General features: G+C 63.3%; 65 protein-coding genes and 2 pseudogenes (2 of these 67 only partly in view). 43 read left to right on the forward strand and 24 right to left on the reverse strand.

What is annotated here, in order from left to right; genetic code table 11:
• The 3 genes from FOY51_RS22650 to FOY51_RS22660 all read left to right on the forward strand — a co-directional run.
• On the forward strand, positions 1-161 hold the final stretch of the coding sequence (locus FOY51_RS22650; RefSeq protein ID WP_149432539.1) for a hypothetical protein. Its footprint begins 229 nt before the window's first position; only the last 161 of its 390 coding nucleotides appear in the window; its start codon lies beyond the left edge, outside the window; its stop codon occupies positions 159-161.
• A 63-nt stretch (positions 162-224) separates the two neighbouring features.
• Positions 225-431 carry an HNH endonuclease gene (locus FOY51_RS28145; protein WP_149432540.1) on the forward strand — a complete coding sequence of 69 codons (207 nt, stop codon included), beginning with the start codon at positions 225-227 and terminating at the stop codon, positions 429-431.
• Positions 401-1,012 (forward strand): DUF998 domain-containing protein, encoded by a 612-nt coding sequence (locus FOY51_RS22660; protein WP_187776433.1) that lies wholly within the window; start codon positions 401-403, stop codon positions 1,010-1,012. The genes FOY51_RS28145 and FOY51_RS22660 overlap by 31 nt, the downstream gene beginning before the upstream one ends.
• Before the next feature lie 114 nt (positions 1,013-1,126).
• On the opposite strand, the gene FOY51_RS22665 is transcribed toward FOY51_RS22660, so the two are convergent.
• From FOY51_RS22665 to FOY51_RS22680, 4 genes are all read right to left on the reverse strand, one after another.
• Entirely contained in the window at positions 1,127-1,648 is a 522-nt protein-coding gene (locus FOY51_RS22665) for a ribonuclease H family protein (RefSeq protein WP_149432542.1), read from the reverse strand.
• A gap of 10 nt (positions 1,649-1,658) precedes the next feature.
• The gene (locus tag FOY51_RS22670) at positions 1,659-2,129 is read right to left on the reverse strand and encodes an SRPBCC family protein (RefSeq protein ID WP_149432543.1); all 471 of its coding nucleotides are present in this window, start codon (positions 2,127-2,129) and stop codon (positions 1,659-1,661) included.
• 78 nt (positions 2,130-2,207) lie between these two features.
• A complete protein-coding gene (lhgD, locus tag FOY51_RS22675; protein WP_149432544.1) occupies positions 2,208-3,401 on the reverse strand; it encodes an L-2-hydroxyglutarate dehydrogenase in 1,194 nt (397 codons plus the stop codon).
• A 13-nt stretch (positions 3,402-3,414) separates the two neighbouring features.
• On the reverse strand, positions 3,415-4,059 hold the full coding sequence (locus tag FOY51_RS22680) for a TetR/AcrR family transcriptional regulator (RefSeq protein ID WP_149432545.1): 645 nt from the start codon (positions 4,057-4,059) through the stop codon (positions 3,415-3,417).
• 112 nt (positions 4,060-4,171) lie between these two features.
• Here FOY51_RS22680 and FOY51_RS22685 point away from each other — a divergent pair, with 112 nt between their 5' ends.
• On the forward strand, positions 4,172-5,020 hold the full coding sequence (locus FOY51_RS22685) for an SDR family oxidoreductase (protein ID WP_235916656.1): 849 nt from the start codon (positions 4,172-4,174) through the stop codon (positions 5,018-5,020).
• On the forward strand, positions 5,017-6,150 hold the full coding sequence (locus FOY51_RS22690) for an MBL fold metallo-hydrolase (RefSeq protein WP_149432547.1): 1,134 nt from the start codon (positions 5,017-5,019) through the stop codon (positions 6,148-6,150). Before FOY51_RS22685 ends, FOY51_RS22690 begins: the two co-directional genes overlap by 4 nt.
• A gap of 4 nt (positions 6,151-6,154) precedes the next feature.
• Here FOY51_RS22690 and FOY51_RS22695 read toward each other — a convergent pair whose 3' ends face one another.
• Together FOY51_RS22695 and FOY51_RS22700 are read right to left on the reverse strand one after the other, a co-directional pair.
• A complete protein-coding gene (locus FOY51_RS22695; protein WP_149432548.1) occupies positions 6,155-6,772 on the reverse strand; it encodes a response regulator in 618 nt (205 codons plus the stop codon).
• On the reverse strand, positions 6,769-7,962 hold the full coding sequence (locus FOY51_RS22700) for a sensor histidine kinase (protein WP_187776434.1): 1,194 nt from the start codon (positions 7,960-7,962) through the stop codon (positions 6,769-6,771). The genes FOY51_RS22695 and FOY51_RS22700 overlap by 4 nt, the downstream gene beginning before the upstream one ends.
• Positions 7,963-8,094: 132 nt before the next feature.
• Here FOY51_RS22700 and FOY51_RS22705 point away from each other — a divergent pair, with 132 nt between their 5' ends.
• Positions 8,095-9,177: an ABC transporter permease gene (locus FOY51_RS22705; RefSeq protein WP_149432550.1), complete on the forward strand. Its 1,083-nt coding sequence runs from the start codon at positions 8,095-8,097 to the stop codon at positions 9,175-9,177.
• A gap of 27 nt (positions 9,178-9,204) precedes the next feature.
• Positions 9,205-9,912, forward strand: a complete 708-nt coding sequence (locus FOY51_RS22710) for an ABC transporter ATP-binding protein (RefSeq protein ID WP_149432551.1) — start codon at positions 9,205-9,207, stop codon at positions 9,910-9,912.
• On the opposite strand, the gene FOY51_RS22715 is transcribed toward FOY51_RS22710, so the two are convergent.
• The gene (locus tag FOY51_RS22715; RefSeq protein WP_149432552.1) at positions 9,866-10,372 is read right to left on the reverse strand and encodes an SRPBCC family protein; all 507 of its coding nucleotides are present in this window, start codon (positions 10,370-10,372) and stop codon (positions 9,866-9,868) included. The two genes, FOY51_RS22710 and FOY51_RS22715, sit on opposite strands and share 47 nt — an antisense overlap.
• A gap of 54 nt (positions 10,373-10,426) precedes the next feature.
• Between FOY51_RS22715 and FOY51_RS22720 the strand changes: the two genes are divergently transcribed.
• Complete coding sequence (locus FOY51_RS22720; RefSeq protein WP_149432553.1) at positions 10,427-10,735, forward strand: DUF6412 domain-containing protein; 309 nt, start codon at positions 10,427-10,429, stop codon at positions 10,733-10,735.
• A 71-nt stretch (positions 10,736-10,806) separates the two neighbouring features.
• Positions 10,807-11,652: pseudogene (yidC, locus tag FOY51_RS22725) on the forward strand (membrane protein insertase YidC); the annotation flags it as partial.
• Here the strand turns inward: yidC and FOY51_RS22730 are convergent.
• The gene (locus FOY51_RS22730; protein WP_214633137.1) at positions 11,641-11,976 is read right to left on the reverse strand and encodes a DUF6292 family protein; all 336 of its coding nucleotides are present in this window, start codon (positions 11,974-11,976) and stop codon (positions 11,641-11,643) included. The pseudogene yidC and the gene FOY51_RS22730 overlap by 12 nt on opposite strands.
• Before the next feature lie 142 nt (positions 11,977-12,118).
• Between FOY51_RS22730 and mbp1 the strand changes: the two genes are divergently transcribed.
• From mbp1 to FOY51_RS22745, 3 genes are all read left to right on the forward strand, one after another.
• Positions 12,119-12,361 carry a microaggregate-binding protein 1 gene (gene mbp1, locus FOY51_RS22735; protein WP_149432556.1) on the forward strand — a complete coding sequence of 81 codons (243 nt, stop codon included), beginning with the start codon at positions 12,119-12,121 and terminating at the stop codon, positions 12,359-12,361.
• A gap of 123 nt (positions 12,362-12,484) precedes the next feature.
• Positions 12,485-12,916: an ATP-binding protein gene (locus FOY51_RS22740; protein ID WP_149432557.1), complete on the forward strand. Its 432-nt coding sequence runs from the start codon at positions 12,485-12,487 to the stop codon at positions 12,914-12,916.
• Positions 12,913-13,689, forward strand: coding sequence for a SigB/SigF/SigG family RNA polymerase sigma factor (locus FOY51_RS22745; RefSeq protein ID WP_149432558.1), 777 nt, complete (start codon positions 12,913-12,915; stop codon positions 13,687-13,689). Before FOY51_RS22740 ends, FOY51_RS22745 begins: the two co-directional genes overlap by 4 nt.
• 117 nt (positions 13,690-13,806) lie before the next feature.
• Here the strand turns inward: FOY51_RS22745 and FOY51_RS22750 are convergent, their stop codons facing one another.
• Positions 13,807-14,226, reverse strand: coding sequence for an STAS domain-containing protein (locus tag FOY51_RS22750; RefSeq protein WP_149432559.1), 420 nt, complete (start codon positions 14,224-14,226; stop codon positions 13,807-13,809).
• Between the two features lie 412 nt (positions 14,227-14,638).
• Here FOY51_RS22750 and FOY51_RS22755 point away from each other — a divergent pair, with 412 nt between their 5' ends.
• The gene (locus tag FOY51_RS22755) at positions 14,639-15,820 is read left to right on the forward strand and encodes a globin domain-containing protein (RefSeq protein ID WP_149432560.1); all 1,182 of its coding nucleotides are present in this window, start codon (positions 14,639-14,641) and stop codon (positions 15,818-15,820) included.
• Positions 15,811-16,593, forward strand: coding sequence for a DivIVA domain-containing protein (locus FOY51_RS22760; protein ID WP_187776435.1), 783 nt, complete (start codon positions 15,811-15,813; stop codon positions 16,591-16,593). The genes FOY51_RS22755 and FOY51_RS22760 overlap by 10 nt, the downstream gene beginning before the upstream one ends.
• An 8-nt stretch (positions 16,594-16,601) precedes the next feature.
• Here FOY51_RS22760 and FOY51_RS22765 read toward each other — a convergent pair whose 3' ends face one another.
• Positions 16,602-17,402 carry a putative protein N(5)-glutamine methyltransferase gene (locus FOY51_RS22765; RefSeq protein WP_149432562.1) on the reverse strand — a complete coding sequence of 267 codons (801 nt, stop codon included), beginning with the start codon at positions 17,400-17,402 and terminating at the stop codon, positions 16,602-16,604.
• Between the two features lie 83 nt (positions 17,403-17,485).
• On the opposite strand from FOY51_RS22765, the gene FOY51_RS22770 reads away from it, so the two are divergent.
• Both FOY51_RS22770 and FOY51_RS22775 read left to right on the forward strand, forming a co-directional pair.
• Positions 17,486-19,354: a Na+/H+ antiporter gene (locus tag FOY51_RS22770; protein ID WP_149432563.1), complete on the forward strand. Its 1,869-nt coding sequence runs from the start codon at positions 17,486-17,488 to the stop codon at positions 19,352-19,354.
• Between the two features lie 88 nt (positions 19,355-19,442).
• Positions 19,443-19,766, forward strand: coding sequence for a hypothetical protein (locus FOY51_RS22775; protein WP_149432564.1), 324 nt, complete (start codon positions 19,443-19,445; stop codon positions 19,764-19,766).
• Here the strand turns inward: FOY51_RS22775 and FOY51_RS22780 are convergent.
• Positions 19,741-20,469 (reverse strand): Clp protease N-terminal domain-containing protein, encoded by a 729-nt coding sequence (locus FOY51_RS22780; RefSeq protein ID WP_149432565.1) that lies wholly within the window; start codon positions 20,467-20,469, stop codon positions 19,741-19,743. The genes FOY51_RS22775 and FOY51_RS22780 overlap by 26 nt on opposite strands.
• A gap of 87 nt (positions 20,470-20,556) precedes the next feature.
• On the opposite strand from FOY51_RS22780, the gene FOY51_RS22785 reads away from it, so the two are divergent.
• On the forward strand, positions 20,557-21,309 hold the full coding sequence (locus FOY51_RS22785; protein ID WP_149432566.1) for an endonuclease/exonuclease/phosphatase family protein: 753 nt from the start codon (positions 20,557-20,559) through the stop codon (positions 21,307-21,309).
• Here FOY51_RS22785 and FOY51_RS22790 read toward each other — a convergent pair whose 3' ends face one another.
• Entirely contained in the window at positions 21,310-21,684 is a 375-nt protein-coding gene (locus FOY51_RS22790) for a hypothetical protein (RefSeq protein ID WP_149432567.1), read from the reverse strand. It lies immediately after the preceding gene.
• Positions 21,685-21,764: 80 nt separating this feature from the next.
• Here FOY51_RS22790 and FOY51_RS22795 point away from each other — a divergent pair, with 80 nt between their 5' ends.
• The gene (locus FOY51_RS22795) at positions 21,765-22,226 is read left to right on the forward strand and encodes an SRPBCC family protein (protein WP_149432568.1); all 462 of its coding nucleotides are present in this window, start codon (positions 21,765-21,767) and stop codon (positions 22,224-22,226) included.
• Here FOY51_RS22795 and FOY51_RS22800 read toward each other — a convergent pair whose 3' ends face one another.
• The 3 genes from FOY51_RS22800 to FOY51_RS22810 form a co-directional block, all read right to left on the reverse strand.
• Entirely contained in the window at positions 22,227-23,993 is a 1,767-nt protein-coding gene (locus FOY51_RS22800) for an AfsR/SARP family transcriptional regulator (protein ID WP_149432569.1), read from the reverse strand.
• A 48-nt stretch (positions 23,994-24,041) separates the two neighbouring features.
• Positions 24,042-24,278, reverse strand: a complete 237-nt coding sequence (locus FOY51_RS22805) for a tautomerase family protein (RefSeq protein ID WP_149432570.1) — start codon at positions 24,276-24,278, stop codon at positions 24,042-24,044.
• 79 nt (positions 24,279-24,357) lie between these two features.
• A complete protein-coding gene (locus tag FOY51_RS22810) occupies positions 24,358-25,539 on the reverse strand; it encodes an FAD-dependent monooxygenase (RefSeq protein ID WP_149432571.1) in 1,182 nt (393 codons plus the stop codon).
• A gap of 89 nt (positions 25,540-25,628) precedes the next feature.
• On the opposite strand from FOY51_RS22810, the gene FOY51_RS22815 reads away from it, so the two are divergent.
• The 5 genes and pseudogenes from FOY51_RS22815 to FOY51_RS27720 form a co-directional block, all read left to right on the forward strand.
• Positions 25,629-26,333 (forward strand): TetR/AcrR family transcriptional regulator, encoded by a 705-nt coding sequence (locus FOY51_RS22815; protein WP_149432572.1) that lies wholly within the window; start codon positions 25,629-25,631, stop codon positions 26,331-26,333.
• A 4-nt stretch (positions 26,334-26,337) separates the two neighbouring features.
• Positions 26,338-26,862 (forward strand): SRPBCC family protein, encoded by a 525-nt coding sequence (locus FOY51_RS22820; RefSeq protein WP_149432573.1) that lies wholly within the window; start codon positions 26,338-26,340, stop codon positions 26,860-26,862.
• Positions 26,863-27,076: 214 nt separating this feature from the next.
• Entirely contained in the window at positions 27,077-27,634 is a 558-nt protein-coding gene (locus FOY51_RS22825) for a pyruvoyl-dependent arginine decarboxylase (RefSeq protein ID WP_235916657.1), read from the forward strand.
• Entirely contained in the window at positions 27,634-28,218 is a 585-nt protein-coding gene (locus FOY51_RS22830; RefSeq protein WP_149432574.1) for a hypothetical protein, read from the forward strand. The genes FOY51_RS22825 and FOY51_RS22830 overlap by 1 nt, the downstream gene beginning before the upstream one ends.
• 230 nt (positions 28,219-28,448) lie before the next feature.
• Positions 28,449-28,871: pseudogene (locus tag FOY51_RS27720) on the forward strand (50S ribosomal protein L11 methyltransferase); the annotation flags it as partial.
• A gap of 228 nt (positions 28,872-29,099) precedes the next feature.
• Here the strand turns inward: FOY51_RS27720 and FOY51_RS27725 are convergent.
• Entirely contained in the window at positions 29,100-30,707 is a 1,608-nt protein-coding gene (locus FOY51_RS27725; protein ID WP_149432576.1) for a GGDEF domain-containing protein, read from the reverse strand.
• Between the two features lie 199 nt (positions 30,708-30,906).
• On the opposite strand from FOY51_RS27725, the gene FOY51_RS22845 reads away from it, so the two are divergent.
• The 11 genes from FOY51_RS22845 (at position 30,907) to FOY51_RS22890 (ending at position 39,994) form a co-directional block, all read left to right on the forward strand.
• Entirely contained in the window at positions 30,907-31,776 is an 870-nt protein-coding gene (locus tag FOY51_RS22845; RefSeq protein WP_149432577.1) for a MerR family transcriptional regulator, read from the forward strand.
• 61 nt (positions 31,777-31,837) lie between these two features.
• The gene (locus FOY51_RS22850) at positions 31,838-33,466 is read left to right on the forward strand and encodes an exopolysaccharide biosynthesis polyprenyl glycosylphosphotransferase (RefSeq protein WP_214633139.1); all 1,629 of its coding nucleotides are present in this window, start codon (positions 31,838-31,840) and stop codon (positions 33,464-33,466) included.
• A 156-nt stretch (positions 33,467-33,622) separates the two neighbouring features.
• The gene (locus tag FOY51_RS27420; RefSeq protein WP_214633140.1) at positions 33,623-33,850 is read left to right on the forward strand and encodes an urea transporter; all 228 of its coding nucleotides are present in this window, start codon (positions 33,623-33,625) and stop codon (positions 33,848-33,850) included.
• Positions 33,796-34,413, forward strand: a complete 618-nt coding sequence (locus FOY51_RS22855; protein WP_235916665.1) for an urea transporter — start codon at positions 33,796-33,798, stop codon at positions 34,411-34,413. The genes FOY51_RS27420 and FOY51_RS22855 overlap by 55 nt, the downstream gene beginning before the upstream one ends.
• A 51-nt stretch (positions 34,414-34,464) precedes the next feature.
• Positions 34,465-34,770, forward strand: a complete 306-nt coding sequence (locus FOY51_RS22860; protein WP_149432578.1) for an urease subunit gamma — start codon at positions 34,465-34,467, stop codon at positions 34,768-34,770.
• Between the two features lie 3 nt (positions 34,771-34,773).
• Positions 34,774-35,577, forward strand: coding sequence for a sirohydrochlorin chelatase (locus FOY51_RS22865; protein ID WP_149432579.1), 804 nt, complete (start codon positions 34,774-34,776; stop codon positions 35,575-35,577).
• 9 nt (positions 35,578-35,586) lie between these two features.
• Entirely contained in the window at positions 35,587-35,982 is a 396-nt protein-coding gene (locus FOY51_RS22870; protein WP_149432580.1) for an urease subunit beta, read from the forward strand.
• Positions 35,979-37,718 (forward strand): urease subunit alpha, encoded by a 1,740-nt coding sequence (gene ureC / locus FOY51_RS22875; protein ID WP_149432581.1) that lies wholly within the window; start codon positions 35,979-35,981, stop codon positions 37,716-37,718. The genes FOY51_RS22870 and ureC overlap by 4 nt, the downstream gene beginning before the upstream one ends.
• 7 nt (positions 37,719-37,725) lie before the next feature.
• The gene (locus tag FOY51_RS22880) at positions 37,726-38,415 is read left to right on the forward strand and encodes an urease accessory protein UreF (RefSeq protein ID WP_149432582.1); all 690 of its coding nucleotides are present in this window, start codon (positions 37,726-37,728) and stop codon (positions 38,413-38,415) included.
• A 17-nt stretch (positions 38,416-38,432) separates the two neighbouring features.
• The gene (gene ureG / locus FOY51_RS22885) at positions 38,433-39,053 is read left to right on the forward strand and encodes an urease accessory protein UreG (RefSeq protein WP_149432583.1); all 621 of its coding nucleotides are present in this window, start codon (positions 38,433-38,435) and stop codon (positions 39,051-39,053) included.
• The gene (locus FOY51_RS22890; RefSeq protein ID WP_235916658.1) at positions 39,050-39,994 is read left to right on the forward strand and encodes an urease accessory protein UreD; all 945 of its coding nucleotides are present in this window, start codon (positions 39,050-39,052) and stop codon (positions 39,992-39,994) included. The genes ureG and FOY51_RS22890 overlap by 4 nt, the downstream gene beginning before the upstream one ends.
• Here the strand turns inward: FOY51_RS22890 and FOY51_RS22895 are convergent.
• The gene (locus FOY51_RS22895; protein ID WP_149432584.1) at positions 39,991-40,791 is read right to left on the reverse strand and encodes a crotonase/enoyl-CoA hydratase family protein; all 801 of its coding nucleotides are present in this window, start codon (positions 40,789-40,791) and stop codon (positions 39,991-39,993) included. The genes FOY51_RS22890 and FOY51_RS22895 overlap by 4 nt on opposite strands.
• A gap of 119 nt (positions 40,792-40,910) precedes the next feature.
• Positions 40,911-43,001 (reverse strand): putative bifunctional diguanylate cyclase/phosphodiesterase, encoded by a 2,091-nt coding sequence (locus FOY51_RS22900; protein WP_149432585.1) that lies wholly within the window; start codon positions 42,999-43,001, stop codon positions 40,911-40,913.
• Between the two features lie 62 nt (positions 43,002-43,063).
• Here FOY51_RS22900 and FOY51_RS22905 point away from each other — a divergent pair, with 62 nt between their 5' ends.
• Positions 43,064-43,870: an SAM-dependent methyltransferase gene (locus FOY51_RS22905; RefSeq protein ID WP_149432586.1), complete on the forward strand. Its 807-nt coding sequence runs from the start codon at positions 43,064-43,066 to the stop codon at positions 43,868-43,870.
• Positions 43,871-43,925: 55 nt separating this feature from the next.
• Here FOY51_RS22905 and FOY51_RS22910 read toward each other — a convergent pair whose 3' ends face one another.
• Entirely contained in the window at positions 43,926-44,891 is a 966-nt protein-coding gene (locus tag FOY51_RS22910) for a prenyltransferase/squalene oxidase repeat-containing protein (RefSeq protein WP_149432587.1), read from the reverse strand.
• A gap of 24 nt (positions 44,892-44,915) precedes the next feature.
• Positions 44,916-45,383: a nitroreductase/quinone reductase family protein gene (locus FOY51_RS22915; protein WP_235916661.1), complete on the reverse strand. Its 468-nt coding sequence runs from the start codon at positions 45,381-45,383 to the stop codon at positions 44,916-44,918.
• Positions 45,384-45,454: 71 nt separating this feature from the next.
• Here FOY51_RS22915 and FOY51_RS22920 point away from each other — a divergent pair, with 71 nt between their 5' ends.
• Genes FOY51_RS22920 through FOY51_RS22935 form a run of 4 tightly spaced genes read left to right on the forward strand, consistent with a single transcriptional unit; the run spans position 45,455 to position 46,917 of the window.
• A complete protein-coding gene (locus tag FOY51_RS22920) occupies positions 45,455-45,772 on the forward strand; it encodes an ArsR/SmtB family transcription factor (protein ID WP_149432588.1) in 318 nt (105 codons plus the stop codon).
• Positions 45,765-46,208 (forward strand): SRPBCC family protein, encoded by a 444-nt coding sequence (locus FOY51_RS22925; RefSeq protein ID WP_149432589.1) that lies wholly within the window; start codon positions 45,765-45,767, stop codon positions 46,206-46,208. Before FOY51_RS22920 ends, FOY51_RS22925 begins: the two co-directional genes overlap by 8 nt.
• Positions 46,209-46,219: 11 nt before the next feature.
• The gene (locus tag FOY51_RS22930) at positions 46,220-46,579 is read left to right on the forward strand and encodes a nuclear transport factor 2 family protein (protein ID WP_149432590.1); all 360 of its coding nucleotides are present in this window, start codon (positions 46,220-46,222) and stop codon (positions 46,577-46,579) included.
• Between the two features lie 2 nt (positions 46,580-46,581).
• On the forward strand, positions 46,582-46,917 hold the full coding sequence (locus FOY51_RS22935) for a TfoX/Sxy family protein (protein WP_149432591.1): 336 nt from the start codon (positions 46,582-46,584) through the stop codon (positions 46,915-46,917).
• Here the strand turns inward: FOY51_RS22935 and FOY51_RS22940 are convergent.
• Positions 46,903-48,078: a fatty acid desaturase family protein gene (locus FOY51_RS22940; protein ID WP_149432592.1), complete on the reverse strand. Its 1,176-nt coding sequence runs from the start codon at positions 48,076-48,078 to the stop codon at positions 46,903-46,905. The two genes, FOY51_RS22935 and FOY51_RS22940, sit on opposite strands and share 15 nt — an antisense overlap.
• A 9-nt stretch (positions 48,079-48,087) precedes the next feature.
• On the reverse strand, positions 48,088-49,179 hold the full coding sequence (locus FOY51_RS22945; RefSeq protein ID WP_149432593.1) for a ferredoxin reductase: 1,092 nt from the start codon (positions 49,177-49,179) through the stop codon (positions 48,088-48,090).
• A gap of 87 nt (positions 49,180-49,266) precedes the next feature.
• Here FOY51_RS22945 and FOY51_RS22950 point away from each other — a divergent pair, with 87 nt between their 5' ends.
• Positions 49,267-50,499 (forward strand): PucR family transcriptional regulator, encoded by a 1,233-nt coding sequence (locus FOY51_RS22950; RefSeq protein WP_149432594.1) that lies wholly within the window; start codon positions 49,267-49,269, stop codon positions 50,497-50,499.
• Here FOY51_RS22950 and FOY51_RS22955 read toward each other — a convergent pair.
• Positions 50,477-52,129, reverse strand: coding sequence for an acetolactate synthase large subunit (locus tag FOY51_RS22955; RefSeq protein WP_149432595.1), 1,653 nt, complete (start codon positions 52,127-52,129; stop codon positions 50,477-50,479). The two genes, FOY51_RS22950 and FOY51_RS22955, sit on opposite strands and share 23 nt — an antisense overlap.
• An 87-nt stretch (positions 52,130-52,216) precedes the next feature.
• Between FOY51_RS22955 and FOY51_RS27310 the strand changes: the two genes are divergently transcribed.
• From FOY51_RS27310 to FOY51_RS22965, 3 genes are read left to right on the forward strand one after another with little or no spacing between them, the layout of a single operon-like run.
• Positions 52,217-52,381: a hypothetical protein gene (locus tag FOY51_RS27310; protein WP_187776436.1), complete on the forward strand. Its 165-nt coding sequence runs from the start codon at positions 52,217-52,219 to the stop codon at positions 52,379-52,381.
• Between the two features lie 21 nt (positions 52,382-52,402).
• Positions 52,403-52,873 carry a MarR family winged helix-turn-helix transcriptional regulator gene (locus tag FOY51_RS22960; protein WP_149432596.1) on the forward strand — a complete coding sequence of 157 codons (471 nt, stop codon included), beginning with the start codon at positions 52,403-52,405 and terminating at the stop codon, positions 52,871-52,873.
• Complete coding sequence (locus FOY51_RS22965) at positions 52,870-53,754, forward strand: hypothetical protein (RefSeq protein WP_149432597.1); 885 nt, start codon at positions 52,870-52,872, stop codon at positions 53,752-53,754. The genes FOY51_RS22960 and FOY51_RS22965 overlap by 4 nt, the downstream gene beginning before the upstream one ends.
• A 220-nt stretch (positions 53,755-53,974) precedes the next feature.
• On the opposite strand, the gene FOY51_RS22970 is transcribed toward FOY51_RS22965, so the two are convergent.
• Positions 53,975-54,112, reverse strand: the final stretch of a protein-coding gene (locus FOY51_RS22970; RefSeq protein WP_149432598.1) for a DIP1984 family protein. The gene runs 327 nt beyond the window's last position; the window shows 138 of its 465 coding nt (coding positions 328-465); the start codon falls outside the window, past its right edge — the gene reads right to left on this strand; it ends in the stop codon at positions 53,975-53,977.

The raw sequence follows: 54,112 nt of genomic DNA on the forward strand, positions 1-54,112 counted from the left end.
GAATCGTGCAGCAGACCTTCAATCTGGCAACCGGACCGGTCGCGGTCATCGTTCCCCTCACGGTAGGGCGCGGATCTCGCAGTCGCAGTCGGCAGGGACTTCAGCAGGTTCTCGACCGTATTGCAACGGAATTGAACTGCCGGACAGAGATATTGCCGTAGCTCGTCCGTCGATCACGGTGAACTTGGTGATTTCCGACGAATCGTTGTTCGCGGATCGGACTGATGCTGCGCACGTGGAGGGGTTATGGGCCGATTCGGCATCGTGATCACATCGTCGAACACCAGGCCGGTGGACCGACCACCGCTGACAACGGGGCCGGGTTGTGTGAGGCGTGTAATACCCAGGGTTATCCTTGCCTATGCGAACAAGTTCGCCTGCAGTACCGTTCTGGGCTCTCGTGTCAGCCGCCGGTGCGCCGACCTCCCTGATCGTCGGCGGCGCGCTCGCGCACCATCTACACAGCGGTCCTTACGATGCGGTATCGCAAACCCTCAGTGTGCTCGCAGCCGATAGCGGAAGTCGCTGGGCGATGACTGCGGGTTTCGTGATCACAGCCTGCTGCCACGTCGTCACCGCGATGGGCCTGCGAGTGCTGCCACCGACACCGCGCATTGCCCTGGCCTTGGCCGGCGTCTTCGGACTTGCCGTCGCCGTGTTCCGCCAGCCTGTCCACGGATCGTCAGCCATGCACGTGTGGTCGGTGGCGGCCGGCCTGCTGATCCTCGGCATCTGGCCGCTGCTCGCGATGTCTCGAGATCCATCTGCGCCCGCAGCCTGCCGCGTCCGCTACACAACTGTGGCGACGGGAGTACTGCTTGCCCTACTCGTTTGGCTGATCATCGAGACGCAAGGCGGATCGTTATTGGGGGTGGCAGAGCGTATTTGCGTTGTGGCACAGACACTCTGGCCGCTAGCCGTCACGGCCAGTGCCCGCCGACACGACTTGGCTCTAGGTGATAACGGTGCCGTCGCCAAGCGGCTTGCTGCTACCCGAACCCAACTGCGATAGCTGCGAGATGGTCATATTGATGAACTGTAGAAAATCTGACATGCCAACCAGCATTGCCGAGAGCACGCACGGATCACAGCCCCCAATTCTGCGGTAATTCCGAAATGCACGAAATCAGAAAAGCGTCATCGCTTCCGACGGCTCCTGCAGCTCGGCCACGGTCACCGTGTCCGGCACGGCGTTGTCAGACCCCGATTCGATTTCGACCGCTTGCACTGCCCGCGCCGCTTCCCCCGCCAGCACGTCTGCCATCTCGTTGAAGTGATTGCCGACGTGACCGCGAACCCAGCGGAACCGTACCGGGCCGTGCCGGTCGGCGATGGCGTCGTCGAGTCGCTTGATCAGTTCCAGGTTCTTCACCGGCGACCCGGAAGCCGTCTTCCAGCCCTTGCGCTTCCAGCCGGCCAGCCATTCCGATGCACAGCTGATGGCGTACTTCGAATCACTTTCGATCAGCAGCGGTTCCGGACCCGGATGCGCGAGAACGGCCTGGAGCACCGCCTTCAGCTCGGCAATTTGGTTGGTGCCCACCGGTTCTCCACCACTGGCGCTCGGCCCGACGTGGTTGACCCAAGCCCAACCGATCGCCCCACCGGGATTGCGTAGGCAGGAGCCGTCCGTGCTGACGATGATCATGGCGCAGACCCTAGTCCGACTTACCGACAGCGCCGCTTGCGCCGAATGCCTCGATCTCGCGGACCAAGTGATGTTCGGTGTAGCGCATGCCCGGACCGACCACCGCGTCAATGATCGTGCCCAGCGCCTTGCCCGCGAAACCGCTCGGCAACTTGTAGCCGATCTCCATCGTCAACTCTGCGGCGGCCGAGCCCTGCGGCATCAATGTCACCAGCACCGTGGATTCCAGACCCTTGATGGACGTCATCGCGATGCGCTCGTTCGGCACGTGCTCGGTGACTTCGGTGCGAATGTGCAGCGTCTTCGGGCCGAGCTTGATCGAAGCATCGAACACCGCTCCGAGACCCTGATCGCGATCGCCCACCGGATCGAACCTCGAGATACCGAACATCCACGACGGAACGTTTCGGTAGTTGTCGATGTATCCGAAGGCAACCTCGACCGGCACCGTTACCGTAGTCGAATGCTTGATGTTTCCCATAGCCGTGCGATACCTCTTCCTTGACGCTGCGAAACTACTACAGATCGGCGCGTCGGAGCGGGTGCCGCACCGCGACCGTCACGATCGAGTGGAAACTAACTTCTCGACGATCGTTTCCGCGATCGGTAGCGCCGATGTAGCCGCAGGCGACGGCGCGTTGAGGACGTGCACGGAACGCGGGGTTCGCTCGATCATGAAGTCGTGCACCAGAGTTCCATCGCGCAGGACCGCCTGCGCGCGGATTCCTGCTTCTTTCGGGAGCAGATCCGCCAATGTCAGTTCGGGACAATACTTTCGGCACTCGGCAAGGTAGCCGCGTTTGAAGAGCGAATTCCGCACCTCCTTCGCCCCGGTGCGCACGTTCGCCCTCGCCACCTTGTAGAAGCCGGGGTACGACGCGATGTCGCGCACGTCTTTGCCTCGAACGCTGAACTTGCGGTAGCCCTCCCGCGAAAGTCCCAGTACCGCATTGGGTCCCACAGTCAGATCGCCGTCGATGGTGGGACTCAGGTGGACGCCGAGGAACGGCAGCTCCGGATCAGGGATGGGGTAGATCAGCTGCGACACCAGGTTGCTGCGGTCGGCCGGAAGTTGGTAGTACTCGCCGCGGAACGGGACGATGCGAAAGTCGACGTCGATACCCGCGAGTCGAGCCATCCGATCCGCCTGCAGTCCTGCACACACGACGAGTTGTCGCGCAGACCATGAACCGGCAGGACCGCTCACCACGACCCGGTCCGCGGATTCCGAGATATCAGTGACTTCTACACCGAGCATTACGGTTCCACCGTTGCCGCGCACCAGATCTGCGAGCACGTCGGTGATGCGCCGGTAATCGACGATGCCGGTGCTCGGTACCACCAGTGCGCCAACGCCGGTGACGTGCGGTTCGCGACGCCGCAGCTCTGCACCGTCGATCACCTCGACATCGAGCTGGTTGACCTTCGATCGTTCGTAGAGCGCGTTCATCCGCGCCAGCTCGGCGGAATCCGTTGCGACCAAGAGCTTTCCGCAGACATCGACAGGTATGCCGTGTTCGGCCGCGAACTCCTTGGTCGACTGCGCACCGCGGCGGCACAGTTCGGCTTTGAGGCTCCCGGGTTGGTAATAGATCCCGGAATGAACGACGCCGCTGTTGTGTCCGGTCTGGTGCAGGGCGAGCTCGTCCGCCTTCTCCAGCAACAGCAGGCTCGACCCAGGCCGTTCCCGAAGGATTCGTTCGGCCGTGGCCACCCCGACGATCCCGCCGCCGATCACACAGAAGTCGTACACCGGAACCCTCCCTTCAGACGGCGTGATCGGTCAACTGCTGACGTGCCGCGTACGCAAGCGTCACACACACCGCCACCAGTTCGTCGGAGGTGTCGTCGTGGCCACCCAGCAACCAGTCGACGAGCAGATGAGCGACGGCCCCGACCAACGCGGTCGCAACCAGCTGACGCATCCGTTCCGTTCCACCGGTCGTGGCGTCGAGCCAGACGGCATTGATGACGTCGGCGAACTCGCGCATAACGTCGTGCCGTCGCGTTTCGAGCAGCGGCCCGACCCCCATCACTTCGATCAGAACGACGCGTGCACGTCTCGGGTCGGCGGTCAGGTATCCGACGAACGCTCCCAGCGCACGCACAGCGACGTCGTCACCTGTAGCAGCAGCGATGGCCTCGAAAGTGTCTGCACGCATGCCGTCGACGAGTTCCTCGTACACGCCGAGGAGGAGGCGCTGTCGATCCTTGAAAGACTCGTAGAAGTAGCGTTCGCTCAGGCCGGCCTCGGTGCACACCTGTTTCACCGAGGTCGACTGGTACCCGGCGGTGCCGAACAGCTGCAGACCCGCTTCCAGGAGCGCCTCACGACGAACGCTGGTGCGCTCGGACGCTTTCAAACCCGAGTAACGCCGTCCAGCCTTCGTCTCCGTTACTTCTTTCCGCATTGCCTCTTTCCGATCGATGCACGCTTGTGGCATAGTCGAGGATCTGACAATTCGTCATGTCAGATGGGATCTTCTCCCACCAGACACACTAGGTGTACACGGAAGGAGCGCCGTGACGTCGAAGCCACTGACCGGCCGCATCGTCGCCGTAACAGGCGGAGCGCAGGGCATAGGTAAAGAGATCGCGACTCACCTCGCAGCGACGGGGGCACGCGTCGCGATCGGCGACCGCGACAGAGACGGCGCTCGCACCACAGCGGCGGCCATCGGCGGCACCACCGTCGGCTTCGATCTCGATGTCTCCAGCCGCGAATCGTTCGCCGCGTTCCTGAATGCCGTCGAGCAGGAGTGGGGTCCGGTAGACGTCTTGGTCAACAACGCCGGTGTCATGTGGGTCGGCCCGTTCGACGAGGAGCCCGAGGCCGCGCAACGGCGACAGTTCGATGTCAATCTGCACGGTGTGATCAACGGCGTGAAACTTGCGGCACCGGCGATGCGTTCGCGCGGACATGGGCACATCGTGACGATCGCATCGGCGGCGTCGAAGTTGGCGCCTCCCGGCGAATCCACCTACGCAGCAACCAAACACGCGGTCTACGGCTATCTGACAGGCGTCCGAGCAGAACTTCGTGGCAGTGGTGTCGAACTGTCGGTGATCATGCCTGGCGTTGTCGACACCGAGTTGGCGAAGGGCACCGCGACCGGATCGGCGAAACTGTTGCAACCGCAGGATGTGGCGAAAGCCGTTGTCTCGGTGATTCAGAAGCCCAGGTTCGAGGTCACGCTGCCGTCCTACGTCGACCCGGCACTGCGACTGGTCAACGTGCTACCGCGCCTGGCCCGCGACTTCGTGATGCGTCAGATGATCCCCAACCAGATCGAAGCAACCGCAGGCAGCAGCGAGCGGGCCGACTACGAAAGCCGCGTCATCGCGTCCGACAAGCAAGGAAGAAACACATGACCACCGTCCAGCCCGCCAAGAAGAAGTCCACGACTACCGCGAAATCGCAGACCGTGCGCCCGATTCCGGAATTCGACGGCGTTCACTCCGTCTGGCCCCGAGGTGACCGCCTGCAGGCCGTTCGCGATGCCGCCGCGAAGTACCGGGAGCGCTTCGTATCCCAGGGCGAGGTGTCGGCGATCAAGACCTTCGACATCGTGGCAGCACCGTACCCGTCGCGTTTCGCGTTCCAGGGCTACAACGTGAGCATCAACCCATTCATCACGATCATCAACCGAATGTTCGTGATCCAGTTCGAGGGCTTCGACGGCAAGCCGAAGACGCTGGTCTGGGAGCCAACGGTGCCAGCGGGTTCGGCGGAGTCGCCGTTCTATCACAAGCTCGACGAGTTCTCGAAGAAGCTGAAGGCGGACAAGCTGTTCGTCAAGTACCTCAACGATCCCGACAAGGTGCTCCAGCAATTGGGGCTGACCAACGACGACGTCGACTACATCAGCTTCGATCACCTGCACGTGCAGGACGTTCGAATGATCGTCGGCAGCGACCGGGTCATCGAGGGCGAGACCGAGCCGCGAAAGCCGTTGTTCCCCAACGCCAAGCTGCTGGTGCACCGCAAGGAACTCGGCACCTTCGAGTCGATGCACCCGATGCAGTGGGCGTGGTACGTAGAGAACGGCATGGACGGCGTCCCCGCCGATCGGCTCGAGGTGTTCGACGGTGACGTGGAACTCGGCGTCGGCGTCAGCCTCCTGTGGACGCCCGGCCACACCGACGGCAACCACTCGCTCGTGGTGAATACCCCTGACGACGTGTGGGTTTCGTCCGAGAACGGGATGGCGCCGGACAGCTGGCAGCCCGAACTGTCGAAAATTCCCGGTGTGCGCGCGCAGGCCGAGTTCTACGGTCGCGAAGTGGTGCTGAACTCGAACACACTCGAGGATTCACTCGACCAGTACGACTCGATGGTCAAGGAGAAGACCCTTGCATCGCCGTCGCCACGAGATCCGAAGTGGCTGCAGATCATTCCGTCGTCTGAATGTGCGAGCCACAAGCGACAGTGGCCCGTCATTCCGACCTTCAGCCACGGCGGATTGGACTACGGCACCATCCGATCTCACAAGCCCAGCTGACGGTTCAGAGCAGGCCGCGACGCCGGGCCTCGACCACCACCTTGGTCCGGCTGTCGACGCCGAGTTTGGCGAAGATGTGCACCAGATGCGATTTGACCGTCGCCTCCGAAATACTCAGGGCACGAGCAACATCGCGGTTGGAATCGCCTTGGTCCAGCCTGCCGACGATTTCCAGTTCTCGTGCGGTCAGTGCCGTTTCCGGCGACTGCATACGCCCGAGTAGCCGCGACGCGACCGGCGGTGCCAGCACGGTCTCCCCTGCCGCTGCCGAGCGAATCGCACGGATCAGATCGTCGGGGTCGGCATCCTTGAGCAGGTAGCCGGTGGCACCGGCCTGTACGGCACGCAGGATGTCGGTGTCGGTTTCGTAGGTGGTGAGGATCAGCACGTGCGGCGGATTCGGCAGCTGCCGAATCATCGCCGTCGCGGCCACGCCGTCGGCGCCGTCGCCCAGTCGTAGATCCATCAGCACCACGTCGATGTCACCCTGCTCGGCGCGGGCGAGCGCTTGCTCCGCATCGGTCGCCTCGCCGCGCAGGTCCAGATCCTCGGCAGGCGCTAGTACAGCACGCAGTCCGGCCCGAACGACTGGATGGTCGTCCACCAGCAGCAGCCTGATCATGACTGCCTCGCCAACGGAACCGTCGCTCGCACAGCGGTTCCGCCACCCGGCTCGGACTCGATGGTGGTCTCGCCACCACGTTCCGCGATGCGGGTACGCATCGACGTCAGGCCATAGCCCGAGCCGTCTGCCCGCCCGCTCACCATTGTCGATGGATCGAATCCGACGCCGTCGTCGACCACGTCCACACTCACCTCGTCGGACTGAAACGTCAACGTGACCGTCGCATGGGTGGCACGAGAGTGCTTGCGCGCGTTCGACAACGCCTCTTGCGCGGCCTTGAGCAACGCAACCTCTACGGCGGTGTCGGCCTTGCGCGGAGTCCCGTGCGACTCGAATTGCGTGGGCAATCCCAGCTCGGTGGATTCGGCCGCCGCCGCGGCGAGCACATCCGCGAGCCCGCGGTTGTCGAATGCTTCCGGGTCGAGGCCACGGACAAAGCGTCGCGTCTCACCGAGCGCCGCCAAGGTGGTGTCCAGAGCAGTCGTCAATTGTGTTGCCCGTTCTGCTTGCGGGTCAGCTGATTTCGCAGGCCTCATCGCAGCGCGTAGCAACAGCGCAACGCTTGCCAAGCTCTGACCGACGGTGTCGTGGATTTCGCGCGCGAGCCGTTCGCGCTCGCCGAGGCGGCCCGCTTCTCGTTCGCGGTCCGCGAGGGCCTGCTGAGTGGCGATGAGTTCCTGCAGCAGACGTCGCCGTTCCTCCGACAGTGCACGCTGACGCCGATAGACCTCGGTGATCACGACAGCCGTCGCGATCCCGACGATCGGCCCGACAATCGCGCCGACGATCCACGTTCCCTGATGCAATCCGAAGGCGACGACGGTCGCCACTGCGACAAGCACTACGACCGGCAGCGCAACGCGCTGCGGCAGCAGGTGCCACACCAGCATCGCGAGAAGGAAGGCGATCCAGACGAATTCGCCCGAGATGACGATCAGCACTAGCCATGCGACGACGAGACCTGCCAACCACAGTCGGGTTTGCGCAGCGGTGCTGCGTGGCGCACGAGCGGCGCCGAGGCCGTACCAGGCGGCGGTCAGCGCGGCAGCGACGATCGGAACGACAGGTGGCGAGAACTCGACGGCGGCCCGCACAGTGCCGATGACCAGCAGCACAGCGAACAGGACGTGGCCGGCGAACAGGACGGATCGGTCCTGGTCGCCTGGACGGTCCTCGGTTGCGCTCATCTCACCAGTATGGACGGCGGTTCGAGCTCGCTCTGCCAAGTACAACTTTCGATTGACACCGGCATGGATCGGATGATGTTCGAAGACCCATCGCGTCGACGATGTGCATCTCACCTGCGGAAACGATGCTTGATGCATACCGAATCCACCAGGAAAGAGACGCACATGTTCATCGGAATCCGCGAAATCCTCTACGCCAAGGGACGCTTCGCCCTCATCTGCTCGGTGATCGGGTTGATGACGTTTATGGTGGTGATGCTCTCGGCATTGACCAACGGGCTGCAGGCGCAGTCGATTTCGGCGATCGAAAGATTGCCGGGATCCACGCTGGTGATGCAGGAAACTGCCGCGGGCCAGCAGCCGTCGTTGGCGCAGAGCACGCTCGACCAGGACGCGATCTCCACGGTGCACGCCGACGACCCGTCGGCGGCTGAGTTGGGAATTACCAACGCCCGGTTGTCCTTCGGTGAGCGAAGTTCGGTCGCCGCCCTGTTCGGCGCCGACGACCCACTGATGCCTCGGCCCGACTCGGGCCGACTTCCGTCGGGCGGTGGTGTGATGCTCGGTGCCGACCAGGCCAACGAGCTCGGAGCTCATGTCGGCGACATGGTCACCGTCGGCTCGCAGGCGTTGCGCGTCGAGAGCATCTCCGACACCGGCTACTACGCGCATTCGCCAGTGGTGTTCACAACCGTCGATACCTGGAGACAGATAGCTCACAGCACGGGCGTTACGGCCCTGGTCACCGACAAGGCTGTCACCGACAAGGCTGTCAGTGCTCCCGGAACGACGGCCCTTCCGATGTCCAAGTCCGTCGACGCGATCCCCGGTTACACGTCCGAACACGGTTCGCTGCTGGCCATGCAAGCGATGTTGTTGGCGATATCGGCCCTGGTCGTCGGCGCATTCTTCGCCGTGTGGACCATCCAACGACTGCCCGAACTGGCGGTCGTCAGGGCGATGGGAGCCGATCGCGGGTTCCTGCTCCGCGACGGTCTCGGTCAGGCGGTTCTGGTCCTGATCGTCGGCGAAAGCATCGGCGCGGCAGCCGGTCTCGCGTTGGCCTGGCTGGTCAGCGGTGTGGTGCCGGTCGCCGTCACCGTCGCTGGAATCGCACTTCCCATCGTCGCCATGACCGTACTCGGGACGGTCGGTGCCGTGCTGGCCGTTCGTCGCGTCACCGTCGTGGATCCGCTTGTCGCACTTGCCCGCTGATCAGTACCCATCACAAGGAGAATTCCCATGAGCCTCACCCTGACCGACGTAACCCTCACCTACCCCGACGGACGAGATCGCATCGTCGCACTGGAGTCCGTCGACCTCGACGTTCGTAACGGAGAATTCGTTGCTGTCACAGGGCCGTCCGGATCCGGCAAGTCGAGCCTGCTGGCTGTCGCAGGCACCTTGGCGACGCCCGATTCGGGATCGGTCACGATCGACGACATGCTGCTCGACGACCTGTCGTCGAGCGCGCGGGCACGAGTACGTCGCGACCACATCGGATTCGTATTTCAGCAGGACAACCTGCTGCCTGCGCTGACCGTCCTCGATCAACTGTTGCTCACCGCAGTCGTTCGCGGTCGCAAGCCCGCTCGTCAGCGGGCAGAGGCGATGGCCCTGCTCGACGAAGTCGGCCTTGCCGAGGTTTCGTCCCGACGCCCACACGAACTGTCGGGTGGCATGCGACAACGCGTCAATATTGCCCGCGCCCTCATGGGCAGCCCGTCGGTGCTCCTGATCGACGAGCCGACATCGGCGTTGGATTCCGAGCGCGGGCGGTCGGTGATCACTCTGCTCGGCACATTGGTGCGGGAACGCGACCTGGCGGCTGTGTTGGTCACACACGACCTCGCGAGTCTGGCCACCGACGTCGACTCGGTGGTGACGATGCGCGATGGCCGGATCACCCCTGGGCGGGTCCGAATGCCTTCGCCAGATTACGCAGCGTGATGTGGATGTTCTTGGACTGGAAATCGGCAAACGTCTTACCGCTGGTCACGATCTTGTCGAAGACGTTTGCCACGGGGTCCGGCCATCTGGTGCGGTCGTCGGTCCAGGTCTCGGTGACGCGGGTGCCCTCCGGCACCGCCTCGAACCGGTACTCCCAGGTCGCAATGGGTGCGGGCAGTCGGGGCACCTTCACACCGATCGCCCCGACCCGAAACTCGAACCGCTCACCCTGATCGGCGGCTGTGACTGTGCACTGTGTGACCCACCGCGCGGCGCCGCGCTTGTTGCGACCGATGAAGGTCATTCCGACGTGGGTCTTGCCCTGCTCTCCCATAACGCGAGCACCGCGGTTCTCCGGGCTCCATCGACCCATCAGGGTGGGATCGCTCACCTTGTCGTAAACCGCGTCCGGTGTGGCCGCAACGACAACACTGTCCGAAACCGTCATCGTTCGTGTCATGACCGCCAGTCTCGCACGGGCAATGCGGCCGCCGACCGGTGTATCTTCGGTGCCATGTTGCAGGTGGCCACTCCGCTCGTTCGGAGTCTGTTCGCGCTGCTACCCGCTTTGGCATTTCTGCTTGCACCGATCAGCGATGGCAACGTTGCCGCCACCGCGATCGGTGCCGCCGTCGCACTGCTCGTCGTCGCCGTTGTCGTCACCCACGGATCGCGTCGAGAACTGTTGGCGCTGTTCACGTCGTCCACCGGACCTGAACACAGTGAACGCTGCCTGCGCGGCGCATTTCGTCGGCAATCCAGCCCCGACGCACCCGGTCGCCCACTGCCCCGAGCACCAGGAACGGACCTACGACTCGCCTGAGTCGAAAGCCCAATCCTTTTCGCTCAATTTCGCGTGCTCTTCTGCGCGCGCCCGCAGTGAGGTGACCTTTCATGCTCGATTTCGTCTATTACCCCGTTTCCGCAGTTCTGTTGCTCTGGCACAAGGTGTTCGGCTTTGCCTTCGGACCGGACAACGGCATCACCTGGGCCCTGGCCGTGGTGTTCCTGGTCTTCACCATCCGACTCGTCTTGCTCAAACCCATGATTCGTCAGATCCGAACGCAACGCGTACTCGCGAAATTGCAGCCGGAGATCAAGGCGCTGCAGAAGAAGTACGCCGGTGATCGCAATCGGCAAGCTGTCGAACTACAGAAGCTGCAGAAGGAGCACGGTTTCAGTCCGTTGCTGGGTTGCTTGCCGATACTCGTGCAGATGCCGGTATTCCTCGGATTGCTGCACGTGCTCCAGTCGTTCAACCGCACCGGGACCGGTTTCGGCAAGCTCGGCATGTCGCCCGAACTCAATGCGCACACCGCCAACTATCTGTTCAGCGCCGCCGACGTTCAATCGTTTCTCCACGCACGTCTTTTCGGCGCGCCGATCTCGGCGGCGATCACCAGTCCGGCCAACCTGCTCGATGCCTTCTCCCAATTCGGTGGTGTGCCAACGACGTTGAGCATTGCTGCGGTGGCGATCCCGCTGATGCTGGCGGCGAGCCTGTTCACCCACCTCAACGCCCGCGCGTCGATGGCTCGTCAGAACGCGGAGACACTTGCCAATCCGCAGACCGCGCTGATGAACAAGCTTGCGCTGTGGGTGTTTCCGATCGGCGCGCTGATCGGTGGTCCGTTCCTGATGATCGCCGTGCTGATCTATTGGGTGAGCAACAATCTCTGGACCTACGTGCAACAGCATCTCGTGTTCGAACGGTTGGATGCCGAGGAATCAGTGCGGCGCATCGAGTAGATCGGCGCACAGTGCGGCAACAGTGTCGGGTGTCGGCATCGGCTCAGCGTCGGTGCGGCCGAGAAGAATCATGTCCTCACCGGAATACGTCTCGACCGCTAGCCCCCAGCCGTTGTCGGCATCCCAGATCAGTGCGACCTCACGGCCGGGAAACGCGTTCTCGCTGCGCGTGCACACCACCACGTAGGCTTCGCGCTTGCACGGTGAGCAATAGCAGTGCTCGGTGCCCGATCCCACTGCCGCCGCAATGGATTCGACGTAGACGCGGAAACTGTCATCGTCGTCGAATCCGACGTGCGGAGAGTCCGGCGGCATCGTTGCCTCTTTCCTGTCGACCTCCGGATGCCCGTCCGGCCGCACGTCGAAACACTGCGATTCGGCCGGTGCTGTTTGAGATTTCGCGCCATGGGTAGTTCTGAGTTGCACGAGCAAATTCGACAATCAGGAGGTGCTTCACGTGGCAGACGAGACTTCGGGCCCAGCAGAAGGCGTCAAGGGAGTAGTAGAGGGCGTCAAGGGCAAGATCAAGGAAGCAGCAGGCGCGGTCACCGGCAACGACGGTCTCGCTCGCGAGGGCGCAGCCCAGCAGGACAAGGCCGAGGCGCAGCGCGAGGTTGCGAAGAAGGAAGCCGAAGCCGAGAAGGCCCGCGGCGAGGCCGCGGTTCACGAGGGGCGTCAGAGCGCCGAGCAGGAGAAGTAGGTCGATGGACAGCCCCCGCCGACGCGGTCGGCGGGGGCGACTGTCCACATGCACGACCGCTACCTGCGCAAAAGGTAGTCTCCTCCCAAGGTAGATTCGGATCGAGCGGCGAATCGAGTACAGATGATCCAGGCACAAGCCGTCGATACAGAAGACGGTGGCAACGCGCCCGCAGTCGAGATACGCGTGCACGCCGACCCTACTCAACTCCCTGTTGTCCGCGGCATCGCCGGCGCGTTGGCAGCTCAGAACAACTTCGATGTCGACGTGCTCGCAGACCTGCGACTCGCCGTCGACGAGGCGTGTACCCAGCTGATCCGCCGCGCACTGCCAGGATCGCAGCTGATCTGCATTTTTCACATAGACGAGCACCGCATCCACTTCGCAGGCTCCACAACCACCGAAAATGCCAGCGCGACTCCGGACCGCGGATTCGGTTGGCATGTCTTGCGGACGTTGACGGACGAAGTGTCGATGCACAGCGCGTCGTCGCCGCTACGCGGTTCCACGACCACCATCGAGTTCGTCAAACAGGTTGGCGGAGCGCAGGAGTGACTCCGCGGACGCACAGGGGTCCGGGCGAGTACGACGATGTGAAGCTGCAGTTCGAGCGCATCGGTTCCATACAGGACGACGACCCGAAGACAGCAGTCATCCGCGAGGAGATCATCACGCGGTGTCTGCCGATCGCCGAGAACATCGCCCGGCGTTTCGACGGCCGCGGCGAGGCTCACGACGATCTGGTGCAGGTCGCGCGCATCGGATTGGTCAACGCGGTCAACAGATTCGACGTCGGCCGCGGTTCGGATTTCTTGTCGTTCGCGGTTCCGACGATCATGGGCGAGGTTCGTCGTCACTTCCGTGACACGGCCTGGGCGCTCCGGGTACCGCGCCGGGTCAAGGAACTGCATCTGTCGATCGGCAAGGCCATCGATCAACTCTCGCAACGACTCGGTCGAGCGCCGACACCGGCGGAGATCGCAGCCGAATTGGGTTTGGACCGAGACGAAGTCGCGGATGGGTTGATGGCGCGCAACGCCTATCAGACCGTGTCGGTGGATGCGGCGACACACGACAACCCCGGCGAGCAGACACTGGCCGACACGATCGGCGACTACGACCATGAGATGGAGAACGTCGACAACCACGAGGTGTTGCGCCCTCTGATCGAGGCGTTGCCGCCCAGGGAACGACGGGTGCTCATGCTGCGGTTCTTCGGGAACATGACGCAGACGCAAATCGCGGAAGAGGTCGGCATCTCCCAGATGCATGTGTCTCGACTGCTAGCACGAACCCTCGCCGAGCTTCGAGATCAGCTGGGCGAGTAGACGGTTCGCGGATGGGTCGGGGCCTCGGCTGCCCAGCTGAACCGAGACCCCTGGACCGAAGGTGCGCCCGGGCGAATCTGCAGTCCTAGTTCTGATGTTCCCCGTAATCCCTTGCCGTCAAACAGCAGCGGCGGAAAAACCGAGACCGAGTTCACCGCCGGCCAGGGCGGAGCGCAACGACGGGGCGGTAGCGAACACGTCCTGCAGTCGGGTTGCCAGCAACGCGCGTTCAACGCAGCGTGGACCCGCAACCATGATGACCTCGACCTTCCTTACGTCCGCGAGCCGGTGCGCATCTGCCAACTCGACAGCCGCCTGAACGCTGAGAAACTCGACCTCCGCCACATCGATCACGATGCGCAGCGACGACGACATGACTGCCTCGCGCAAGCGGGCACGGAGCGAAAGGATGCTGGACTCATCGATATCACCGGTCAAGGTCAACACAGTGGCGGTATTTCCGTGGCCATCGAACCGCGAGATTCCATCCGACGAGATCCCGACCGCGGTACCTATCGGGCGCTCGTGCAACGACATTCTGACATTCACAGTGAAGACCCTCCGTGGGCCGAATAAGGCAATGAGGGCGCGACCGAAGCGTGTCGACCGATAGTCGATGAGCGTAATTATGTCGATCAGCGACCAAACCAGCCGGACTCTCGCTATTGCGGCCCTCGGCTGTGGGCTCAACCTGTTACCTGTCTAGCACGCGTGGTGTGCGGTGCATAGGAAAACTTTGCCAGACCATGATTGCTATGAAATTGCTACGCTTAGTTGATCACCCCCTAAGCCACATGTTCCACAAACCAGACATCTGGCGCGTCCGCGCCTACGCGCTGGTGCGAGGGGAACGTAAGTCCGAAAATGACTTGAAACAAAACCCGAAGTTTGTTTAGACTAATTGCTACACGGTTGCGGACAGTGACTGTCTGACCACGATGGGCGGGGCATGGATATCGCTGCACTGCAAGCCAGCTGGCGAGACGTGGAGAAGGTCGGCGACGACGCCACCCTTTACTTTTACTCACATCTGTTCCTCATGCACCCAGAAGTGCGAGATATGTTCCCGGTCTCGATGAGTGCGCAACGCGATCGCTTCTTCGGCGCACTCGGCAGGATCGTCGCCAACGTCCACGAGCTGGACCGACACCTCGGCTACATCGAACAACTGGGTCGCGATCACCGCCGGTTCGACGTGGTCGCCGCGCACTATCCGGCGGCAGGCGCGTCCCTGCTCGCGACTCTGCAGAACTTCCTCGGCGCCGCATGGACCGACAGCTTGGCCGCCGATTGGACCGCGGCCTTCCAGTTGGTCGCGGACACGATGATCGGCGCCGCCACCGAGTCGGAACAAGCAGACACACCAGCGACCTGGACGGCCGAGATCGCTGTCGTCGAGAGGCGCAGCCTCGACATCGCCGTCCTCGAGCTCGCGCCTACCGAGGACTACCCGTTCCTGCCCGGCCAGTCCATGGCGATCGAGTTGCCGAGCCGCCCGAAGCTGTGGCGCTACTTCTCCCCTGCCAACGCGCCGCGGCCGGACGGCACCCTGGAGATCCACGTTCAGATCGTGGCGGGTGGGCACGTATCCACAGCGCTGGCACGATCAACTCGCGCCGGCGACACGCTCACCCTCGGCTCTCCTATCGGGACGGATCTGACGCCACCGCCGCCCGGCCACCGCGGGCCGGTCCTGATGGTCGCCGGCTCCACCGGGTTGGCACCGATGCGGTCCATCCTCGATCACATCGATCAGCAGTGGCAGACGACCGGTGACGCCCCGCCTGTTCAGCTGTTTCACGGCGCGCGAATCGAACCCAACCTCTACGACCACCACTACCTGACAAATCTGGCCGATCAGCGACCGTGGTTCGACTACACCGCGGTCGTCTCGGACGATCCGCACTACCGGGGCCAGCAGGGACTCGTCGGCGACGAGGCCTCGAATTTCCTCTCGGCTCGCGGAACGGCAGACGTCACCGCATTGGTATGCGGCTCGCCGGCCATGGTCGACCACGCCGCAGGCGCACTCACAGCAGCGGGTCTGCCCGCACGCGCGATTCTCCACGAGAAGTTCGCATCCGAAGCACCGACCGAGACCATTGCCGAAGAGGTGACCTCATGGGCCTGACCCCGTCCGATATCCGCAGCGCCACGTTCAAACGCGCGTCCGTAGGCCGCCGCGGCTACGACGAAGCCGATGTGGACATCGTCATCCATCACATCGCCTCGGACTACGCGACACTCTACGACGCGCACGAGGCCCTGCGTCGTCAGCTGCACACGGCGGTCGCCAGCACCACCCAGGTCGCTCTGATCGACGAGAACAGCCGGCTCACCGCACGGGTACAGGAACTCGAGAACGACGTGCGTGGCTCGGACGAGCACTCGTCTCGACAGTGGAAAGATCTGCAGAAGCAGCTCGCGGCACTACAGCGTGAGAACGACGAGCTCAAGGCCGAAGCGGAGAAGGATCTCCTCGGCGTGTCATCCCGCGCGGTCAACCTGCTGAGTCAGGCCCAGCTGTCGGCGGACAACACGATCGACGAAGCCGAGCAGTACGCCCGCGACTTGGTCGTCACTGCCCGCGAGCAGTATCGCGACATTCTGCTCCGTGCACAGGAAGCCGGTCAGGCGCAGGTCAACGGGGCCGCTGGCATCGGTGACTACTCGCAGCCCATCAGCGAGATCGAGTACGTCCGCACCTACGCGCAGGTTGCTCACGCGCAGTTGATGGCGGTGCTCGAAACCCTCGCCACCGAGGTGGACAAGTTGGGCAGCCTGCCGCAGCTGGGGCCCGGAACGAGCGGATCGTTGTCGGCGAAGGAGCTGCTCGCCAAGGCACGACCGGTGACCGACATTTCCGAACGCCGCGCCGAAGTCACTGCGGGCGTAAACGCCTGAAAAGATAACTAAACATTCGCCGGGCGCCGCCACGTTCCGATAACGACAGTGGCGGAGTCGTCGTTCGAGATTGCCACCCGCGCCCGAAATCCGGCGGCGTCGAAGGCGCGCGTCGTCGCTGTTGCTTGACGTTGGCCGGTTTCGATCAGCAGCACGCCGCCCCCGGTCAACCACTCGGGCGTTGCGGCGATGATTCGACGCTGCACGTCCAGACCGTCCGCGCCCCCGTCCAGCGCAACATGCGGTTCGTGCAAACGAGCTTCAGCGGGCATGCAGGCAATGGCATCGGTCGGCACGTACGGCGCGTTCGCAATCACGACGTCGACTCGCCGCCGCAGTTCTGCGGGCAGCGGATCGAAGAGATCGCCCTGGAACACCCGGCCGTCGACACTCGACACGTTGCGCCGCGCGCATGCAATCGCCGCGGACTCGACGTCGACGGCGTACAGCTCGATCGTCGTCATCGCTGCCAATGCGACACCCAATGCTCCTGAGCCGCAACACATATCGACTACTTTCGCACCCGGCGCCGTGAGGCTCGCAGCCTGCCGAACAAGGAATTCGCTACGGCGGCGTGGAACGAACACCCCAGGATCGACAGCGACGCGGCGGCCGAAGAACTCGACCCAGCCGAGAATGTGCTCGAGCGGTACGCCACTCACACGGCGATCGAGCATGGCGGCCAGTTCCGCTTGCGAATTCGTGGCGTCGACGAGCAGCCGGGCTTCGTCTTCAGCGAAGACGCAACCGGCTCTTCGGAGCGTCGCTACGACGACCGAGAAGTCCATCGGGGCTTGCGATCTGGACATGAGAACCTTTCGAAGCACCTGACAGGTCGTTGATGGGTCTCACCTCCTCGCGTTGTTCGCAGACTAGCTGGCAAGATGCACTGGTGCACCTCGCGCTCGGTCTCGTCATCCTCGTCGCTACATCCGCCGCGCTGGCCGCGGCCGCCAAGCGGTTCGGTGTATCCGAACCGTTGGTGCTCACGATCGCCGGCGTCATCGGCTCGTACCTGACGTTCGTTCCCGACGTGGAAATCGATCCCGAACTCGTGCTCCTCGGATTGCTGCCGCCGCTGCTGTACACGGCGGCGATCAAGACGTCGTTGGTCGATTTCCGTGCCAACAAGCGGGCCATCGCACTGCTGTCCGTCGGTCTTGTCATCTTCAGTACGTTCGCGGTCGGCGCGGTGGTCTGGCTGCTGCTGCCGGTACCGTTCGCCGCGGCTGTCGCAGTCGGGGCGGTTGTCGCACCACCGGATGCCGTCGCGGCCACCGCGGTGGCGCGGCGCATCGGGATGCCGCGTCGCATCGTCACCCTGCTAGAGGGTGAGTCGCTGTTCAACGACGCGACCGCACTTGTGCTGGTGCGCACCGCGATTGCAGCGTCCGCGGGCTCGTTCAGCGTGTGGCGTGCGGGGGGCGATTTTCTCCTTGCCGCTGGTGGCGGTGCCGCCGTCGGCATCGTCGTCGCGTTCCTGCTCGCAACGCTGCGACGCCGGATCACCGATCCCGTCGTCGATACGACGCTGTCCTTCCTTGCACCGTTCATCGCGTACCTTCCCGCCGAAGAGATCGGGGCGTCGGGCGTGATCGCGGTCGTGGTCTGCGGTCTGATCCTGGGCCACGGCGCACCGAAATGGCAGAGCGCCGCATCACGTATCGCCGAGCGAACCAATTGGCAGACAGTCCAATTCATTCTCGAGAACACAGTCTTCCTGCTGATCGGTCTGCAGGTGCGCGTCATCGCGCAGAACGCGTGGAACAGCGGACTCGACCACGGCCGACTGGTCGCCGCATGCGTCGGCGTCCTGCTCGCCGTGGTGATCGTGCGGCCGATCTGGGTGTTCCCCGCGACGTATATGTCACGCTTGATACCCAGCGTGCGACGGGCCGATCCGGCGCCACCGTGGACCTTCGTTGCGATCATTTCCTGGGCGGGCATGCGCGGCGTCGTCACGCTCGCCGCGGTTTTCCTGCTGCCGGACACGACACCGGAGCTGGATGTTCTGAAGCTGCTCGCGTTGGTCGTGGTCGGTGGCACCCTGCTGGTGCAGGGCACGTCGTTGCCGTGGCTCGTCACCTTGCTGAACCTTCGCGGACCCAGCAGGGCGGAGGACGCTCTGCAACAGGCGTCGCTGCTGCAGCAGGCGGGCGACGCAGGCCTGGTCGCGCTGGCGGAGAACATCACCCCCGACACGTCGCAGGAGATCGTCGACAGCCTCCGGGCCCGACTCGCCCAGCGCACCAACTCTTCCTGGGAGCGCCTCGGGCCGACGGAGGCAGATCGCATCACCCCCAGCGAGGAATACCGCAGGCTGCGCCTGAAGATGCTGGAGGCCGAACGCGCAACGGTGCTGAAGGTGCGCAGTGCGGGCACCGTCGATCACGAGGTTCTGCAGGTGGTGATGGGAGTGCTCGACCTGGAGGAATCGATGATCGATCGTTTCGACGAGGCCGAGGAAGAGATCCGCGAGGAACGGTTGACCGCCCCCGTCATCGGTGGCTGCGAGCACCTGGAAGCAGCGCCGACGACGTGCGTGCCGGACAGCCCCGGCGTCTGCAAGGAATGCGTCGAAGAGGGCCTGACCTGGGTGCATCTGCGAATGTGCCTGACGTGTGGGCACATCGCCTGCTGTGATTCTTCGCCGGGCAATCACGCGTCGAAGCATTTCCGTAGCAGCGCTCACCCGGTGATGCGCAGTGTCGAGCCGGGCGAAGCGTGGCGCTGGTGCTTCGTCGACAGCGTTCTCGGCTGACGATTTGCAGGTAGTCGATTACTCGCGACTACGTAGCAGCGATCAGCGAGGGTGATAAGACACAATCGGTCTGCAGAATCGAGGTCTGATGAGCGCCCAGCACAACGTGACCGCCGCCGCTGCATTGTTGGCGCCGATCACCACCACTGCCGTCGTGGGCGTTCTCGGCTTGGTAACAGAGCTGCGTGCTGGTCGCGCTCGACGGCGGCAGGAAGAGCTCGATCAGGCGCCGCACGGCGTCGACTACGCCGCCGCGTGGTGGGATGCGCGGCAGACGGAGTCGACGTCCGAGGGTTTGCACTCGGCAGCGGTCACGGTGCTCGCCTGGTTGGACGAGTCCCGTGACGCTGTCGTCGAGCCGAAGTGGCGACGGCTCGAGCGCCGGCTCAGACCTGCTCGCGGGCTGCGATGATCGTTGCGACGTCCGCGGCGATCTTGGTCTCCGCAGTGGCCTTGTCGATCCCGAGGCTCGACAGCGGGCCGTTGCCGTCCTCCAACTCCAGCAGGGCAAGCAGAATGTGCTCGGTGCCGACGTAGTTGTGCCCGAGGCGCAACGCTTCGCGGAAGGTCAGTTCGAAGACCTTCTTCGTCGCAGCGTCGAACGGAATCAACGCGGGCACGGAGTCCGACGGCGGTCCAAGGGTGGCCGTGACGGCCGACCGCACCGCATCCAACTGCACGCCTTGCGCGACGATTGCCTTCGCGGCGAGAGCATTCGGTTCCGCAAGCAGCCCGAGCACCACGTGTGCGGTCACGATTTCCGGGCTCGACGCCGCGCGAGCCTCGTTCTGCGACACCACGACCACGTTGCGCGCTCGGTCGGTGAAGCGGCTGAAGCCGGCGTTGGGATCCATCGCCGATCCTTCGCCGGCCTTGGGCACGAACCGCTTCTGCGCGGCTTGCTTGGTCACACCCATGCTCTTGCCGATGTCGGTCCAGGAGGCGCCGGAGCGACGGGCTTGATCGACGAAGTGGCCGATCAGATGGTCGGCGACGTCGCCGAGATGGTCGGCGGCGAGGACCGCGTCGGTGAGTTGTTCGAGTGCGTCGGTGTGCACTTTCTTGATGGCTTCGATCAGGTCGTCGAGTCGCACTTGCATGTTCGGTGTCGTCATGCGTCAACCATAGGTTGACGATTCTAGCTTCGTCAACCCCGAGTTGACGGTGGCTATACTTGACCCATCCGACCGAAAGGCTCAGCAGTGCGGCGTCTGTCTGTGCTCACGCTCAACCTCGCACGGCCGACCGCCGACCGAGCGCGCCCACTGCTCGAATACCTGTGGCACCGCCCGGAAGATCTGCTGGTGCTCACCGAGGTGGGTCGTGGCGCAGGCTCGAATCTGGTTGCGGCGGTGTGCAAACAGGCCGGTTACACGGTGATCGACAGTCGGGCAGGCGATTACGGCGTGCTGCTGATTTCGCGCACCGGCACGCTCGATACCGACCTGAATTTTCCTCGACCGGACCTGATGCCCGATCGAGTCGCAGCGGCCAGGTGGGACAACATGATTCGGATCGTCGGTGTGTACGGCGCCGCGAGCGATCCGGTCCGCTACTCCTCGCAGAAGCAGCGCCAACGCAAACGTGACTGGCTGGAATCGTTCGATTGCTCGCTCGGTGCCGCAGATCTGCATTTACCGGCCCTGCTGATCGGCGACCTGAATCTTGTTGCCCCCGGGTACCGCGATCGGCTGCCCTACGTGCTCGCCGAGGAAACCGCGTTCTACCGGTCGCTACAGATCGAGCACCACCTCACCGACGCCTACGCTGCTGCACACAACGACGACGGCGCGGTCACCTGGGTCGATCACAGCGGTGTCGGTTGCCGCTACGACCACGCGTTCGTCACGTCGGATCTGGTTGCAGCGGTCACGGATTGCCACATCGACCACACACCGCGTGAGGAAGGCCGCACCGACCATTCGGCGCTGTCGATCACACTCGAATTGGAGTGACTATCGACGCGGTTGCTCGTGCCGCCCGCGACCCACGTCGGGGTCGAGCTTGTCGGCCTTACGCCAATCATGTTCCAACTCTTCCCGAGACGACGCGACGATGCCGGCCTGCTCCTTCGCACGCTTCTGCAGCTCTTCGGCCTCCGCGGCTTTGGACTGAGCAAGTGCACGGGCCTGCTCGGCTTCGGCCTGAGTCTGTGCGGCGACGACGCGCTGCTGATCGACGACCGCGCTGCGTTGCGACACGTCGGCGCGCAGCTTCTCGGCTTTGGCGCGACGCCGACCTTTGCTGTTGCGCAACGCGGCGACGATCGCGAGCAAAACCAAGATCACCAGTACGGCGACCACGATGACCATGACAGCAGTGGAATCCATGACGTCCTCCTAGGGAAGCACTTGCCACGACGGTTACCCGAGCCGGCGGGATACCAAACCCGAGCCGATACGTTGGATCCATGACTACCGAACGGTTCGAAGTCCAACGTCAGATCGCCGCGACGCCTGCCAGAGTGTTCGACGTGCTGAGCGATCCACGCGGGCACGTCGCCATCGACAGCTCGGGGATGCTGCAGTCCGCCGAAGGTGATCGGGTCACCAAGGCCGGCGACACGTTCGTCGTACACATGGACCGCGAGTCCAAAGGCGACATTCCGATGGGCAAGTACGACGTGACCGTCATCATCACCGAGTTCGAGCAAGACGTGGCCATCGAGTGGACCATCTCCGGCACGGTGCAGCCGCCGATCGAGCACCTTTACGGGTACAAGCTCGAAACCAGCGACATCGGCACCTTGGTGACCACCTACTACGACTGGAGCAAGATCGCCGAAAGGTACCGCACCAGCGGCATCTTCCCGATCATCCCGGAGGCAGGCCTGCGGGCGACGCTCGGGATTCTCGCGAGAACCGTCGAGTAGTCACAGACCGCTCACCGCTGCGATTCTGGCATGCAGGGCGGGATTGTCGACGCTGCGCGACGTCGCCCTCGCGGCCGCAAGGGTCCGCGGATCGTCGGGATCGATCTGATGGACCAATGACCAGGAGAGGAACTCCGGCAGATCGGTGCGGATCGCGTCGTCCTGCAGCTTGGCAGCGAGCGATCGTACGAGCGCAGGGTCGACTCGCGCCGCAAGCTCCAGTTGCGCCGCACCGATGTACGCGGAGATCCACACGTACCGGTCCGACACGCGATCGCATCGGCGCCGCGCATCCAGGAACCACTCCCACGCCGCGTCGTCGTCACCGGCGTGTTCGGCCAGCAGCCCCAGGGTGCGGGCGGCAACTCCTTCCCAGCACGGATCACCGACCTCGCAGCCAAGGGCAAATGCCAGCTCGGCTTCGTTGCGAGCGTCCTCGTACCGTCCCGCCACGAAGAGACATTCGGCATGCATGGCCTGCGGGAACGGTTGGAACGCCGTCCACCGTTGCTCCTGCGCGCCGAGCAAACTCGCGGCGGACGCCACTTCAGCGTCGTGAGTCCGGCCGGCGAGCAGCAGCGAGCGGCTGAGCAGGCCGAGAGACCACGCGTGCTGACGCGACCGCCCAGTGGCCGCCGCCTTCTCCGCCGAACTGGACAACAGTTCGATCGCCGAAAGATGCCGTCCACAATCGGCTTCGTTCATTCCGTGAATCGCCAGCACGGCCGCGACCACGCCGTCGTCACCGATGGTCTCCGCGACATCTTCGGCTTCGCTCAACGAGAGAGCGGCGGACCCGTGCCGACCGGCTTGAACGTCGACGTATGCCAACTCGCGCAACGCTTCTGCCACCAGGTCGAGACGGCCGGCCGCGCGAGCTGCCAGGAGCGCGCGATGCAGCACGATGGCGCCCTCGCCGTCGGACCCGCGCACGGCGTGCACCAAGGCACTGCCCAACGCCAGCTGCACGGTAGCGCGCAGACCGGGGTCGTCCGACCGGGCAGCGTCGTCCTCTGCGTGCCGCAGGGTTTCGACACCGGCATCGGCGGCACCGGCATCCAAAGCTGTTGTCCCCGCTCGTAACAACGATTCCGCGACCGCGCCCGCACGCCTACCGGTGAGCGAGCGGCGCACCTGTTCCTCGGCGGCCGAGCGCATCGCAGGCGAGACCCGCAGGCCCGCACTCGCGAACATGCCCTCACACGCGGCAAGGTGGGCTTTGGCGACTCCGGTTCGCCCTGCGGCAACCAGCGCACGCAAGAACAACTCCTGCGCGGATTCGTCCATCGGCTCCAGACTCGCGACCCGCTCCGCGATCGGTACCGCCGCTGTCGTGTCGCCAAAGGCGAGCAAGCGCAGCGCCTGGTTGCGAAGCTCGTCACGCGAACGCTGCGCACAATGCATGCGCGCCAACATCAACCACATATCGAATTCGGGGCAGTCGCGTACGTCGACGCCGTCGAGCAATTCGCCGCCGATCTCACCGGCTTCGAGCGTGCCCGCATCCAAGTCCCAGACGTCGAGCTGAAATTCGTTGCGGTGCAGTTCGATCGGATCGCCTCGAAACAGATCGGACCGCCCGAGACTGCGCCGAACATCGGCGAGCGTCCACCGCAACGCGCCGAGTGGATCGTCGGTTTCTCCGAACAGCTCGGCGGCCAGATCGGCTCTGCGGCGCGGAGTTTCGGCCAGCGCGACCCGGGCGAGCACCGCCCACGACTTTCGACCGCGCGGTTGCGGGCGAGGCTGCTCGCCGCCCCCTGTCACCAGTGGACGCCCGAGTAATCGCACCCGCACCGTCACGACGTTCGGCGATCAGCCGGCGACAGCCGCCGGCTGATTGCCCTGCAGCGCCAGCACATCCGCTGTGGTGAGGCCTTGACCTCCGATGCCCCAGCTGCCACTGCGCACCTCCTCGACGACTACCCAGGTGACTCCGCGGAGGTTCTCGCCCTCCACCGCCACCATCGCGTCGGTGACACTACGGATCATGTCCGCTTTCTGCTCATCGGTAAAGACATCCTCGATGACGCGAATGTTGACCAGTGGCATAACTCCTCCTTGCACTTTCTTCCGGACTAGCTGACAAGGAGACGATGTCGCCGCACCGTGTGAGTCGGCGTGTGAGGATTTACGACGGCGGAAGCGGGTAGTCGCGGAGGTCGACATCGTTGGCGTAGTTGTCGGTCATCTTCATCATCATGTTCAAGAGGAACGAGTACTTGAACGTCGCGTTGCGCAGCCACAACCGCAGCGGCGACGACGGCGCGAGGAACGGCCCGGCACTCCCTTTTCGTGCAACCTTTGCGTAGCGATGCATGACGATGTTGTACTGCTCGAACGCGATGCGGTGATCACCGTCCGCGGCTGCGAGCTCGCCCGCCAGCACGTACGCTCCCACGATTCCCAGACCGGTTCCGAAGCCGCCCAACGTGTTTCCGTAGGCCGAGTCGCCGATCAACACCACCCGACCGGTCGAGTACCTGTCCATCGCGACCCGCGCGATCGCATCGAGGTAGAAGTCCGACGCTTCGGGCAGCGCGGCAATCATCTCGGGCACCTGCCACCCGACACCGGCGAAAGCGTCGACCAGAATCTGCTTCTGCGCCTCGACGTCCCTGCGGTCGTAGTCGCGGGGACCGGATGCGAACACGTAGAGCTCGGGCGCCTTGGAACCGCCCAGCACCGCCATTCGGCCCGGCACGTTGTACATCAGCCCCACAGCACGCTCGCGGGTTTCGGCCGCGTCATTGCTCACCGGCGATCCACCGACCACCGCGTAGTAGTAGCCCAGATGCTTGACGTAATCGCTCTCCGGACCGAAGGCCAACCGTCGGACGATCGAGTGGATACCGTCCGCGCCGACCACCAGGTCGAAGGTTCGGGGCTCGGCATTTTCGAACTCGACGTCGACACCAGTCGCCGTCTCGGTCAACGAACTGATGGAGTCGCCGAAGATGTATTCGACGGTGTCGCGGGTGCGCTCGTAGAGAATCTCGGACAGGTCGCCGCGCAGGATTTCCACATCACCGCCGATGAATTCACCGGGGATGGTCGCGAGCCGCGTACCACCGTCGTCGACGATCAACAGGTCGGTCTTGCCGGTCTGCCTGCGCTCGATTTCAGCGAGAATCCCCATCTCCTCCAGCACCTTTCGATGTGTCGCGCCCTTGAAGTCGACCGCTTGGCCACCGGGCCGCAGGGCCGCATTGCGCTCCACCACCGTCACCGCACAGCCGTAGCGATCGAGCCAATACGCCAGTGCCGGACCCGCGATGCTCGCGCCCGAGATGAGAACCGAATTGATCTGCATTTTCCGCTCCTGCTAACTGTGTCTGTCGGACGCAATTTAGCGTATGGTAGACACAGTTTCGGGTCAAGCCCCAATTTCAGGAGGACCGGATGGCCGCGGCAACGAACACCGCAGAACTGCTCTGGGGACCGCCGAACAGGCCGAAGCGCGGACCGAAGCCCGCGCTGAGCCTGGATCGAATCCTCGAGACCGCGATCGCCCTGGCCGACTCCGACGGCCTGGCCTCGCTGTCGATGCAGAAGCTGGCCGAGGAACTCGGCTTCACCAAGATGTCGCTGTACCGCTACACACCGGGCCGCGCCGAACTGACCGCGTTGATGCTGGACGTCGCGCTCGGTGCGCCGCCGGACCTCTCACCGACGCACGGCTGGCGGTCCAAGTTGCACGCGCTCGCTACGCAACTCCATCACCTGAGTGCGCATCATCCGTGGTCTCTCGAGATCGCAGTGGGAACCCGGATTTTCGGGCCCAACGAGCTCGGTTGGCTGGAGTCCGGCTTGGCGGCACTGGCGGGCACAGGCCTTACCGGCGGCGAGAAACTGGATGCGATCGTGCTCGTGTTCGGGCATGTGCGCGCGCTGGTGCAGCAGACCGCATCGACGCCCGGCGGCGGTTCCGAGCAGGATCTCAACGCGGTGATGGCAGGCGTCCTCGCCGAGAATGCGCACACCTATCCCGAGGTACTGGCGGCCTTTTCCGCGGCAGGCGCTGCCGCCGAGTTCGACAACGCGTTGGAGTTCGGGCTTGCGAGAATCTTCGATGGGTTGGCGATGCTGATCGCCGAGCGGAACTGAAGCGATGTTCGCCTCGATCACTCCGACTGCGAACGAGATCGCGGCTACCCGCAACGGCGATTACATAGTTGCGCGCGCCGATGTCGTGATGGACCGGGCGTTCACCGTCGACGCGACGCCCGTCGAGGTGTGGCCGTGGTTGACCCAGCTCGGCAAGGGGCGCGCCGGCTGGTACCTGCCTCGCTCGGTCGAGCGGTTCGTACCGCGATCGCGTCGGGCCATCCGCCACGTCGAACCGCAGTTCCAAGAGCTCGCGATGGGCGATGTGATTCCGGACTACGGCGGCCCCCACGAGACATTCACCGTGGCGTCGGTCGACGCCCCGCACTCCCTCGTCTACCGATCGCACCGTGGCCGGACCGCCGTCTCCTGGTCGATTACGTCGACCGAAGACGCCGACGGCACTCGGATTCACCTGCGCCTGCGGCTGGGACCCGTTCGACACACGATCATTGCCCGAACCGCGGGCGACCTTGTCGACGCGCTCACGATCGCCGGAATGGCAGCCGGTCTGCGCGAGCGAGTCTGACCGCTCACAGCTTTCGATGCAACGTCGAGGCGTCGGGCGATTTATCAGTTCGAGATTGGCCCGCGGTGAACCGTAGGCGCACCCATGGGCGCGGTAGCTGCGAATACGCGCTAACGGACTTTGTCCCCATTCTTGGCGCTGCGCAGACGGACAGAGGAAAGTTTTAACTGCCCATAACAGGGCGAACACCCCTCTGGAGCAGGAGAAACACCTCATGACCATGACAACCCATTGGCCGACACAGCTCAGGCGAAGGCGCTCTGCGCTTGGGGCCACGAACGGGCTCACCATCGAATTGGGCTCGGCGATAGGAGTAGCTCGAACATCGCTGGCCGCCTTCGACGACGCATTGTGCCAACTCGGTGTCGGTGACGTGAATCTGATCCGTCTGTCGTCGGTGATCCCACCGAGCAGCCGGGTCGCTTTGTCCGATCGGGTGCGCAAACCCTTGGGGTGGGGCGATCGGCTCTATTGCGTCTTCGCAGAGCAACACGCAACGAAGGTGGGTGAAACAGCTGCGGCAGGGATCGGCTGGGTGCTGCGGGACGACGGATCGGGCGCCGGGTTGTTCGTGGAGCACGAGGCGCCGACCGAGACCGAGGTAGTCGATCTGATCGAACGCAGCTTGGCGGACATGACTCGATCGCGGGGAGGTCGCTACACGCCGGTGACGATGCACACGACCGAAGCCACGTGCACAGGTGACCCGACGTGCGCACTGGTGCTCGCCGCCTACAAGTCCGACTCGTGGTTCCCGGAGGTGATGTTCTGATGACCGCAACGCTTGATTCGTCCAACGACCAGCGAGTCACCGTCACGATCGAGGAACAGATTTCGAGCGAGAACATCGAGTTGTTCTACGACTTGTACGAGAAAGCCTTCGGCGAGTTGCGAGTCAAGGCAGCGGGCCGCCAAGTACTTCACCCCGCTGAATTCAGGGAAGAAATGCTGGATGCGCGTGTCATGAAATATGTTTCGTGGTCCTTGGAAAATCAACCGCTCAGCTTGACAACCCTTACAAATAGTCTCGAAACGGTTCCCTGGATAAGCCCCGAGTACTTTAATGCGAAGTACCCTGGGAGAGCGCTCTATTACCTGGGGTTCACGCTGGTCAGGCCTGATATTCGGATGCAATACGTGTTCCGCGACATCGCCACCCGTATCGCAAACCGAATGCGGAATGAGAACGCGGTGTTGTGCTTGGACATGTGCGGCCACCACACGTCACACGGATTCGACCACACACTGAGGTCTATCGGAGTCGCCACAGGCACAACTCTTGATGCCTTGGACACGCAAACGTTCTTCGCAGCCGACTTCGGCACAACGCACGCACAAGGAGACGCGCAACTTTAGCGCGTTGTGCGTTCCCAAGGCGCCCGGATCGGCTCGACGCCGGGTCTCTCATCTCGTCGGAGAAATGGGCGACCCGGCGTTCGCGTTCCCACCCAAGTGAATGACATACTTTGCACGAGTACCGAAGCGAAGAGTCGTGGCTGAAGGAGCGGCAGACAGTGAGTGATGGCGAGTACTGGTCTGCATCGGACTTTCCCTACGAATGCCTGGTAGACCGCCGCCGCACAGAAATGCTGCGCACGGCGATCGAGAGTGCAGTCCGACCGGGTGACACGGTGGTCGACGCAGGCGCCGGTACCGGGATTCTGTCACTAATTGCTGCACGCGCCGGAGCTAAACGTGTCGTCGCCGTGGAGATCGATCCACTGCTCGCGCAGTCGCTCGAACGAACTGTGCACCTGAACAACATGAACAGCGTCATCGAGGTTGTGAACACAGACGTCCGGTTCCACGACTTACCTGTGGCCGATGTCGTCATCGCCGAGATGATCGACACCGCCCTTATCGACGAATCCCTGGTGCAGGTCACGAACGCGTTCGTGGCTCGGGGCGTAATTCACTCCGGGACGACAGTGCTTCCCGGCCAATACAAGACTCAGATACAACTAGTGAACGCCGATAACGACTTCTACGGCTTCGCTGTCGCGGCGGTACGACATGAATGGCCTCACTTCACCGACAGTGACCATTGGATCAGCCCGCCGGTAGTCGCGGTTAGCGAATGGGTGGATATCTGGTTCGGCAACTTTTCGGAACCGATCGCTAATGAACAAGTCGAATTCGACTTCACAGTCCAGTTCGACGGCCCTACAACAGTCAACGGTATTCGAATCGGCGGGAGTGAGCTTTTCGGTGCGGTTGGCTGGACCGGGGCGTATCCGTCACTGAATTCGACGAAAATCATTCCGATCGATTCCGTCACGCTGCAAGGTCGGGTCCGAGTCGTCGGAGGATACCTCCTCGGCGGTGGCCTTGGCAGCGTCCGAGTCGAATGCCAGCCCACGAGTTGACTCGACAGGGCGTCGACGGAGTTCTCGCTCGCTGAACTCAAGCTGGTCGAAGAACACGATCATGCCCTTGCCGAAGTCTTTGGCCTGGTACATCGCCAGATCCGCACGCCGAAGCAAGGTGTCGGAGTCGATTCCGCCTTCTCGCCCGTCGGCAGTCGCGATGCCGATGCTGGCGGAGATTTTCAATGGGCCTACTCCCAACTGGAACGGTTCATCGATGACGTGTGCAAGTCGCTGAGCGAAAGGCATGACTTGCTCTCGACCTTCCCTCGTCACGACGACAAATTCGTCGCCGCCGAAGCGAGCCACCACATCGTGTATACGGATGGCTGCGCGAATGCGATGGCCGGCAATTTTCAGCAGTTCGTCGCCTACGTCGTGACCGTATAGGTCGTTGACTGATTTGAAACCGTTGAGATCTATGAACATCACGCATCGCGGCTCTTCGGAGGACATGGCGTCGAGTTCCCGCATCAGCACCGTTCGATTCGGCAGCCCAGTCAGCGGATCTCGATCCGCGCGCTCGACTGCTCGGCGCTCGTTTCTCTTGCTGCGCAGGATTGCTCGTTCGCTTCGCAGTAAGACAAGCAGTATCAGTACGGTAAGCCACGGACCCGTCATGAGGCTGTCCGCCGATTCGTTTGAACCCCCGATGATGGCGACCAGCGCTCCCGCGAGCATCGTCACCGAGATGACAAGCGCGCGCTGCCGAAGCTTGTCGGGATCGATCGCAGGACGAGCACCGATCTCCGCCATCGACGGCTGCAGCGCAGCAATTCCAAAAGCGACTATTGCGACAACATAGGGAACGACCAATGCCCGGTCGGGAAGATCGACGATGCCTGCCGCGGTAGCCGAAATCGCAAGGTTGCCTGCGACTACTGTCCCGATGCTGAGCTGTACCAACCGAAGGGCCCGACCCGCCGGCCCCGAGGTGCTCAACGAATAGACAAGCAAAACAAGGAGAATGACATCCAGCATCGGATACAGGGCGACGATCGTCGCTTTCGCACCGGACGGCCACTGCGGCGAGCGTAGAGCCGGGGTGACGAGAAGGGTCCACGAAACCAAGACCCCGCTAACTACTACCGATGCAAGATCGAGGTAGGCATCAATATTCCCGCCGAGGATGGAGCGCGGGTGTAAGTACTTGACCGTCGCGATCAGCAGGGCAGCGTACGCAGACAGCGTGAAGAGATCGGGGACAATACTTCCACTCAAGTCTGCATATCCGGACGAGCGTCGGACCGCATCGCCGACGAAGAAAAACGCAATTGCAACCAGTGGGAGAAACCACGTCGTGATGGATCGGGGGCGAAACTTGCGAACTCCGTATACGACCGCACCCGCAACCGAAATGCCGAGCACGAGAAGCACAACAAGAGTCACATCGGGGGTGCCTGCGATCATCAAAATAGCGAGAGCCAGGCCAGCGAAAACCCCGAACGCGGTATGCGCGTATCGCGATTCGTTCGTCATTCGAATCCGCCCTTGTTACACGGATCGGCGCTCGAAGCCCCCATTCGCCAATTCCGTAGTTACGTCCAGAAGAGCTAAGAGCAAGAACGCCAGACCGATAGATCGAAGCGCAGCGCTCCGTAACGACAATAGCCGGTCGAATCGGATAGCTGCGGCATCGGCTTGACTCTCCACCTGCAGTAGCTACGAAGGTGAAGAGATGACAGACCACGCGCTTTACTCGATCGGCGACGCAGCACAACGCACTGGACTGCCGGTCAAAACCATTCGGTTCTACGCCGATCGCGGAATCGTGCCTGCAGCCGGCCACACCGCGACCGGATATCGGCTCTACGATCAGGCTGCGCTGGCCCGCTTGGATCTTGTTCGATCCTTGCGAAATCTCGGCCTGGATCTGGCGACGATAACCGCGGTGTTGCGTCGTGGGGAACTGCTTCCCGATGTCGCCGCAACTCACGCGCACGCACTCGCCTCCGAGATCCGGGTGCTACGGCTTCGCCGAGCCGTACTTGCGAAGGTGGCCGACGGTGAGCTGGATCCGAAGCAGCTCAGCACTCTCGCCCAATTGTCGGACGACGGCCGCGCCCGGGTGGTCGACGAGTTTCTGGCCGCCGTCTTCGGCAATCTTTCCGACCTCGACGGGATCGTGCGGACCCTGGCGCCGGACCTGCCGGACGATCCGAGTGTCGAGCAGATCGAGGCCTGGGTCGAGCTCGCTGAGCTCAGTCGCGATGCCGAGTTCCGAGCGAGCTTCAGGCGTGTCGTCGAGTGCTTTGCCGACGAGCGAGCTCGTCGCGACTCTCCGATCTTGCAGCGTGATCTCGCGGCCCGATTGTGCGACGTTGTCGCGCCCGCTCTTGCCGCGGGGCTGGACCCCGCATCCGCAGAGGCCGCCACGCTCGTGGCCGGATTGGGAGATGCCGATCGATTACGGTCGTGGCTCGTGGATGTGGCCGACCCGCGGCGCGAGCGGTACCTGCGACTCTTGGCAGTCATCAATGGGTGGCAGGTACCGGAAAGCCAAGCGTCGGTCTTCCAGTGGGCGGCGCGAGCGCTACGCGCCGGATAGCCGACCAATCCCCGCGCGAATAACGAGTAACAAAAGACTCTCTATTCAGTATGTATGTCTCGTGGCCGGGGAAAATGTCGCGGACGGCAAGCCGTCCGACAGCGGAGACGTGAAAGATCCCGTTGTAAAGGATGCTGCCGTCAACGCGGGAGTAGACGACGAGGTTGCCGACGCAGTCATCGCCAAAGCCATCGACATAGTTGCGATCTCCGAGGCTGCCGCAGCGCTGCAGATACCCGTCGTGCATCAACGCGGTCCGATGCGGCCGGGGCAACTCCGATCGGTGCGTGCGCGCCAGTCCAGACGGCTCGCATCGCACGCATTCCGCGCCGTCGACGTGCTGTTGGTCCTTGCCGTGACCGTGGTGCTGGTGGTCCGTGCAGCACCTGGTTCAGCTCTGCAAGCGCCTATTGCGTTGGTCGCGCCGTTCGTCCTCGGTTTACTCGTCCTCAACCACGTCTTGACGGCCATCGGCGTCTATCGCTTCGATCGCAGCACCAGTTGGTACTACCACCTCGCGATGGTCGTCGGGATTACCGTGTTCGTCGGCGCCTGCACTGCCGGAGTCGCCGACCTGCTGGACTCGACAGGCGTTGCGCGAGAGGCCATTCGGTGGTGGGCACCCATCGCCGTCCTCGGCCTCGCGGTACTGCACCTGCTCTGGTGGGCCCAAGTTCGGCATTGGCGCAAACGGCACTGGCTGACACCCAACATCGTGTTGGTCGGCGCGACCGCGCGTGCGGAGCATCTCATCAACGAGGCGCTCGCCAGGGGCGACATCAACGTCCTCGGGGTATTCGACGACAGGCTGGAACGCTCGCCGATGAACGTCCTCGGCGTACCGATGCTGGGCAACACCGATGCGCTGTTGACGCACCGCGTCATGCCACATGTCGACTTGATCGTCGTCACCGTCGACCCCTCTGCGACGGCGCGGGTGCGCGAGATCATGGCCAAGCTGTCTGTCCTCCCGAACCCGATCACGATGGTGGTCGATCAAGAAGACGAGACCGCGCGCATCGCCGCCGTCGCACATCTTGCCGACGCACCCCTCGCACCACTGGGACGCGCGACCGATCCCGATCGCAAGGCGATAGCCAAGCGGGTACAGGACCTGACGGTGGCGATTCCGATGTTGGTGGCCGTGCTGCCCGTCCTGGTCGTGACAGCGATCGCCGTGAAGATCGACAGCCGCGGGCCGATCTTGTTCCGGCAGAAACGTCACGGTTTCCACAACGAGGCGATCATGGTGATGAAGTTCCGCAGCATGCGCCACGCTGCAGCGGACGCCAAAGCAGAGCGCCAAGTGACGGCGAACGACGACCGTGTCACGAGGGTCGGCCGCTTTCTCCGCAAGACCAGCCTCGACGAGTTGCCACAGTTGTTCAACGTTCTGCACGGCGAGATGTCGTTGGTCGGTCCGCGGCCACACGCGATCGGGATGAAGACCGGCGACACCGAATCGTCGCAACTGGTAGCCGATTACGCACACCGACACCGCATCAAGCCCGGCCTCACCGGGTGGGCCGCGGTACACGGGTCCCGGGGGCCGCTGCACCTGCCCGCCGACGTGAAGCGGCGCGTCGCGCTCGATGTCGAATACATCGAACGTCAGTCGTTGGGCCTCGATCTCAAGATCATGTTCTTGACGTTGCCTGCCCTTCTTGGCGACAGGTCATCGATTCGTTGACGGTCGCTAGAGCGTGTCCCGTTTGCGAGCTTCTGGCCTGAAGTTCACGGAACCCCAAGTCGCAGGCAATGATTCGATGCGCGAACGCCACTCGCGGGTTTCCTTGCTGCGTTAGTGTCGGGTGATGGTTACGACCTGGCGGCCCTAGGGGAGGCAATGGCGTCCGAAACGGCCCTCGAGCCCAGCAGGCCCGCGCTCGCCCGTAACCCGACCGGTGTCGTCGCACCGCTGCTGCGCGGTCTCGCCCAGGTCGACTTCATGCCAAGTGCGCTCTGCGGTGCAATCTTCGCGGCAGGTCCCTCGCCGTCGGCGGTGCCATCGTCGCGACAATCGCGTCCGCCGCGGTCGCCGGCGTCCTCGGCACCTGGAACATACCGACGCTGACAATTCCGTTCTGCCTCATCGCATCGGTGATGACCATTTCTGCTCCGAATTTTCAACACATCTGGAATGGGCGCGCCGCCGAAACAGGTTTGGGTCAGCCGGTTCTCGGCAGGACCGACCTAGTGTGGAGCGACATCTGGCGAGCCTTCTTCGCCAGCTTCGCGCAGATCTTCCTGGCACCGCAGTGGTATGTCGGGGCGATCTTTCTACTCGGGATACTGGTCGCGAGCCGACGAGCAGCTTTGGTCGCGTCGATCGGCAGCATCGTCGGAATCGCCATCGCGTGGACACTCGGTTCCCCGGCACAGGACATACGGGCAGGACTGCTCGGCTACAACGCGGTACTCGTCACACTGGCACTCGACGGAGTTTTCGTGATGGCAACCGGCTGGGGCCTCGCATTTGCGATCATCGGAGCGGGAGCGTCGACAGCGGTGTCCGGCGCCCTGGCGGAAACGTTCGCTCCGATAGGCGGTCACACCCTTACGTGGCCTTATTGCCTTACGACGCTTACGTTCTTATTGGCGGTCCCGTCACTGCCACGGCTACACAGATCCGACTGAGTTTCACATCCGCATCGCCGCTCCTGCTCCACCCCGCTGAAAGGACACCCAATGAATCTCAGTCCTCGCGAGATCGACAAGCTCTACATCTTCGTCGTCGCCGATCTTGCGCGTAAGCGACGTGGCCGGGGGCTGAAACTCAACTACAGCGAAGCGGTCGCCCTGATCAGCGAAGCGATCGTCGAAGGTGCCCGCGACGGTAAGACCGTTGCCGAGTGCATGGAACTGGGCGGCAAGGTGATCAACAACGACGACGTGATGCCCGGCGTACGCGACATGACCCCGCTCATTCAGGTGGAAGCGACGTTCCTCGACGGAACCAAGCTGGTGTCCTGTCACGACCCGATCGGCGCTTGACCGATGAGTCCTGTTGCCAGCGTGCTGTTCTCGCTCGGCCACGAGGACGGTAATTCCGGCACACAGTGGCTGTGCGACGGCGAGCAGTCGAGTTCGGCGGGACGCGATCTCACGAACGCGATAGCACAAGCCGCCACTGACGCCCCGGGCCCGATCTGCGTCGTACCGATGGCGCTCGGGCGTGATCCGCGGGTGATCGCGGACTCCGCTCGCGCTGCCAACTGGGCCGTCGACAACGGCCTCTCCGGTCGCATCGCGCTGACGGCGCCTTTCGGTACCGCCGATCACCTCATCGGCTGGTTGCGAGCCGCGGCTACGCGCTCACCCGTCGGACCCGACCGCGCCCTGTTGATCACCGCCCCAGCATCGAATCCCTTCGACGACGCCGAATTGTTCCGTATCGCCCGCCTCGTCCGCCAGTACGGCAAACACAGGTGGGTCGAGGTCGCCTTCGTCGACGGTGATCCCGATATCGCCGACGGCATCGACAGGTGCCGACGACTGCGTGCCGAGACGGTACGCCTGGTCCCCGCCGGTTTCGGTGTATCGGCATCGCCGGACATCCTGGCGCGACCGGACACCGAAGACGGCGGACCCCTGCTCGCCTCGGGGGCGATTCGCGGCGTCATCACCGCACGGGTTGCGGTAGCACTCGATCGGCTCGCGCACGGCGACAACGGAATCCATGTCGGTCTCGATGCCGAGCAAGGCCATGGGTACGCGCATTCGCACGGGCAGACCGGTCATGGACACGGCCACTCGCACGGTGCACACACGCATTCTCATCACCACGGAAACGACAGGTAGGAGCCCGACATGTCAGCAGGTGCGCACTACATCTACGGTGACGATCCGGTGGAGATCAATGTCGGTCGCAAGAAAGCGACTGTGCGAGTGAGCAATACGGGCGACCGCGCTATCCAGGTCGGCTCGCACTACCACTTCTTCGAAGCCAACCGCGAGCTGGAATTCGATCGTGAGGCGGCCTACGGAATGCATCTCGACATCGCGTCCGGTACCGCCGTTCGGTTCGAGCCCGGCGACACTCGCGAGGTTTCGCTGTGTGCGTACGGCGGTAGCGGTCGCATCGTCGGGTTCAGCAATCTGGTCAACGGCGGACTGTATTCGGCCGACACCAAGACCGTCGCGTTGCGACGCGCGTCCGAACTGCATTTCCAGGGTACGAAGACCGAGAAGGGCGCACGCAAATGACGACGCTGCCACGCAAGGCCTACACCGATCTGTACGGCGCGACGGTCGGTGATCGCTTCAAGCTTGCGGACACCAACTTGGTGGTCGAAGTCGAAAAAGACTGGAACACAGGGTTTCACGGTGACGAGGCGGTCTACGGTGGCGGCAAGTCGATCCGCGACGGTATGGCGCAGGACCCGACGACCAATGCCGTGCAGGGTGCACTCGACCTGGTCATCACCAATGCCGTGATTCTGGATGCCGTCATCGGAGTCGTGAAGGGCGACATCGGAATCAAGGACGGTCTGATCGTCGCGGTGGGTAAATCGGGAAACCCGCACACCCAGGACGGAGTGCATCCGCGCATGGTGATCGGCGCAGGCACCGAAGTGATTTCCGGCGAGCACCTGATCGCCACCGCTGGTGGTATCGACACCCACATCCATTTCATTGCGCCGCAACAGGTTCAGGAGGCGCTGTCCAATGGCATCACCACACTGATCGGCGGCGGCACCGGGCCCACCGACGGCACCAAAGGCACCACCTGTACCCCGGGGCCGTGGAACATCGGCCGGATGCTGCAGGCAGTCGAAGAACTGCCGGTCAACGTCGGCCTCCTCGGCAAGGGCAACAACGCCCTCCCCCAGGCGCTGGCGGAGCAGGTGGAGGCCGGCGCGTGCGGGTTGAAGATTCACGAAGACTGGGGTGCGACACCTGCGTCGATCCATGCCGCACTCGAAGTAGCCGACGTCTACGACGTTGCGGTTGCCATCCACACCGACACGCTCAACGAGTCCGGCTTCTATGAGGACACCGTCTCGGCGATCGACGGGCGTGCAATTCACACATTCCACACCGAAGGTGCGGGTGGCGGGCACGCGCCCGACATCATGCGCATAGCCGGGGAGCCGAACGTACTTCCCGCATCGACCAATCCGACCCTGCCGTACACGGTCAACTCCGTCGACGAGCTTCTGGACATGGTGATGGTGTGCCATCACCTCAGCCACGACATCCCGGAGGACGTATCCTTCGCCGATTCGCGCGTGCGCGCGGAAACCATTGCGGCGGAGACGGTTCTGCACGACGAGGGCGTTATTTCGATCTTCTCGTCGGATTCGCAGGCAATGGGCCGCGTCGGCGAATCGTGGACGCGCGCGTTCCAGACCGCGCATCACTGCAAGGACAAGCGGGGCCCGCTTCCCGAAGATGTCGGCGAGGACGGCACGTCGCGCAACGACAACTTTCGGGTCCTGCGCTACATCGCGAAGATGACCATCAACCCGGCGCTGGCCAGCGGGGTTGCCGACTACATCGGGTCGATCGAGGCAGGCAAACTCGCCGACATCGTGCTGTGGCCGATCAATGCGTTCGGTGCCAAGCCGGCGGTGATCGTCAAGGGCGGCATGATTTGTTGGGCGCAGATGGGCGACCCGAACGGCTCGATTCCGACACCGCAGCCGTCGTACTACCGACCGATGTTCGGGGCGCTGGGTCGCGCGATGCAGGCGACGCGAGTGACGTTCATGTCGCAGGCTGGAATCGACAACGGGATTCCTGCCCAGTTGGGACTCAACAGCCAGATCCTGCCCGTCCGGCACTGCAGGTCCGTGGCGAAGAGCGACATGGTGCGCAACAACGCACTTCCGATCATCAAGGTCGATCCCGACACGTACGAGGTCACGCTCGACGGCGAGCCGGCGACCATCGAACCCGCGACATCGCTGCCGTTGACACAGCTGTTCTATCTGGTGTGACGGTGTCATGAGCGGACTCGATGCGTTGTTGGTCAGCCTGCAGCTGAGCGATTCCGCTTTTCCCAGTGGCTTCTACACGTTGTCGCACGGACTGGAGGGTTACGCGCAGGCGAAGGCGATCGACGCGGAATCGCTACCTCGGTTGCTGGCTGATCTGTTGCGACACTCGGTGGGGCCGTCGGATGCGACGGCACTGGCACTCGCCCACCGCGCGGCACTCGGCGGCGACTGGGAAACGGTGATTGCTGTCGATCGGCGGTTGCAGGCTGCCAAGCTCAATCGTGAAGTCAGCGTGGCGGCGACGCGAACAGGGCAGCAGATGCTGGACGTCGCGCAGGAGACATTCGGTGGCCCCATGATCGCGCACTACTGGAACCTCGTCACAGCGAAGCGAGTACCGTGTTGTCAGGCCGTCGCAGCCGGAATCGTCTATGCGGGAACAGGAGTCAGTGCGGAGCGGGCCGTCGCTAGCGATCTGTTCGCGTTCTCGGCAAGCTTCGTGGGTGCGGCGATGCGGCTACGGCTGACCGATCATCGAATCGCGCAGGTGCTGCTGCGCCAGGCCGCCGACGTGATCACGGAGGTGACCGCAGAAGCATTGGTCCGGGAGTTGGCAGACCTCGGTGGCTGCGTACCCATCGCGGACGTCATGTCCGGAATGCACGAGCGGGCCGAAGCTCGACTGTTCGCAACCTAGTTGGGAGAAGGAGTGCCATGACAGGGCAGGTGTTGAAGGTAGGGATCGGAGGCCCGGTCGGATCGGGCAAGACGGCGCTGATCGAGGCGTTGGTGCCAGTGCTCACCGAGCGGGGGCACAAACCCGCGGTCATCACGAACGACATCTACACGCAGGAAGACGCCGAGCACGTCCGGCGCACCCTCGCCGGCATTCTCGACCCCGAGAAGGTGGTGGGAGTCGAGACCGGCGCCTGCCCACATACCGCTGTTCGCGACGATCCCACGATGAACCTGGCAGCGGGTGCCGAACTCCTGGAACGGTTCCCGGATGTGGACACCCTTATCTACGAGTCGGGTGGCGACAATCTGACACTCACCTTCAGCCCAGTGCTCGTCGATATGTTTCTCTTCGTCCTCGATACCGCGGAGGGCGAGAAGATGCCGCGCAAGCGCGGGCCGGGTATCACCGAGTCGGATCTGTTGGTGATCAACAAGATCGACATCGCCCAATACGTGAGAGCGGATGTCAACGTGATGGAGTCCGACGCGAATCGGGTACGCGATGGCCGACCGGTGGTGTTGACCAATTGCCTTACCGGCGTTGGCCTCGAGTACATCGCCGACTTCCTAGAGGCTCGCCGCAAGTTGCCGGTGTGACCGCCGTGTTGCCTCTCGACCGATTCTCGGCCGAGCATTACCAACCTACGCGGGTTCCGCGGGAAGTGCTGCGGCACAGCGGTGTACCGTACATGCTCGGGGTGGGCGCGCCCGGCAAGGTCGGCCTGCTCGAGCTGGGGTTCGAGCGCGTCACCGAGCGCACCGAGTTGGTTCGGCGATATCAGAAGTCACCGCTGCAGATCATGCGACCGCTCTACATCGATCCACTGCGGCCGGACTTGGCCGTCGTGTTTCTGATGTCCACCGGCGGCGGGATCGTGCAGGCAGACCGGCTGCGGATGGATATCGATTGTGGCGCAGACACTTCCGTGCACCTGACGACTCAGGCGGCCACGCGGGTGCATCGCATGGATCGGGACTACGCGACGCAGGTGACGCATCTCGATGTGGGCCCGCGTTCCTACGTCGAATATCTACCCGAGTCGGTCATCCCATACGGCGGCGCCCGGTACTACCAGCAGACGGTGGTGACCGCCGACCCGACGGCGACCATCCTGATCGGCGAGGGCGTGCACACCGGTCGGCATGCTCACGGCGAGCACCATCATTACGACGTGTTCGCATCCGATCTCGAAATACGCCGTCCTGATGGGGATCTGGTGGCTGTCGATGCTGTTCGACTGGATCCCGGCACCGCACCCGTCGCAGGTCCGGGCGTGTTGGGCAATCACACGTTGATGTCGACCTTCTACGCGGTAAGCCCGCTGCGTCCCGCGGCCGACATCGCGACCGCCATTCACACTGCTCTGCAGGGTGCTCCGGTGAGCTTCGGCACCAGTGTGTTGCCGCAGGATTCGGGCGCGTGGGTGCGCGTCCTCGGCAACGATTCTCCAGCGATGGTGGCGGCGATGCGGTCGGTATGGAATGCGGTGCGGCAGTCTCTGATCGACGTTCCTGCACCTGCATTGCGCAAGACTTAATCGCCGGTGAAGTCGGGCGCTCGCTTCTCCAGCATCGCGGCGACCGCTTCGTGGTGATCCGCGGTGTGGTGGGCTATTGCCTGCATTGCGGCGGACAGCTCCAGCAGACTGTCCAGGCTCTGGTGTTGCCCTTCGCGCAGTAGCTTTTTCGTCATTCGCAGCACCTGTGGCGGGTTCGCCGCGACTCGTTCTGCGAGCGCGTGCGCCGCGTCGAGAAGCGCGTCCGGCTCGACCACCTGCGACACCATTCCCCAATCCAGCGCGGTTTGTGCGTCGATGGCTTCGCCGGTGAACGCCATCTCGCTTGCCCGTGCCATGCCGATCGCACGCGGGAGCAACCACGCGCCGCCGTCACCCGGGATGATTCCGACCTTCACGAAACTCTCCGCGAACTTCGCGGTTGTCGATGCGATCCGCAGGTCGCACATCATAGCGAGGTCGCATCCGGCGCCGATAGCAGGACCGTTGACAGCGGCGATCGTCGGGATTTCGCAGTGATACAACGCTTTCGGGATTAGTTGGATGCCGTGTCGATAGCCCTGGCGCAGCTCAGCCGGCGTCCCACCGAACATGCCCTCCTTGTCCCGCATGTGTTTGACGTTGCCTCCCGACGAGAACGCCGGGCCTGCACCGGTCAGGATCGCCACCCGCACAGTGGGATCCTGATTCACAGCGGACACCGCATCTTCGAGCGCTGCGATGGTTTCGCCATCGGAGATCGCATTGCGCGACGCGGGGTTGTTCAAGGTCCAGACGACGACGTTGCCGGTTTGTTCGATCAGAATCGGATCACTCATCGGCTGCTCCAATCGTGGTTTGGACCTTTCGATCTTTCACACTAGACGGGATCGAATGTCTTCCATGCCGAGGACCACGCCTACCGCACCTCCGACCATCAGCCGTTCCAACCGGGTCTTCAAGGATTTGCGTTCTGCAGCAACTCGACGATCCGGTCAGCGCGCGTCGGTCGCGCGAAATGCCAGCCTTGCGCCGAGTCGCACCCAAGGGCCGCAAGCCTTCTCGCTTGATCTTCGGTCTCGACACATTCGGCGGTGACACTGATCCCCATGTTGTGCGCAAGGTCGATGATCGACTTCACTATCAATTCATCGGTCGATCTGTCCGCGCCCTGACCGTCCATCCTCGTGACGAACGGTCCGGCGAGTTTGAGCACGTCCACCGGAAGTTGGCCCAGATAAGCGAGATTCGAATAGCCGGTACCGAAGTCGTCGATCGCGATCGCCACACCGAACGCTGACAGAGCGCGCAGTGATTCCACGGACTGTCTGTCGGTCTGCATGAAGGTCTGCTCGGTGAGTTCGAGTTGCACCGAACGCGGTTCCAGACCGACGGAACTTATCGTCGCCGCGACCCTGCCAGCGAGCGTGGGGTCGGAGACCTGGCGCGACGCGAGGTTGACACTGACAAACGGCGCACGACCGCCGAATTCGTTTTGCCACAGCTTGCAATCACGGCACGACTGCTCCAGCACAAAGGCGTCGATCGCACCGATGAGTCCGTTTTCGTCGGCGAGGTCGATGAATCGGTCCGGGGCCAACCTGCCCATCGTCGGGTGTTGCCAACGCACCAACGCCTCGACACCGAACATCGTTTCATCCGCAAGGCCGACGATCGGCTGGTAGTCGACGAAGAATTCGTTGTTGTCCAGAGCATCCCGCATGGCAAGGGACAGCGCGTATCGCGTCTGCTGCCGAGAGCTGCGCTCGCGATCGAAGAAGGCCAGCCTGTTCCGGCCCTCATCCTTCGCCCAATACATCGTCGTATCAGCGGCTTTCACGAGATCGGTGGCGGTCATGCGATCCACGCGCTCTTCCATCACTCCGATACTCACGGACATTGTCAGTCGATGACCACCGATATCGAACGGCTCGACGAGCGCTTTCAGAACGCTGTCGGCCATCTCGACGACGTCGTTCGATCCGGTCGACTGCGCAACCAGGATCACGAATTCGTCGCCACCCATGCGCGCAACCAGTTGCCCAGGCTCGCTGCCACATTCGCGCAACCGGTGCGCGACGGCCGTCAGGACTTGATCGCCGAAGTCGTGGCCGTAAGTGTCGTTGACGATCTTGAAATGGTCGAGGTCGATGTAGCAGACACCCACCCGCGACTCTGGATCGGCGAATGCGTTCGACAACGCGTCGAAGAACTGTGCCCTGTTCGGCAGGCCGGTCAGATTGTCGTGCGATGCTCTGTGCTGCAACTGCTCTCGCAGCTCGCGCTGTTCCGAAATGTCTTCGACGAGCACCAGCGTGTACTGCGGCAGATCGTCCTGATCGCGAACCAGTGAGACGTTGAGGTTCGTCCACACTGTGCTGCCGTCGCGGCGCAGGTACGGTTTCTCGATCCGCACGCCGTCGATCTCGCCCGCGATCAATTGCGAATACTGTTTCCAGACAGTGTCGTCGTCCTCGGGATGCGCCAGGTCGGCAACGTCGACCGTTGCGCAGAACTCGTCGACGCCATAGCCGAGCATGTTCGCGAATGCTGCGTTGGCCTCGAGGATTCGCCCGGAAACATCGGAGATCGCCGTCCCTACGCCTGCTTGCGCGAACACCGCCCGAAGTCGGGCTTCGCTTGCTCGGAGCTGGCCTTCGACCGCACGACGAGCGGACACATCTGCCGCGCGAAGGCTTTCTTGTTCCGACAGAATCCACCGTCGAAAGGCACCGACGTACCCCGAAGAGAACGATTTCAGAAGCTCGGCCAAACGGCGCTGACCACGAACATCGTCGACAGGCGGTGCGAAGTGCGATTGGATCGCGGCAATGCTTCGTCCGAGCGCTTCATCACCGACGAAATGCGCGCCGGCCAATTGCGCACCGAATTTCACTGCTCGTGCGGGGTCCTCCGCCAATGCGTCGGTGAGGCCCTGTGCGATGTCGTCGATGAATTTTGCGATCTCGGCGGAGTTCATCGGCACCACGTGGTTGCACTCGTTCAGGGCAGCCGTCCACGTCGCAGGAAACTCGATCGACTTCCCCATAATCCGAGACTAGTTGACAGTAAGCTCGCCGCGAGTGCATACCTCGACACCATGGAGGATCGATGACACGACCGAGTTGGGCACCACCGGGGATCGACCTGGATCGGCCGAGTGGCTCACGCGTTTACGACTATTTCCTCGGCGGAATGCACAATTTCGAAATCGACCGGCAACTCGCAGATCAGATCTCCGCATTGTCGCCGCAGGTCGGTGAAACGATGCGCGCAAATCGTAAGATGCTGCGTCGTTGCGTTCGGTTTCTGACAGAAGCGGGCATAACGCAGTTTCTCGATATCGGGTCCGGGATTCCCACAGTCGGCAATGTTCACGAGATCGCACAGGACCGGAATCCGGACGCGAAGGTCCTCTACGTCGACATCGATCCCGTTGCCGTCGCGCACAGCGAGGCGATTCTGCAGGACAACCCCAATGCCGCCATCATTCAGGCAGACTTCTGCGATCCGGACACCATTCTCAGCCACCCCGAAGCGCAGCGGCTGCTCGATTTCAGCAAGCCGATCGCCGTACTGATTCTCGGTGTGATTCATTTCGTGCCCGACGAAGCCAACCCTGCCGTCTCGGTAGCCAGACTCCGCGATGCCGTCGCCCACGGCAGCTACCTCGCGATCGTGCATGCGACCCAGGACGGCCAGCCGCCCGAGGTGCTCGAGGCGCAGAAGCTGTCCGGTCGAACGTCGACGGAAATCAATCTCCGCACCGGCGAGCAGATCTCCGAATACTTCGACGGCCTGACCATGGTGGAGCCCGGGCTGGTGCACCTTCCGCTCTGGCGGCCTGATTCGCCCGAAGACGTTGGCGAGCATCCCGAGCTGACCGGCGCCTACGGCGGGGTTGGGCAGAAGAACTGACGCCGTCGAGATGATGGTTGCGTACACATCGGCCGAGTAGCGACCTACGCAACCATCATCTCGTCGCGTCGAACCAATCCAGCACCCGAGTCGCGAAGAACGTCAACCACTTCGACGGCTCGCCGACTGCAACGTCGATCTCGAACCACACCTCCCCCGGGTGCCGCCTGCTCTGCAGCCAGGTGCCGTCCGGTTGGCGTGCGGCACGGATCAGCTCGATCGCCTCTGCCATACGCGGATCGGGCGCGGTGCCATCGTGCAGCGACGACGCGCGAAAGTAGTCGGCCGCGTTGAGAACGTCGTAGAACCAGCGGAACGGGTACGAGAAGCGTGATATCCACGGTGCGATCGGCTCACCTGTCGACAGTCGTCGAAACAGGCTGCGCTGCAACAGATATTCTTCACCGGCATGACGGGCAGCGGTCGTCGCATCGGTACCACCGGTTGCGACGTCGTAGGCCAGCAAGCCCTTCAGCGAATTCAGCGTGGAGTGCACGGACGATCGAGTGGAGCCTTCTACCCTTTCACAGTTCCAGCCTCCGTCGGGCTGTCGATGCTCGACAAACCAGTCGACGATGCCGGTGATGTCGGCGCCGAGCCACAGGCCGTTGGCCACGGTGAAAGCGTTGATGCAGCAGTCGACTTCGCCGCCCCAGTAAGGCAGGTCGTCGTACTCCCAGCGACTGTTTTCGGCGAGCAACTCCGCGGTGCGACGCCCTCGCAGGATGCCGGAGTCGAGTCCCCACTCCCGCAACGTATTCAGCGTCCACGTCGTCGCTGTGTAGGGCTGGCCGTCCTCGGAACCGTCGAAGTCATGACCTGCCGGGAAGTACGCACCGCCCGCCCACTGCCCGTCCGGCTCCTGCAGTGCGAGCAAGCGCACACCGAAGCCCTCGAACTCGATGCGCGCTCGCGTTGCCTCCCACACCGCGGGCGACACACCCACCAGATCGCGTTCGACCTGCCACCGCAGCGTCGGGTCGGAATCGAGGAGCCACGGGATCAGAGTCCTGCTCATCATCGGGCGATGCTAACCCGAGTTTCGTCAGCGCGGGGTCAGCAGGAATACGCGTGCGCCCGCCTCGAACGCCTTCTTCATATGCTCGGGGTCGGGATCACCCTGCGCCGTGAAGCCGATGTTGTTGAAGTTGGCGAAGTTTCGATTGTCGCGGCAGAGCAGGTCGTAGTACTCGATCACGCCTGCCTCGTCACTGATCACCCGCACGTCGGCGGTACGTCGTTTGCCCTGCAACTGGATTTCGATCGGTTCACCGGTGCGCAGGTTGCGTCCCCACGCGAAACCCGTTCCGATCAGCAGCGCGCCGTCATGTTTGGTGTACGCGACGGGCACGCTGTACTCCCTACCCGATTTACGGCCGACGACATACAACGTGACCAGTCGTTTGCCGATCCCACGCGACACCAGCGGCACGTGCATCAGCGCTCGGGTGACGCCGTTCGCCAGGCCTTGCAGTGCCATCGTTTGCGCATGGCCCGCGTTTGAGGTTGTCATGCCGTCCAGAGTAGGCCGAGCGAGCACGCGTATTCATAAGTACAAACCCTCATTTGTGCTACGGTCGAGACATGGCAGCCGTTCCCGATCTCGACCGGGCTCTCCGCGCCCTCGCCGATTCCAATCGTCGGTCGATCCTTGCTGTTGTGCGGACCGGACCACAGCCGGTCGGGGTGATCGCCGAGGAGGTCGGCCTGTCACAGCAGACGACGTCGCATCACCTCGCGGTGCTGCGCGGCGCCGGCCTGGCCACCAGCACCCGCGACGGCACCCGTCACCTGTTCGCGGTGAATACCGATGGACTGGCAGCGGTGCGGTCGTATCTGGACGAGTTCTGGCCGACCAAACTTGCTGCCCTCAAGAACGCGATCGAGTCACGAAATGGCTGAATACACAGCCTCTGTCGAAATCGAGGCCCACCCCGACGTCGTCTTCGACTATCTGGTGACCGAAGCGGGCATGAATGCCTGGATGGGACAGACCGCCACGCTAGACCCGCGGGCCGGTGGCGAGTTCGCCGTCGGCATCGCAGGGGCAGCGGTACGCGGTCGATATCTCGAGGTCGAGCGCCCACACCGCGTGGTGGTCTCGTGGGGCATGGCGGGCAGCACCGATCTGCCACCCGGCGCCTCGACGGTGGCGTTCACCCTCACACCGATTGCGATCGGCACCAGAGTCGATCTGCTGCATTCGAATCTCCCGGACGCCCAACTCGACGGCCACAACGACGGGTGGACCCACTTCCTCGCGCGCCTTCGAGTCGCCGCTGCCGGAGGTGAAGCGGAAGAAGACAATTGGATGCCGATCGAACACCGACAACGATGAGGAGCACTACCATGACACAGACATCCGCCCACGACATCGTGCTGGCCTATCATCGCGCTTGGACCTGTGGCGACGTCGACGAGGCCATGACACACGTGGCCGACGACATCGTGTGCCGCGCACCAGGTGCCGATCTGACCGGCAAAGAAACATATCGCGGATTCATCGGCGCCTTCGCGCCGAACCTGACCGGCCTGACCGACATCGCGAGCTTCGCGGACGGCGATCACGTCGCGTTGTTCTACTACCCGGAGACGGCTGCGACCACTACCGCGCCGGCGGCGGAGTATTTCACAGTGCGCGACAACAAGATTGCGGAGAGCGTGCTGATCTTCGACAGGCTGTCCTATATGCCGACGAATCAGGAGTAGCTATGACGCGCGCATCGTTGATCGACCGGATTCGCACGGCGCTGTCCGTCGAGCCGACCACCCGCGATGTGGCGATGTTCGGCGGTCTGTCGTTCATGGTGAACGACAGAATGGTCGTCGCCGCGCGCGCCGACGGAAGCCTGCTGGTTCGCATCGATCCACGACGCAGCAGCGAATTGCTCGCCATTCCCGGCGCGGGCCACGCCGAGATGGGCGCCCGCCGTTCCATGGGGACGGGCTGGATAAGCGTTGCTCCGGAATCGATTACGACGAAGGACCGGCTGTCGTTCTGGCTCGACGTCGCACTCGAGTTCAACGGCAGATCACGCAGCGACTGATGCGTCCTGTTCGGCAGGCTTGCGTGTAATCAACCGCGACAACGTCGCTGGTTTCACGGCGGCGGACGCGTCGCGCACGAAGTCGTTGGGCAAGGACAGCCGGAATACCTTCTTCCATGCCGAACCGACTTGCTGCACAAGCGAACCGCTGGTGTAGGTCAGCTGGTAGCGGTCGAACAACGCGCGCACCTGAGGAGCGATCTCCTGGTACCGATTGCTCGGTAGGTCGGGGAACAGGTGGTGCTCGATCTGGAAGGAGAGGTTGCCGGTCATGAAGTGCATGAACGGACGACCGTCGATGTTGGCGGAACCGAGCATCTGACGCAGGTACCACTCGCCACGCGTTTCGCCGTCGATCGACTTCTTCTCGAACGTCTCCACGCCCTCCGGGAAATGCCCGCACATGATGACCGAGTGGGTCCACAGGTTGCGGACCAGGTTTGCGGTCATGTTGGCAGTGAGCGTCGTCAGCGCCGACGGCCCCGACAGCAACGGATGCAGCACATAGTCTTTCGTCATCTGCCGACGAATCTTGCCGAGCACCTTCTTACCGGCACTCTGGAATTCTTCTTTGTCCTTGCGGCCTGCCAGGTACTTGCCGATCTCGAGATCGTATGCGGCGATGCCGTATTCGAAGAAGCACGCGTTGACGAAGTTCCACAACGGTTGTGCAAGGTAGAAGGGCATCCACCGCTGATCCTCGTCCACCCGCATGATGCCGTAGCCGAGATCGTTGTCCTTGCCGATCACGTTGGTGTACGTGTGATGTAACTCGTTGTGCGAGTGCTTCCACATGTCCGCAGGCGAGGCGTTGTCCCACTCCCAGCTTGTCGAGTGGATCGTCGGGTCTCGCATCCAGTCCCATTGGCCGTGCATCACGTTGTGGCCGATCTCCATGTTCTCGACGATCTTCGAGATCGACAGGCCCACAGTGCCTGCCAGCCATGCCGGCGGGAAGAGCGAGAACAGCAGGACGCCTCGACTGGCCAGCTCGAGCTTGCGTTGAAACTCGATCACGTTGCGAATGTAGTTCGCGTCTCGTTCGCCACGGCTCGAAATCACCTGCTGCCGAATGGCATCGAGCTCAACACCGATGTTCTCGATGTCCTCGTCGCTGAGATGAGCGATCGGATTGCTTTCCTTGCGCTGCACAGTAGTCATGGTCTGTCCTCAGAGTTCGATATCGCATGCGCCCGCAGCTGCGGATACACAGGTCTGAATTTGGATGCCGTCACCTGGTGCGGCAGTTGTGATCTCGCCGTTGCGGAGATCACGGACCGCGCCTTCGCGCAGCGGTGCGACACAGCCGAAGCAGATGCCCATCCGGCAGCCCGACGGCATCAGGACGCCGGCAGCTTCGCCCGCGTCGAGCAATGTTTGCGAGCCCGCCACGTCCAGAACGGTGTCGGACTTGCTGAAGGTGACCGTTCCGCCCGCACCGGCCGTGACGATCGTCGGCCGGAACCGCTCGGTGTGCAGGCGGTCGGCAATATCGCGATCGGCCCAGTGCTGTTCGAGGGCGTCGAGCATTCCGGTCGGTCCACAGGCCCAGGTCTCGCGGTCTGCGAAGTCGTCGACCAAGCCATCGAGTTCGGCAACGTCGAGCATGCCGTCGGTGTCGGTGTGTTTCTCCACCAACCGGATTCGACGACTGTGCGCCAGTTGCCGTAGTTCGTCGGCGAAGATGACATCGTTCGACGTCGGCGCGGAATGCACCACGACAATGTCGGCCGATCGGCCTGCGAGGTTTCGAAGCATGCCCATCACAGGCGTGATGCCGCTACCCGCGGTGAGGAACAGAATCTTGCGCGGCAGATCGCTGCCGAGAGTGAATTCGCCTGCGGCACGGTCGAGTTGGACAATGGTGCCCGGTGTTGCGCGCCTGACGAGGTAATTGCTGACCTTGCCGTCGGGAATAGCCTTGACGGTGATCGCAATGTTGCCGTCGACATTGTCGGTGGTCGATGTCAGCGAGTAGGCCCGCCACTGGCGGACACCGTCGACGTCCACACCGACGCGAATGTATTGGCCGGGGATGTGTGTCCGCCAACCGCGTCCTGGCTTGATCACGATGGTCGCAGCGTCGGCGGTCTCGGGGCGGATGGACAGAATCTTGCCTCGCAGGGCGGTACCCGAGCGCAAAGGAACGACGACATCGAGGTAGTCCGCGGGAACCAGAGGGGTTGTCATGGATTCGGCAAGTCTGACGACGCGTTCACGCAGCGCGCCGAGTGCGGACGGCCTGTTCAGCGTTGTGGTCATAGAGCAACTCTGTCCCGCATGTGGGGATAAACTCTTGTCCGTACGGCGTGAACCAAGACGCGAATATTGTTCGACAGGAATAGTTCTATGGCGAAAGATGAGCCTGACCTGGCCTTCCGTCGAGTTTCGGAACTGGAGCTCGACAGTGTGATCGTCGACGCATTGCGAGGCGTATTGCCCGCCGTCGCAGAACAGACAGTGGCCGCGGTCACAGCGGAGGTGCCGAACTATGCGGGCGCTTTTTCCGGACGGATGGGCGAGACGATCCAGAGCGCAGTCCAATGGGCTCTGGGTACGTTTCTGCGGTGGGTGGACCAGTCGGCGGCGTCCGATCTGGATACCCCGATCGGTCCGGCGCTGGAAGGAGCTTACGAACTCGGTCGCGGCGAAGCACGAGGCGGACGCTCCATGGACGCCCTGCAGGCGGCGTACCGCGTGGGCGCTCGCGTGGCATGGCGTGAGTTGTCGGCTACCGCCGTCACCCACGGACTTCCAGCCACGACGGTCGCCAAATTCGCCGAGCTGGTTTTCGCATTCATCGACGAACTGTCCGCCGCAAGCGTTTCAGGGCACGCCGACGAACTGGCGACCTCCGGCCGCGTCCGGCAGCGTTATCTCGAACGACTTGGCCAGCACATCATTGCGGCGGAGTCGGAGGAGGCCCTTCGCGCGAGTGCAGAACGAGCCGGTTGGCAGCCACCGACAACCCTGACCGCGGTGTTGGTGCCCGCCGCACGCGCGCGCAGTGTGGTCACCCAGCTCAGCCCACGGACGCTTCAACTGGTCGAGGACCTGCCGGGCATCGACGCGGACGACGGGATGTCACTGCTGCTCGTCCCCGATATGGACGGCCCCTCTCGACCGGCTCTGCTCGGTGCCGTCGACGGGACCCGCGCGGTGGTCGGTCCTGCACGAGAATGGACGAAGGCAAGTTCTTCCTACTCGCGGGCCCTTCGTGGCCGCGCGTTAGCGTCCGACGACGTCGTCGACACCGACACCCGGCTGGCCGAGCTGGTTCTCGGCGCCGATCTGGAGGCCTTACACGATCTCCGACGTCAGGTTCTTGCGCCCTTGTCGACGTTGAGCCCGAATACCGCCGAGCGCCTGGCCGAAACGCTGCGATCGTGGCTACTTCATCAGGGTCGGCGAAACGATGTCGCAGAAGAGTTGTTCGTACACGCTCAGACCGTGCGTTATCGGATGGGTCAGCTGCGCGAGCTTTACGGCGACAGGCTGGAAGATCCGCGGACAGTACTCGAACTGACTGTGGCGCTGGCGACGAATCCAGACAACGAGGTCAGGGCTGCAACCGACGCTTGACCGCACGCGCCAGCGGCGACGGCAAATGCTCCAGCGAACCCAAGACCCGCGGCATCGCCTTGAGTCTGAACGGAGTGAAGACCTGCGGGATCACAGCCTCGATCAGGTGCGGTCCCGGCTCGGCGAACGCCCGCTGTAATTCGTCCACCAAGTTCTCCGCGTCCTCGACTTGGATAGACGGCACACCCAGTCCAGCGCCGATCGCCACGAAATCGATTGGCGGCGAAGCCAAGTCGAGTTGCGCCTTGGCCTTCGGCCCTGGCTCGCCCGCACCGACGCGGTTCAGCTCGAGGTTGAGGATCGAGTATGCCCGGTTGTTCAGAATCAAGACGGTGACGTCGAGCTGTTCGCGGGCCATCGTCCACAACGACTGGATCGTGTACATCGCCGAACCGTCCGCCTGCAGGGCGAGGACCGGCCGGTCCGGGCACGCGACGGCGGCGCCGACAGCCACGGGCAGGCCTTGCCCGATCGCGCCACCGGTGAGGGTGAGCCAGTCGTGGCGGGGTGCACCGGCCGTGGTCGTCGGCAGGCTGACACCCGATGTCTGGGCCTCGTCGGAGACGATTGCACCCTCGGGGAGAACGTAGCCCACCGCCTCGGACACGCTGTCGGCGGTGAGCTTTCCGCGCGGGCGGTTCGGTCGCGATGGTTGCTGGAGCACAACAGGTTTCGCCTTGCCGCCCAGCCGAGCGGCCAACACCTCCAGTGAGCCGATCACGTCGGAATCGTCGGCGGCGAGGGTGTGAACCTGGCAGCCATCGGGCACCAGATAACTCTTCTTCCCCGGGTAGGCGAAGAAGGACACAGGCGCTTTGGTGTCGATCAGGATCAGGTCCTCCAGGCCGTCCAGTTGCACCGACGCCAGTTCCGCCAAGTACGCAAGCCGCTCGACTACCGGCAGTCGGGCGCCGCGTTCCATGCGGGCCGGGAAGGTCTCGCCGAGCAATCGGGCACCCGTCGTTGCGGCGAGCTGAGCGGCAAGAGTCATCGCCTCTTCACGTAAACCACGCCGCCCCAAGAGGATTGCTGTCTTCCGCCCACGGCCCAGCGCTGTGACGATGGCGTCGAGCGTTGCCTCGTCGGCGATGGTGCCCTGCGGTGCGGGCACGACGGCGCCTACTGCGCCGCCCTCGCCCCACGACACATCCGCCGGAAGTACAAGTGTCGCAACCTGACCGGGTGGGCCCGACGCAATCCGGACCGCCTCGGCAGCATCGGCGCCGAGTTCCTCGGTGCTCTGCGACGTTCGCACCCAGGGCGAGACGTTGCGGGCGACGGTCTCGATGTCGGACTGCAACAGTGCGTCGTACTGCACGTGATAGGTGGCGTGATCGCCGACGATGTTGACGATCGGCACCTTCCCCTTGCGTGCGTTGTGCAGGTTCGCCATGCCGTTACCGAGCCCGGATCCGAGGTGCAGCAGGGTTGCCGCCGGCTTGTCGGCCATTCGCGCGTAGCCGTCGGCGGCTCCGGTCGCCACGCCCTCGAACAGGGCGAGCACAGCGCGCATCTCGGGAACCTCGTCCAGCGCCGCGACGAAATGCATCTCGGACGTACCGGGGTTGGTGAAACAGGTATCCACACCGTTGTCGACCAACGTGCGGATCAGCGATTCTGCACCGTTCATGGGTCGATGATGGGGTGCTCCGGCGGTGATTGCAACGACGTGAGCAACTTGCGACGGGCCAGCCGGCAGCGGAGTAGAACTGAGCACATGGGAAGGCCGGCCGTCGTCGCCCTCTACGTGCTCGCCCTGATAGTCGTCCTTGTCGGGGTGGACGTGCTGATCTTCAGGCAGCACTTCTGGGCACGATTGATGGTGAACATCGGGATTGTCCTGGTATTCGGTGCGTTCTATGTGCGGTTCGCGAGAACGTAATCTCCTGATATAGTGAAGTGTATGCATGATGCAGTACCTTCCTATGATTCGGAAGCGGTGCTGGCGAAGCTGTGGGAACTGACGATCCTGATCAGCAAGGACATGGAACGCGGCCTCGCCGATCGCGGCATCAGCCGGTCCCGGGCAGACCTGTTGACCAGGATCTACTACAGCGACGAGGCACCGACTCAACGCTGGCTGGCGGACCAGCACGGCGTCACGCCACGCAATATGACCGGCCTTCTCGACGGCCTCCAACGCGACGGCATGATCACCAGGTCGCCCCACCCCACCGATCGGCGAGCGACGATCGTCGGGATGACCGACAAAGGCGCCGACTTCATAGGTTCGATGCTCACTGAAACCCATCAGATCGCAGACGGACTTTTCGGTGAATTGCCCGTCGAGGAGCGCGCCCGTTTCGTGGCCACCGTCGACCACGTGATCGCCCGGTATCGATCGATGGTGGCCTCACGGGACGGCACGCCATGACTCGCCTCCGACGGATCGGACCGTGGCTACCACTCGCGGTGTTGGGGATACAGGCGGTCTTCGTCTGGAGCGGTGTGCTCGACCTTCGCGACGCGGTGATCATCGCCGTCGTGCTCGAGGTGCTGCTCTGGTCGGTGCTGCTGGTGCGCTCGGTGACCGCGATCCGGGCTTACCGCAGCAGGCGCGCGTCGGGATCCGATGGTTGGCAGGCCGCCGAACATGCACTGGCACAGGTGATGCCGACTCGTGCTGCACGATGGGTGTTACTCGAGCCGCGCATGTGGGTGTGTCTGGCGTCGTGGATATTCGGCACACAGCCGACCGACGATGCCACGCGGTTCAGTTACAACGCGGGCCGCAAGATCCTGATTTCGACCCTCATCGCGATCACGGCCGTCGACACCGTCGTGATTCACGTTGTGCTGTGGGCGATCTTCGGCAATCACGCGTGGGTGTGGGTCGTGACCGGCCTGGACGTGTACGCGATGCTGTGGTTCCTGGGCTTCTACGCGTCGATGGTGACGCTTCCACATCTGCTCGACGACAAACGCCTCGTGCTGCGTTACGGCGTGTTCGACGAGCTGGTCGTTCCGCGCGCCGCGATCACCGGTGCGCGAACGGCGACAAGGGATCCCACGAGTCGACGTCTGCGAACGGAGGACGACGGAAGCGCCGACTTTTCCTGCGGCACTGCCACAATCGCGCTGGCACTCGACACCGAAGTCTGCCTCTATCGCCGAGGAGACGAGTTTCCCGCCGGTATCAGCACACTGTTCGTCACAGTCGATCAGCCTGGCGAATTCATCTCCACGCTGCGGGCCGATTCGCGCCGCACGGGCCAGATTGCGCCAGCGGCGCGCGAATTCGCCCGCGGGAGTTGAGTTCTGCGGCGGAGGTCCCCGAACCCACCCTCACCGAACGAGATCAGCACGCGGTAGTGCGCAATACGCAATGCGCCGTCACTTGTGCACGATGCTGGGCTGCCCTGTCGGAATCGGGAATCGAACCCGCTGCGCTGCCCTCCGCGCGCCAAGAAGGCTGGGTACCGCCCAGCCGCGGTGTGTGCTCGCCTCTCGTACGGCTACCTGCTCCGCCGCCGCCTCACTCCGCCAGGTCGACCTCCCAGTTGCGTCGCTGAATTTCCACATCGAGTTCACGGAGCTGCCGTGCCAGATCGTCTGCGGTCGAACGCAGCTCGGCCACCGGAAGCGCTGAGACGAACGTCAACTCGGAGCGCAG

This window comes from Antrihabitans cavernicola, assembly GCF_008297975.1.
Lineage (GTDB): Bacteria > Actinomycetota > Actinomycetes > Mycobacteriales > Mycobacteriaceae > Antrihabitans > Antrihabitans cavernicola.

Coding starts and splice junctions, on each gene's coding strand:
- FOY51_RS28145 (WP_149432540.1), top strand. CDS start 225: ATGCTGCGCACGTGGAGGGGTTATGGGCCGATTCGGCATCGTGATCAC.
- FOY51_RS22665 (WP_149432542.1), bottom strand. CDS start 1,648: ATGATCATCGTCAGCACGGACGGCTCCTGCCTACGCAATCCCGGTGGG.
- FOY51_RS22670 (WP_149432543.1), bottom strand. CDS start 2,129: ATGGGAAACATCAAGCATTCGACTACGGTAACGGTGCCGGTCGAGGTT.
- FOY51_RS22680 (WP_149432545.1), bottom strand. CDS start 4,059: ATGCGGAAAGAAGTAACGGAGACGAAGGCTGGACGGCGTTACTCGGGT.
- FOY51_RS22690 (WP_149432547.1), top strand. CDS start 5,017: ATGACCACCGTCCAGCCCGCCAAGAAGAAGTCCACGACTACCGCGAAA.
- FOY51_RS22695 (WP_149432548.1), bottom strand. CDS start 6,772: ATGATCAGGCTGCTGCTGGTGGACGACCATCCAGTCGTTCGGGCCGGA.
- FOY51_RS22700 (WP_187776434.1), bottom strand. CDS start 7,962: ATGAGCGCAACCGAGGACCGTCCAGGCGACCAGGACCGATCCGTCCTG.
- FOY51_RS22705 (WP_149432550.1), top strand. CDS start 8,095: ATGCATACCGAATCCACCAGGAAAGAGACGCACATGTTCATCGGAATC.
- FOY51_RS22710 (WP_149432551.1), top strand. CDS start 9,205: ATGAGCCTCACCCTGACCGACGTAACCCTCACCTACCCCGACGGACGA.
- FOY51_RS22715 (WP_149432552.1), bottom strand. CDS start 10,372: ATGACACGAACGATGACGGTTTCGGACAGTGTTGTCGTTGCGGCCACA.
- FOY51_RS22720 (WP_149432553.1), top strand. CDS start 10,427: ATGTTGCAGGTGGCCACTCCGCTCGTTCGGAGTCTGTTCGCGCTGCTA.
- FOY51_RS22730 (WP_214633137.1), bottom strand. CDS start 11,976: ATGCCGCCGGACTCTCCGCACGTCGGATTCGACGACGATGACAGTTTC.
- FOY51_RS22740 (WP_149432557.1), top strand. CDS start 12,485: ATGATCCAGGCACAAGCCGTCGATACAGAAGACGGTGGCAACGCGCCC.
- FOY51_RS22750 (WP_149432559.1), bottom strand. CDS start 14,226: ATGTCGTTGCACGAGCGCCCGATAGGTACCGCGGTCGGGATCTCGTCG.
- FOY51_RS22755 (WP_149432560.1), top strand. CDS start 14,639: ATGGATATCGCTGCACTGCAAGCCAGCTGGCGAGACGTGGAGAAGGTC.
- FOY51_RS22760 (WP_187776435.1), top strand. CDS start 15,811: ATGGGCCTGACCCCGTCCGATATCCGCAGCGCCACGTTCAAACGCGCG.
- FOY51_RS22765 (WP_149432562.1), bottom strand. CDS start 17,402: ATGTCCAGATCGCAAGCCCCGATGGACTTCTCGGTCGTCGTAGCGACG.
- FOY51_RS22775 (WP_149432564.1), top strand. CDS start 19,443: ATGAGCGCCCAGCACAACGTGACCGCCGCCGCTGCATTGTTGGCGCCG.
- FOY51_RS22780 (WP_149432565.1), bottom strand. CDS start 20,469: ATGACGACACCGAACATGCAAGTGCGACTCGACGACCTGATCGAAGCC.
- FOY51_RS22790 (WP_149432567.1), bottom strand. CDS start 21,684: ATGGATTCCACTGCTGTCATGGTCATCGTGGTCGCCGTACTGGTGATC.
- FOY51_RS22795 (WP_149432568.1), top strand. CDS start 21,765: ATGACTACCGAACGGTTCGAAGTCCAACGTCAGATCGCCGCGACGCCT.
- FOY51_RS22805 (WP_149432570.1), bottom strand. CDS start 24,278: ATGCCACTGGTCAACATTCGCGTCATCGAGGATGTCTTTACCGATGAG.
- FOY51_RS22810 (WP_149432571.1), bottom strand. CDS start 25,539: ATGCAGATCAATTCGGTTCTCATCTCGGGCGCGAGCATCGCGGGTCCG.
- FOY51_RS22815 (WP_149432572.1), top strand. CDS start 25,629: ATGGCCGCGGCAACGAACACCGCAGAACTGCTCTGGGGACCGCCGAAC.
- FOY51_RS22820 (WP_149432573.1), top strand. CDS start 26,338: ATGTTCGCCTCGATCACTCCGACTGCGAACGAGATCGCGGCTACCCGC.
- FOY51_RS22825 (WP_235916657.1), top strand. CDS start 27,077: ATGACCATGACAACCCATTGGCCGACACAGCTCAGGCGAAGGCGCTCT.
- FOY51_RS22830 (WP_149432574.1), top strand. CDS start 27,634: ATGACCGCAACGCTTGATTCGTCCAACGACCAGCGAGTCACCGTCACG.
- FOY51_RS27725 (WP_149432576.1), bottom strand. CDS start 30,707: ATGACGAACGAATCGCGATACGCGCATACCGCGTTCGGGGTTTTCGCT.
- FOY51_RS22845 (WP_149432577.1), top strand. CDS start 30,907: ATGACAGACCACGCGCTTTACTCGATCGGCGACGCAGCACAACGCACT.
- FOY51_RS27420 (WP_214633140.1), top strand. CDS start 33,623: ATGGCGTCCGAAACGGCCCTCGAGCCCAGCAGGCCCGCGCTCGCCCGT.
- FOY51_RS22860 (WP_149432578.1), top strand. CDS start 34,465: ATGAATCTCAGTCCTCGCGAGATCGACAAGCTCTACATCTTCGTCGTC.
- FOY51_RS22865 (WP_149432579.1), top strand. CDS start 34,774: ATGAGTCCTGTTGCCAGCGTGCTGTTCTCGCTCGGCCACGAGGACGGT.
- FOY51_RS22870 (WP_149432580.1), top strand. CDS start 35,587: ATGTCAGCAGGTGCGCACTACATCTACGGTGACGATCCGGTGGAGATC.
- ureC (WP_149432581.1), top strand. CDS start 35,979: ATGACGACGCTGCCACGCAAGGCCTACACCGATCTGTACGGCGCGACG.
- FOY51_RS22880 (WP_149432582.1), top strand. CDS start 37,726: ATGAGCGGACTCGATGCGTTGTTGGTCAGCCTGCAGCTGAGCGATTCC.
- ureG (WP_149432583.1), top strand. CDS start 38,433: ATGACAGGGCAGGTGTTGAAGGTAGGGATCGGAGGCCCGGTCGGATCG.
- FOY51_RS22895 (WP_149432584.1), bottom strand. CDS start 40,791: ATGAGTGATCCGATTCTGATCGAACAAACCGGCAACGTCGTCGTCTGG.
- FOY51_RS22900 (WP_149432585.1), bottom strand. CDS start 43,001: ATGGGGAAGTCGATCGAGTTTCCTGCGACGTGGACGGCTGCCCTGAAC.
- FOY51_RS22905 (WP_149432586.1), top strand. CDS start 43,064: ATGACACGACCGAGTTGGGCACCACCGGGGATCGACCTGGATCGGCCG.
- FOY51_RS22910 (WP_149432587.1), bottom strand. CDS start 44,891: ATGATGAGCAGGACTCTGATCCCGTGGCTCCTCGATTCCGACCCGACG.
- FOY51_RS22915 (WP_235916661.1), bottom strand. CDS start 45,383: ATGACAACCTCAAACGCGGGCCATGCGCAAACGATGGCACTGCAAGGC.
- FOY51_RS22920 (WP_149432588.1), top strand. CDS start 45,455: ATGGCAGCCGTTCCCGATCTCGACCGGGCTCTCCGCGCCCTCGCCGAT.
- FOY51_RS22925 (WP_149432589.1), top strand. CDS start 45,765: ATGGCTGAATACACAGCCTCTGTCGAAATCGAGGCCCACCCCGACGTC.
- FOY51_RS22930 (WP_149432590.1), top strand. CDS start 46,220: ATGACACAGACATCCGCCCACGACATCGTGCTGGCCTATCATCGCGCT.
- FOY51_RS22935 (WP_149432591.1), top strand. CDS start 46,582: ATGACGCGCGCATCGTTGATCGACCGGATTCGCACGGCGCTGTCCGTC.
- FOY51_RS22940 (WP_149432592.1), bottom strand. CDS start 48,078: ATGACTACTGTGCAGCGCAAGGAAAGCAATCCGATCGCTCATCTCAGC.
- FOY51_RS22945 (WP_149432593.1), bottom strand. CDS start 49,179: ATGACCACAACGCTGAACAGGCCGTCCGCACTCGGCGCGCTGCGTGAA.
- FOY51_RS22950 (WP_149432594.1), top strand. CDS start 49,267: ATGGCGAAAGATGAGCCTGACCTGGCCTTCCGTCGAGTTTCGGAACTG.
- FOY51_RS22955 (WP_149432595.1), bottom strand. CDS start 52,129: ATGAACGGTGCAGAATCGCTGATCCGCACGTTGGTCGACAACGGTGTG.
- FOY51_RS27310 (WP_187776436.1), top strand. CDS start 52,217: ATGGGAAGGCCGGCCGTCGTCGCCCTCTACGTGCTCGCCCTGATAGTC.
- FOY51_RS22960 (WP_149432596.1), top strand. CDS start 52,403: ATGCATGATGCAGTACCTTCCTATGATTCGGAAGCGGTGCTGGCGAAG.
- FOY51_RS22965 (WP_149432597.1), top strand. CDS start 52,870: ATGACTCGCCTCCGACGGATCGGACCGTGGCTACCACTCGCGGTGTTG.